Raw genomic sequence first — 49,433 nt, 5'->3', positions numbered from 1 at the left:
TGGCCGACCCGCACCGCCCGCATCAGCGGCTCTACCGCAGTGGTGATAGGGGCCGCTGGCACCCGTCGGGGAAGCTGGAGTTCCTCGGCCGCCGCGACACCCAGGTCAAGATCCGCGGCTTCAGGATCGAGATCGGCGAGATCGAGAACACCCTGCTGCGGGTACCCGGCGTCCGCGACGCGGCCGTCGTGGTCGCGGACTCCCCCGCCGGCAAGCAGCTCATCGCCTTCTACGCCGCCCCCCGCCCGCTGGAACCCTCCGCCCTGCACCAGCAGCTCGCCGCCTCCCTGCCCGCCTACATGGTGCCCTCCGCCTTCCACTGGCAGCAGGCCCTGCCGCTGACCTACAACAGCAAGATCGACAAGAAGAAGCTGACGGTGCTCGCCGCAGAACTCGCGACCACCGACGACACCCCCGCAGACGATGCGCCCGTCACCCCGGCCGAAAAGCGCCTGGCCGCCGCCTGGGCAACCGTCCTCGGCATCCCCGAGGACCGGATCGGACGCCGCGACCACTTCTTCGACCGCGGCGGCACGTCCCTGTCCGCGGTGAAACTCGCCGTCGCCCTGGACCGCCAGGTCTCCCTCAAGGACGTCACCCGCCACCCCCACCTCGCCGACCTCGCCGGCCTCCTCGACGGTAACGGCCCGGAGAGCCCCCACCAGGCAGCTTCGACCGGGCTGCTCCAGCCGCTGTCGGAGCCGGACGGCGAGCGGGCCGCTGCCCTGATCTGCTTCCCGTACGCCGGCGGCAACGCGGTGAACTTCCGGCCGATGGCCAGGGCGCTCGCGCCTGCCGGGCCCGCCGTGTACGCCGTCGAGCTGCCCGGTCACGACATGGCCGCCGGAGCCGCCGAGTGCGAGCCGTTCGCGCCGATGGCGCAGGTGGTCGAGCAGGTCGTCGCCGAGATCACGGGCCGTGGCCTGACCAGGGTCCTGCTGTGGGGCCACTCCTCGGGCACCGCGTTCGCCGTGGAGACGGCCAGGAGACTGCAGGAGCGCGGGGTGCACGTCCAGCGGGTGTTCCTCGGCGCGCAGCTGCTCGGTGACGCCACCGAACGGCGGGCCGCCATCACCGAGCTGACCGGACGGAGCGACGCCGAGATCGCGGCGGGGCTGAGCACGGACCGCGGCTACACCGAGCTCGGTGAGCTGGACGCGCGGCACGCCGAGCATGTCGGCGCCGCGTACCGGCACGACTGCGTGTCCGCACACCGCTATCTCGCCGACGCCCTGGACGATCCGCCGACGGTGAAACTGTCCGCGCCGGTCACCGTGGTCGTCGCCGCCGACGACCCGTACACGGCGGAGTTCCCACGCCGGCACCACGACTGGCAGCTGCTGGCCGACCACGTAGATCTGTACGAACTCCCCGACGGCGGCCACTACTTCTTGCGTACCCGTCCGAACGAGACAGCACAAGCCGTGCTGCGTACCGCCGAATTGCCGGCTTCCTCCTGAGCCGCGAACCGAAAGGAACAACGAGATGTCGTCCTCATCCCCGGCGTCACTGCTCGATGTGGACTCGCAACCAGGCAAACCCGCGATGCTGCGGGTCGAGGCCACCGGCGAGGCGACGAGCTGGGCGGCAGAGCAGCGGGACGCGCTGCGCGCCGTCGTCGCCGAGCACGGTTCGGTCCTGGTCCGCGGCCTCGGGCTGCGCGACGCGGCCGAGACCGGTGCCGTGTTTCAGCGGCTGGCCACCGGTCTGATGGCCGAGAAGGAGGCGTTCGCGCCCCGCGAGACCTACTCCGACGGGGTGTACTCCTCGTCGAAGTGGCCCCAGAACCAGCCGATGTGCATGCACCACGAGCTGAGCTACACGCTCGAGTTCCCCGGTCTGATGATGTTCGCCTGCCTCAGCGCGCCCACCGAGGGCGGGGCGACCGCGGTGGCCGATGCGCCGACCGTGCTGGAGGCGCTGCCGTCCGAGCTGGTCGAGCGGTTCGAGCGGGAGGGCTGGCTGCTCGCCCGCAGCTACAACGACGAGATCGGGGCGTCCTACGCCGAGGCTTTCGGCACCGAGGACCGTGGCGCCGTCGAGAACTACTGTCGCGCCAATGCCATCGAGTTCGAGTGGCAGCCCGACGGTGGACTGCGGACCCGCCAGCGCCGCAGCGCCGTGGTGCGGCACCCGGTCTCCGGGCGGCGCTGCTGGTTCAACCAGGTCGCGTTCCTCAACGAGTGGACGATGGCCCCCGAGGTCCGCGAGTACCTGGTGGACGTCTACGGCGCCGACGGGCTGCCGTTCAACACCCGCTTCGGCAACGGCGACCCGATCGGCGAGAACGTCGTACAGCTGCTCAACGAGGTCTACGACGCCCACACCGCACGCGAGCCGTGGCAGGCCGGCGACCTGATGCTGGTCGACAACGTGAGCACCGCGCACAGCAGGGAGCCCTACGAGGGACCGCGCGAGGTCCTCGTCGCGATGGCCGACGCGGTGCGCCTGGCCGACTGTTCGCCGACCGTCCAGGTGACTGTGGGGTGACCACCATGCGTTTCACGGCAATCGAGTCCGCAACAGAGTCCGCGTTGGAATCCGCACTGGAATCCGCGGCGCTGGAATCCACACTGGAGTCAGCAATGTCCGAACCGCTCACCGTGCCACCGTTCGCGGTGATCTCCGGTGCCCAGGTCCAGCAGGTGCTGCAAGGGCGCGAGAAACAGATCGTGGAACTGGTCGAGGCGACCTACCGGCTGCACGGCGCCGGTCGATCGGTCAACCCTCCGTCGTATTTCCTGCGCTTCCCCGACCGTGCGTCCTCCCGGATCATCGCGCTGCCAGCCTCGATCGGCGGGCAGGTGCGGGTGGACGGCCTCAAATGGATCTCCAGCTTCCCGCAGAACGTGGCGTCCGGAATCCCCAGGGCCTCGGCCGTGCTGATCCTCAACGACCACGACACCGGCTACCCGTTCGCCTGCCTGGAAAGCTCCATCATCAGCGCCACCAGGACGGCCGCTTCCGCGGCACTGGCGGCGGACTGGCTCAGCCGCAGCCGGCATCGCCCGACGCGCGTCGGATTCTTCGGGGCGGGTCTGATCGCCCGCTACATCCACACCTTCCTGGCGGGCACCGGCTGGTCGTTCGACGAGATCGGCGTCCACGACGTGTCCGCCGACAGCGCGGCCGGCTTCCGCTGCTATCTGGAGCAGTCGGGCACAGCCGGCCGGATCAGCGTGCACGACAGCGCCGAGGAGCTGATCCGCTTCAGCGACCTGGTCGTCTTCGCCACCGTCGCCGGGAAACCGCATGTCAGCGATCTGTCGTGGTTCGCGCACAATCCGCTGGTGCTGCACGTGTCGCTGCGCGACCTCGCGCCGGAGATCGTGCTCGCCTCGGCCAACATCGTCGACGACATCGACCACTGTCTGAAGGCCGACACCTCGCCCCACCTGGCCGAGCAGCTCACGGGAAACCGGAACTTCCTGCACGGCACGCTGGACGACGTGATCGCCGGGCGGGTGACACCTCCGGCGGACCGGCCACTGGTCTTCTCGCCCTTCGGCCTCGGAGTGCTCGACCTCGCGGTAGGCAAGTACGTCTACGACGAAGTTGCCCGGGCGGGAGAGTTGCACGTCATCGAGGACTTCTTCCACGAACTGCGCCGGTACGGATGAGCGGCCGCGAACACGGTCGGCCGAGCATTTCCGACCGACGGACAAGGAGGTTCACACAGGACTGATCCCAGGAGAGATCACCGGTCAAGTTGCCGCAGGTACGCGCGCACGAAACCGCGGCCACTGACGCAGGGCTCGCCGTCCGGCCCGGTTGGACCCGAGGTCCCGCGCGAAAGAGCGGGAAATCCGCCAACGACCAGATGGAGTTCCGAAAAGGCCCTGCAGCAGATGAGGAGGCCATCGTGCCAGTAATTTCCGTTCCCTACGCCTTCAATGAAGAGCAGCTCTACATCGACCTCCGGTCGATCTTCGGGCATTCGCTCTTCCTGAAGTGCGAGGGCTTCAACTTTGCCGGCTCGATCAAGCTGAAGGCCGCGATCGAGATGGTGGAGAGCGCCGAGCGGGACGGAGTCCTGACTCCGAACTCGATCCTGGTCGAGTCCTCGTCCGGAAACCTGGGCGTGGCGCTGAGCATGATCGCGGCGAGCAAGGGTTACCGGTTCCTGTGCGTGACGGACTCCCGCTGCAACCTGTCGACCAGGTTGATGATGGAGGCATTGGGCAGCCAGGTGCACGTCATAGCCGGGCACGCGGCCAACAGCAGTTTCCTCGGCGCACGACTCGACTACATCCGCGCGCTGTGCGCCTCCGACGACCGGTACGTGTGGCTCAGTCAGTACACCAATCCGGGCAACTGGAGGGCCCACTACCGCAAGACCGCGCCGGAGATAGCCCGCCAGTTCCCGGGTCTGGACGTGCTGTTCGTCGGGGCCGGCACCACCGGCACCCTGATGGGCTGCGCGCGGTTCTTCCGCGAGTGGCACCGGCCAGTGCGGATCATCGCCATTGACAGCGTCGGCTCGGTGAGCTTCGGCGGTGCGCCGGGCCGTCGCATGATTCCCGGCCTCGGCATGAGCATCCGTCCGCCGCTGCTCGACGAGTCCTACGTGGACGAGGTGATACGCGTCGAGGAGGCGGACACCATCCGTGCCTGCCACCGTCTGGCCAGACGCGGCTTCGTGTTCGGCGGATCCACCGGCACGGTGGTCAGCGGCGCGATGCGCTGGCTGGACCAGCACGACGAGCGTGAACCCACCGCGGTGGCCATCGCGCCGGACCTCGGCGAGCGCTACCTCGACACCATCTACCAGACCAACTGGCTGAAGGACCTCTACGGCGAGGACGTAATCGGCTCCGACGAGCTGACCGGTCCCCGGGGAACCTGACCCGCGCCACCGACTCGGCCGCCGGGACCGGCGGCCGAGTCGGTGGACGTTCAGGGCCCCGGCGATCACGGAGCGGGCTCGCACGTGACGTCGGTCGTGGCGCACACGTCAGGAGGTCGGTACGGCACACCCCGCTCGGACCCTGAGAGATGATCGGGTGATCAGGCGTTCGATCGGCGGGAGCAGGCATGGACGTGGCGAAGAGCAGGGGTCGGGTCCTGTATGTGACCGACCTGGCCTATCAGGCGCGCGGGCGGCGGTACTGCGACGAGGACATCCAGCTGGCCTCGCGGCTGCGCGAGCACGTCCCGCTCGCCCTGTGCCATCCACGGGACGCCGAGACGCTCATGGGCGCGTTCGACCTGGTCGTCGTCCGCAACAGCGGGCCCGTCATGCACTACCAGGACGCGTACGACGCGTTCCGGGAGCGGGCGCTCGCGGAGGGCGTGCGGGTCTACAACCCGCTGACCGGCAAGGGAGACATGGCCGGCAAGGGCTATCTGCCGGCCCTGTCCGCGGCCGGGTACCCGGTGATCCCGACCGTCGACCGGGAGGCGGATCGCGGACGGCTGCCGGACACCGACGAGTACGTCGTCAAGCCCGTGCTCGGGGCGGATTCGGAGGGACTCGTCTTCGTGAGCCGGGACGAGCTGGCCGGGGTGGAGTTCGGCGAGATCCTCGTACAGCCGCGGGTGCGGTTCCGCTACGAGGTGTCGTTCTACTTCATCGACCGCGCCTTCCAGTACGCGCTCCACGCGCCCCGGCCCGAGCGCCGCTGGGAGCTGGAGCGGTACGACGCGAGCGCGGCGGATCTGGACTTCGCGCGGGCCTTCGTCGAGTGGAACGGACTGGAGTACGGGATCCAGCGGGTGGATGCGTGCCGGGACGAGTACGGGCGGCTGCTGCTGGTCGAGCTGGAGGATCTGAATCCGTATCTGTCGCTGGATCTGGTCGACGCGGAGACCCGTGAAGGATTCGTGCAGACGTTCGTGAAGTCGGTGCGGTCAGCAATGGGCTGAGGTGATACCGGCCCACGTGGGCAGGGGTGTTGGGGATCATGAAAACCCTTGATCGGATCTCCTGATGTGTGCAAAGGTTCGAACGCGCCCGCATCGGAGAGCACGGTGACCAACACCGAAGGGACGTCGGGGTCTTCATGCGCAAGTCCTTACCTGTGGAGGACGGCACCACCGAGCCACAAGCTCGCCCTCCTCGCAGATTCGCGGGAATGGGGTCGTTCACCCTCATATGGAGCGGCCAGGTCGTATCCCTGGTCGGCAACTCCGTACTCCGCTTCACCTTCATCATCGAGGCCTGGTCCACGAACGAACGGGCGACGGCGGTCACCGTCCTCTCCCTGTGCGCGCTCCTGCCGCAGGTGCTCTTCAGTCCCTTCGCCGGGGCGATCATCGACCGCTGCAGCAGACGGGCCGCGCTCCAACTGGCCGATCTGAGCGGCCTCGCGGTCGTCGGTGCGCTGACCGCGCTGCACTTCCTCGACGGCCTGCGGACCTGGGAGATCTATCCGGCCGTCGCCCTCCTCGGGGTGTCCGCGGCCTTCCAGTTCCCCGCCATGGCCGCGGCTGTGCCCCAACTCGTCAGCAGGGACCAGCTGCAGCGCGCCAACGGCATGCTGGCCAGCGCCAAGAGCACCGCCGAGGTCGGCGGACCGGCGCTCGGCGGAGTGCTGGTCGCCTTCTCCGGGCTCGGCTTCATCCTCTGGGCCGACCTGCTGAGCTTCGCCTTCGCGCTGCTCGCCATCCGTCTGGTGCGGCTGAGCACGGAGCGGCCGGAGCCCGCGGCGCCGGGGAAGGCGAGGCCGAAACTGCGCCGCGAGGCCGTCGCCGGACTGCGCCATCTGTTCCGCTACCCGAGCCTGCGCGATCTGATCCTCAACTTCTGTGTCGTGAACCTCGTGATGGTGTTCGGCTTCGCCGCCGTCCAGCCGATGGTGCTGGCACGGACCGGCAACGACCCGGCCGCGCTGGCCGCCGTGAACACCGCCATCGGGATCGGCGGGGTCGCGGGCGGGTTGCTGATGGCGGCGTGGGGCGGGCCCAGGAACCGGGGCCGCGGAATGATGTTCGGGATCATCGGCATGTGCCTGTCGGCGCAGGTGGCGATGGCGGTGTCGGACACCGTGATCGGCTGGTGCGCGGCCATTCTCGTCGGGGCGCTGATCATGCCGCTGGTCAACGGCTCGATGCAGGCGATCGTGCAGACCAAGGTCGAGCAGGAGTGGCACGGGCGGGTCTTCGGCGCGGTGATGTTCCTGTCGCAGATCTCGGTGCCCGTGGCCACGGCGGTGTCCGGGCCGCTCGCCGACGCGGTCTTCGAACCGCAAGCGGCCGCCGGGACAGGGGTGTTCGCGGTGCTCGGGCCACTGGTGGGGGACGAACCGGGCAGCGGGATGGCCGGAATGCTGTTCCTGGCCGGTGTGTGCGGTATCGCGGTGGCGCTGTGGGGCCTGGCCCGGCGCACGATCCGGGACATCGACGTACTGCTCCCGGACCTGGATCCCAAGGCTCAGGACCCGGCGTCGGGGGACGCACGCTGAACAGCGAAGGTGTGGAGGTGGGGATGGAGCGCGTGCACGAGCTCTTCGAGGAGCAGGCGGCGCGGGGGCCGGAACGTACGGCTCTGGTTTTCGGTGAGGACAGGATCGGCTACGGCGAACTCGACGCGCGGGCCGGCCGGATGGCGGCACGGCTCGCCGGGCACGGAGTGGGCCGCGGGTCGCTGGTCGGCGTGCGGCTGGAGCGGGGCACCGAGATGGTCGTGGCGCTGCTCGGGGTGCTGAAGGCCGGGGCCGGGTACGTGATGCTCGACCCGGAGTTCCCGGAGGAGCGGCTGCGTGCCATGGCGGCGGACGCCGGGGTCGACGTGGTCGTGGGGCCGGACGGAATCTCCGGCGCGGGCGCCGGGACATCCGATGAAGGCACCGGGATCTCCGACGAGGGCGCCGGGGGCCGTGGTGGCGACGGAGGCGGCTGCGACGATGTCGCCTGCGTCATGTTCACCTCCGGGTCCACCGGGCGGCCCAAGGGCATCGTCGCCCCGCACCGGGCCGTCGCCGAAACCCTGACCGGCCAGGATTTCGCCGCCTTCGGGCCCGGCTCGGTCTGGCTGCAGTGCGCGCCGGTCTCCTGGGACGCCTTCGCGCTGGAGCTGTGGGGGCCGCTGCTGAACGGCGGTACGTGTGTGCTGCACCCGGGGCAGCGGCCCGACCCGGTCGTCATGGCCCGGCTCGTCGCCGAGCACGGCATCACCTCCCTGTATCTGTCCGGGAGCCTCTTCAATGTGATCGTCGACGAGTACCCGAAGGCGCTGGCCGGGGTGCGCGAGGTGATCGTCGGGGGCGAGGCGCTGTCGCCCGCGCATGTGGCCCGGGCGATGGACCTTTGGCCGGAGCTCCGGCTCAGCAACGGATACGGGCCCGTGGAAGGCATGGTCTTCCTCACCGTCCACCGGATCACCGCCGAGGACGCCCGGGCGGCGGCGGTGCCGATCGGGCGGCCGCTCGTGGGCAAACGGATCCACGTCCTCGACGAGCGGCTGCGGCCCGTGCCGGACGGGGTGACCGGCGAGCTGTACGCCGCCGGGGCCGGGCTGGCGCACGGGTACGCGGGGCGGCCCGGGCTGACGTGCGAGCGGTTCGTGGCCGATCCGTACGGTGCCGCGCCGGGCGGGCGGATGTACCGCACCGGGGATCTGGTGCGGCGCCGCGCCGACGGGGTGCTGGAGTTCGTGGGGCGGGCGGACGCACAGGTGAAGATCCGCGGCTTCCGGGTCGAGCCGGGCGAGGTCGAGGCGGTGCTGTCGCGCCATCCGGGCGTGGCACGGGTTGCTGTCGTCGCACGCGAGGACGGCGGCGAGAAGCGCCTGGTGGCGTACGCGGTGCCGCGCGGGGACGGGGCGCGGCCGGAAGCGGCCGACCTGCGGGAGCACGCGAAGGGCCTGCTGCCCGACTTCATGGTGCCGGGCGCCTTCGTACTGCTCGACGCGCTGCCGCTGCTGGCGAACGGCAAGCTGGACCGGCGGGCGCTGCCGGAGCCCGGGCCCGTGGTCGGTACGGCCGTGGACGGCGGGGCCGCGGTGGCGTCGAGCGAGACGGAGAAGGCCCTCTGCGGGCTGTTCTCCGAGGTGCTCGGGGTGCCGTCGGTCGGCCCCGACGACGACTTCTTCGCGCTGGGCGGGCACTCGCTGCTCGTGGCGCGGCTGCTGGGGCGGATCCGGACGGCGCTGGGCGCCGAGGTCGGCGTACGGACGCTGTTCGAGTCACCGACGCCCGGCCGGCTCGCACCGCACATCGAGGGCGCGGCGGTCGCGGCCGCTGCGGAACCGCTCGGCGGGAGCGCACCGGGCGGCACGGACGCGCCGTCCGTGTCGTACGCGCAGCGGCGGCTCTGGTTCATGGACCGGATCGACGCCGGGGTCGCGTACAACATGCCGATGCTGGTGCGGCTGCGCGGGACGGTCGACGCGGAGGCGCTGGGCACCGCGCTCCGCGAGGTCGTGGCGCGGCACGAGGCGCTGCGGACCGTGTTCGAGGAGGTGGACGGGGAGCCGGTGGCCCGCGTGCGGGACGCGGCGGAGCCGCTGCTGCGCCGGGTGACCGTGGACGCCGGCGAGCTGGAGGCACGCATCGCGCAGGCGGCGCGCCACCGGTTCGATCTGGCCTCCGAACTGCCGGTGCACGGTGTCCTGTTCGGCGTACGGGGACGCCCCGACGAGCATGCGCTGCTGCTGGTCATGCATCACATCGCGACGGACGGGTGGTCGCTGCCGCCGCTGTTCCGCGATCTGTCGCGGGCGTACGCGGGTGTGACGTCCGCCCCTCTCGCCGTGCGGTACGCGGACTTCGCCCGCCGTCAGCACGAGCGGCTGGCGGGGGGCCTCGCGGAGCGGCAACTCGCCTACTGGCGCGGTGTGCTGGCGCATGCCCCGGACGGGCCGCGGCTGCCCGCGCCCGATGCGGCGGCGGGCCACGCCCACGATCCCGGTCGCGGTCCCGATCACGCGGAGACGGTCGTACGGCGTCTCGACGCCGCCGGCCACGCCCGGCTGATCGAGCTGGGCCGCGAGCACGGGGCGACGCTGTTCATGGTGCTCCACGCGGCTCTTGCCGCCGTCCTCGCCCGGGCGGGCGCGGGCGAGGAGACGTCGGTGGCCGCGCCGGTCGCCGGGCGCGGCACGGACGGGACCGTCGACGACGTCGTCGGCTTCTTCGTCAACATGGTCGTCCTGCGGACGGACGCCTCGGGCGACCCGACGGTACGGGAACTGGTGCAGCGCGTGCGGGACGTGGACCTCGCGGCGTACGCCCACCAGGACGTGCCGTTCGAGCAGGTCGTGAACGACCTCAATCCAAGGCGCCGGCCGGGCCGGCATCCGTTCACGGACGTCGTCCTGGCCCTGCAGAACAACGCCCGCGCGGAGGTCACGCTGCCAGGTGCGGAGGCGCGGGTCGAGGTCGTCCGTACCGGCGCGGCCCGCTTCGACCTCCTGGTCGACGTGACCGACGACCACGGCCCGGGCGGCACGCCGGAGGGCATCGCCGTGACCCTGGAGTACCGGACGCGCGCGGTGGACACCCCGTTCACGCAGTGGCTCGCGGACGCGCTCGTCCAGACGCTGCGAGCGGCGGCGGACAACCCGGAGCTGCGGCTGTCCGAGCTCGGCCTCAGCGAGCCGCCACGGCGCGCAGCACCGTCGACGGCAGGGCCGGCCGTCGACGGCGACACGGCCCGGTCCGCCGCTCCCGGAACCGGCCGGTCCGGACCGGCGGAACCCGCCGAGTCCGCCGAGCGCGCTGAGCCCGCCGCGGGCATGCAGCAGCTCGTCGCAAGCGTCTGGGCCGATGTCCTCGGCGTGGAACGCATCGGCGGGCAGGACGACTTCTTCATGCTCGGCGGGAACTCGCTGCGCGCCGTGCGGGTCGCGTCGCGGCTCACGGAGCGCACGGGGCGGGGCGTGACGGTGGCGACGGTGTTCGGGGCGCCCACCGTGGCCGGGCTGGCGGCGGCGATCGAGCAGGCGCCCGTCGAGAGCACGGGGCCGATCATGCGCCGTCCCCGTATTCCGCGGGCGCGGGGAGAGGAGGCTCCGGCATGGAGCTGAGCGTGATGTTCTTCGGTGCTGACGGGACTGCTGACGCCGGTGGAGCCGGTGGACCGGGCGGGGCGGGCGGCGCCGGGGTCCGGCATGTGGAGAAGTACGAGGAGCTGCTGGAGATCGCCCGCGTCGCCGACCGGCTCGGGTTCCACGCGATCTGGACACCCGAGCGGCACTTCCAGCAGGTGGGCCAGATGTTCCCCAGTCCGCCCGTGCTCAGCGCGGCGCTCGCCGTCGCGACCGAGCGGATCGGGATACGGGCCGGGAGCGTCGTCCTGCCGCTGCACCACCCGCTGCGCGTGGTCGAGGACTGGGCGGTCGTCGACAATCTGTCGCACGGCCGCGTCGGGCTTTCCGTCGCCACCGGCTGGCACTCAGCGGACTTCGTCCTGGCCCCCGGCGCCTACGCCGACCGCCGTGAGCGGACCGTGCGCGACATTCCCCTGCTGCGCCGCCTCTGGGCGGGCGAGGCGGCCGAATTCCCCGACGGCACGGGCGAGTTGAGCGCGGTGCGCCCGCAGCCCCGGCCGGTGCAGGAGACCCTGCCGCTGTGGATGACAACGTCCGGCAACCCGGAGACGTGGGAGACCGCGGGCCGGCTGCGCACCGGCGTGCTCGGGGCGACCGTCGGACAGAGCAGGGACGAGCTCGCCGAGAAGATCCGCCGGTACCGGGACGCCTGCGCCGCCGCACCCGAGCAGAGCGGGACGGGACCACACGGACGGGTCACGCTCATGGCGCACACCTACGTCGGCGCCGACGACGAAGAGGTACGGCGGCTGGCCGCGGCGCCGCTGAAGGCGTACCTCACGTCGTATGTGCGCCAGACGACGGCCAACCGCACCGCCGACCGCCGCACCGCGGAACTCACCGAGGCACAGACCGGCATGCTCGCCGACTTCGCCTTCGAGCGCTATCTGACCTGGGGCAGCCTGCTGGGCTCGCCGGAGACCTGCCGCAAGATGCTCGCCGGTCTGCGGGAGCTGGGCTGCGACGAGGTCGCCTGCTTCGTCGACTTCGGCCTCGGCCGGGACGCCGTGCTCGCCGGGCTCCACCGGCTGGCCGCACTCCGAAAGGACTTCTGAGAGCTGATGACTACGGGGGAAGGGCGGCAGCCGTCGCCGGTCGAGCGGTTCAGCGCACTCAGCGGTGAGCAGCGGATACGGCTCATGCGCCGGCTCGTCGAGGCCGGGCGGGCAGGGTCCGTACCCGCCGTCGTACCGCCGCGCGACGGCGAGGGACCGGTGCGGCTGGGACCTGCGCAGGAGGATCTGTGGGTGTACGACTCACTGTATCCGGGCACTCCGGCGCTCAATCTCTGCTCGGCGTACCACTTCGACGGGCCGGTCGATCCGGCTCACCTGGAGGCCGCGCTCACGCTGCTCCAGGAGCAGCACGATGTGCTCAGGAGCCGGATCAGCGGTACGGCCGGGGATCTGAGCGTCGGCTTCCCGCCCGCGCCGCCGTTCGTGCTGGAGCGCTTCGAGCTCGCGGACCCGGCCGGGCTCGCGGAGGTCTTCGAGGAGTTCCGGCGCCGGCCGTTCGACCTGGCGCAGGACCGGCTGATCAGGGGCGGATTCGTCCGGGTCGGCGGCAACCGGTCCACGCTGATGCTGAGCCTGCACCACATCATCACCGACTGGTGGTCCTTCGACGTGCTCCAGGCGGAGTTCGCGGAGGCCTACCGGTCGGTGCGGGACGGCACCGCGCCGCGGCTCGCCAGGCCTCGTGTCCAGTACGCCGATTTCGCCTCCTGGCAGCACGAGCTGGAGGCGGCCGGCGTGTTCGAGGCGCGGCTCGGCTTCTGGCGCCGCCATCTGGCGGATCCCCCGGGACCGCTGGTGGTGCCGGGCGCGTCGGTGGGCGGTCGGCGGGAGGAGGGCGGTATCGCACAGATCCCCTTCCGGATCGACGCGGCGACCGCCGACGCCGTGCGGGCCCTCGCCCGTGAGCGCGGGGCGACCGTGTACGTGGTGCTGATGGCCGCGTTCGCGGTGCTCGCGCACCGGCTGACCGGTGCCGACGACCTCGTGCTGGGGACACCGACGGCGAACCGTGCCGCGAAGGGCCTCGACCGGGTCATCGGATACGTCATGAACGCCGTGCCCACGCGCTGGCGGATCGGGCCGGGCGACTCCTTCGCGGATGTGCTCGGCCGGTTCGGCGCGGTCTTCCCCGAGCTGATGGCGAACGCCGATGTGCCGGTCGGACGGATCGTGTCGGCGGTAGCACCCGAGCGCAGCAGCGGGCATTCTCCGCTGTTCCAGTGGGTGTTCATGTATCTGGCGCAGCAGCGGAGCGTGGAGAACCTGCGGAGCCTGCGGGAGTTCGCGGAGCCGGAGCGCATCCACACGGGCGGTGAGCACGACTTCGTGGGCATCGTCCGGGACAGCGACGACGGCATGACCGGAAGCTTCGAGGTACGGACCGACCGTTACGACCCGGAGGCCGTGCGGCACTGGGCGGACAGCTACGCCGTACTGCTGCGGCAGCTCATGGCGGCGCCGGACGCTCTGCTGCGGGGCCACGACCTGCTGCCGGAGAACGAACGGCTGCCCGTGGGCGCGGGAGGCTGTCCGTCGGCGGAGACACTGCCCGGGCTGGTCGCCCGGCAGGCGGCCCGGATTCCGGATGCCGTCGCGCTCGAAGGGCTCGGACTCAGCCTCACCTACGGCGCGTTGCACGACCGCGTCGAACGCCTCGCGGCCCGGCTGGCCAGGCACGGGGCCGGGCCGGAGCGCATCGTGGCGCTGGCCCTGGGGCGCAGCCCGGAGATGGTGGTGGCCGCGCTGGCCGTGCAGCGCGCGGGCGCCGTGTATCTGCCGGTCGACCCCGCCTACCCGGCCGACCATGTCCGCCGCACCCTCCAGGACGCGGCGCCGGCTCTGCTGGTCACCGGGACGGACGTGGAACTGCCGCCCGTCGGCGACATTCCGCGGCTGGTGCTGGACGCGCACGCGTACGGGGACGAGCCGCCGGCCGGGGCGCCTGGACCGGTCGAGCCGGCGCGCGCCGCGTACGTCATCCACACCTCCGGCTCCACCGGGCGCCCCAAGGGCGTCGTGGTCACCCACTCCGGCATCGCGGCGTTCGCCCACAGCCTGGTGGACCGTTTCGAGCTGGGCCGGGACGACCGGATCGTGCAGCTCGGCTCCCCCGCGTTCGACATCTCCGTGGCCGAGATGTGCCTCGCCTTCGGCTCGGGCGGCGCGCTGGTCGTACCGCCCGCGGGACCGCTCGCCGGGCAGGCTCTCGCGGATGTTCTCGACCGGGAGCGCATCACGTTCACGATGCTGACGCCGTCCGTGCTCGCGAGCGTCCCGCCGGGGGCGTACCCGGCGCTGCGCGGGGTGTGTGTCGGTGCGGAGTCCTGCCCGCCGGAGCTGGTCACGGTGTGGGCGGCACAGGGGCGGAGCTTCCACAACGCGTACGGCCCCACCGAGTCCACGGTGGCTGCCACGGCGAGCGGCCCGCTCGCCGCGGACGGTACGCAACCGGCCATCGGCACCCCGGTCAGCGGTACCCGTGCCTACGTCCTGGACGAGTGGCTGCGCCCCCTTCCGGTGGGCGTGCGCGGCGAGCTCTATCTGGCGGGTCTGGGCCTGGCACGCGGCTATCTGGGCCGTGCGGGCCTGACCGCGGAGCGTTTCGTGCCCGACCCGTTCGGACCGCCGGGCTCGCGGATGTACCGCACCGGGGATCTGGCCCGCCGTCGCCCCGACGGCGCGCTGGACTGTCTCGGCCGTGCCGACGAGCAGATCAAGCTCCACGGCTTCCGTATCGAACCCGCCGAGATCACCTCGGTCCTCACCGGGCATCCGGCCGTCTCGGCGGCGGTGACGGTGCTCCGCGAGGACGTGCCGGGGCGCAGGCGGCTCGTGGCGTACGTGGTGCCGGGCGGCGCGGAGCACGCCGGTCGTCCGGACGAGGACGCGCTGCTCGGGTACGTGGGACGGCGGCTGCCCGCGCACATGGTGCCGGCGGACGTCGTGGTGCTGGACGCACTGCCGGTCGGGGCGAACGGGAAGACCGACCGGGGCGCGCTCCCCGCCCCCAGCCGCGGCGGTGAGCCGCCGCAGCAGGCGCGATCGGGCCGTGAAGAGCTGATGTGCGGGCTGTTCCGGGACGTGCTCGGGGTCGAGGTCGGGGCCGGGGACGACTTCTTCCGGCTCGGCGGGGACAGCATCATGGCGATCCAGCTCGCGGGCCGGGCGCGGGACGCCGGTCTTGTGGTGGCGCCCCGGGATGTGTTCGAGGCGCGCACCCCGGCGAATCTGGCGGCCGCCGCGCGGGAGGCGGACGGACCGGGCGCCGAGGACAGCGGTACGGGTCCGTTCCCGCCGACGCCGGTCATGCGCTGGTGGCGGGAGCAGGGCGGTGAGCGCACGGCGTTCACGCAGTCGATGCTGTTCCCGGTGCCGGCCGGAACGGGCGCCGGGACCGTCGGCGACGCGGTGACGGCGCTCGTGGAGCGGCACGGGGCGCTGCGGATGCGGGTACGGGACGGCGAGGAGCCGGAGGTCGCGCCGCCGGGTGAGGCCGCGGCCGTGGAGGTCGAGCGGGTCGACGCGCGGGCGCTCACCGACGACGCGCTCCGCCCCGTCGCGCGCAGGACCGCCGAGGGCATCCGGATCGAGCCCGGGGCCGGGATGGTGCGGGCCGTCTGGTTCGACCGCGGCACCGAGCTGCCGGGACGGCTGCTGCTGACCGTCCACCATCTCGCCGTCGACGGGGTGTCGTGGCGGGTGCTCGGCCCCGAGCTGGCCCGGCTTCTCGAAGGGGCGCGGCCGGGCGGCCACGCTCCGGGGACCTCCTTCCGCCGCTGGGCCGCGCTGCTGGCCGACCGGGCCGCGGACGCCGGCCGCGCTTCGGCCGAACCCGCCTGGTGGGAGCGGACGTTGGGCGGCCCGGACGCCCGGCTCGCCGGTGGCCGGGGCGCGGGTTCCCCGCGTGCCACGGTGACCGTCGAGCTGCCCCCGGACCTCACGGAGGCGGTCGTCGTCGCCGTACCGGCCGCGTACCGCTGCCGGCCCGACGCCGTCCTGCTCGCCGGGCTGGTCCTGGCCGCCTCGCGGTGGCGCGACGGTGACGACGGCGCGGCGGGCGGACTTCTGGTCCAGCTGGAGGGGCACGGCCGGGAGACTCCGGCCGGGGCGGAGGACGTGGACGTGTCCCGGACGGTGGGCTGGTTCACGACCCAGTACCCGGTACGGCTCGACGGCGGCGGCGAACCGGCGGCGGTGCTCCGCGGGGTCGAGGAACGGCTGCGTGACGTGCCGGACGGGGGGCTCGGCTGGGGACTCCTGCGGTATCTCAACCCGGACACGGCTCCGCGGCTCGCCGCTCTGCCCGTGCCCGATGTGCGCTTCAACTACCTGGGGCGGCTGGCCGGGGCGGACGCGGCGGGCGGCGAGCTGTTCGGCGCGGCGGCGGAGGCGCTGCCGCTCGGCCACGCGCTGGAGATCGACGCGGTGGCCGAGGAGCACGGGGACGGGCTGCGGCTGACATCCGGCTGGTCGTACGCGGAGGAGGTCTTCGACGGGCAGGGGATACGGCGGTTCGCCGGGCTGTGGCGGGAGGCTCTGGAGGAGCTGGCCGCGCTCGCCGTTGAGTCCGACGGGGGTCCCGAGTCCGCCGGGTTCGACGGGTCCCCCGGGTTCCACGGGTCCCCCGGGGCCGCCGACGGATCCGGAACCGGCCGGACCGCGTCCGGTGCGCCCGGGTACAGCGTCTCGGACTTCCCCCTCGTCGAGCTGACCCAGGATCAGCTCCAGCTCCTGGAGGAGGGGCTGTGAGCGGGAAGATCGCCGACGTACTGCCGCTCGCCCCCGCGCAGGAGGGGCTGCTCTTCCATGCGCTGCGCGATACGGAGGGCCCGGACCCGTATCTGGTCCAGGCCCGGTTCCGCGCGGCACGCGCGATGACCGCGGACGCGGCGCGGGAGGGCGTGACGGCGCTGCTGGAGCGGCATCCGAATCTGCGCGCCTGCTTCCGGCACCGCCGGCTCGACCAGCCGGTGCAGGTGATTCCGGCGCGGGTGACGGTGCCCTGGTCGGAGGCGGACCTCACCGGTCTCCCCCCGGAGGAGGTCACGGCCGGGCTGCGGCGCCTGATGGACGAGGACCGCGCCGTCCGCTTCGATCCGGCCCGACCACCGCTCGTACGGTGCCTGTGGGTACGGCACGACGAGGGCGCCGAGCTGGTGCTGACCCTGCATCACATCCTGCTGGACGGCTGGTCGATGCCGGTGCTGGCACGGGATCTGGCGGCGCTGTGCTCGGGCGGGCGGCCCACCGCGCCGGCCGTCCCCTACCGGCGCTATCTGGAGTGGCTGCGGCGGCGAGAACCGGGTGCCGCGGAGGAGGCCTGGGCGGAGGCGCTCGCGGGCCTGGAGCGCCCTGCCCTGCTCGGCGCGGCGGCGAACGTCCACGCCCGGGAATTCGACGCCCGCGAGCACGGCGCCCACGAGCCCGGCACGCACGAACACGGCACGCACGAGCCCGACGCCCAGGAACGCGGCGCCCACGAGACCGACGTCCACGAACTCGACGTCCGGCTCACGGAAGAGCTCACCGCCGCGCTCGGCCGGGCCGCCGCCGACGCGGGCGTCACCCTCAACACCCTCACCCAGACCGCCTGGGCCCTCGTCCTGGCCCGGATGACCGGTTCGGACGATCTGGTCTTCGGCGCGGTCGTGTCGGGCCGCCCGCACGATCTGCCCGGTGTCGAGTCGATGGTCGGCCTCTTCATCAACACCCTTCCGGTACGGATACGGCTGCGCGCCGACGAACCGGTCGGCGCCCTGATGGCCCGGATCCAGGACGAGCAGCTGCGTCTCGTGTCCCACCACCATGTGCGGCTGGCGGAGATCCAGCGGCGGGCCGGAACGGGTGAACTCTTCGACACGGTCCTGGCCTTCGAGAACTTCCCGCGCGGCGACGCCGACCGGTCCGCCGGACAGGCTCTGAGGCTGACGGAGGTCCGCGACGCCACCCACTACCCGGTGACCGTCGCGGTCGCCGCGGGCGGCCCGCGCACCCTGCTGCGGCTGAGCTGCCGCGGCATCGACGCGCACCGGATCGCGGGGCGTCTCGTGTGCGCCCTGGAGGAGCTGACCGGGGATCCCCGCAGACCGGTCGGCCGCGTGGACGTCCTGCCGGAGCGGGAGCGCGCGGAACTGCTCGCCGCGTCCGCGGGCGCGACGGCGCCGTCGGCACCGTCGGCGCCGTCCGGGCCCGGCACCGTGACCGCGCGGTTCGCCGACCAGGTGGGCCGTGCCCCGGACGCGGTTGCGGTACGGGACCGTGGACGGGACCTCACCTACGCCCAACTGGACACCGCCGCACAGCAGCTGGCGGAACGGCTGACGGCGGCGGGAACCGGCGCCGAGGACGTCGTCGGGGTGCTGCTGCCCCGCTCGGCGGAGTTGATCGTCGCGCAGCTGGCCGTACTCAAGTCCGGGGCCTGCTATCTGCCGCTGGACCCCGCGCAGCCCGCGGACCGGACCGCGCGGCTGCTAGCCGCTTCCGGAGCACGGGCGGTCATCAGCGAGGACGGCGGCGTACGTGCGCTCGCGCCGGGCGGGAGCGGGGCGGCCGGACCGGAGACGGCGGCCGCCTCCCCGGACTCCGCCGCGTACACCATGTTCACCTCGGGCTCGACCGGGGAGCCCAAGGCCGTCGTCGTCCCGCACCGCGCGGTCGTCGCGCTCACGGAGGACACCCGGCTGCGCGGTGGGGCCCACCGACGTGTGCTCTTCCACAGCGCGCACACCTTCGACGCCGCCACGTACGAGGTGTGGGTGCCGCTGCTGAACGGCGGCACCGTCGTCGTCGCCCCGCCCGGACCCCTCGCTCCGAAGGCCCTCGGGCGGCTGCTGGCCGCCGAGGACGTCAGCGCGCTCTGGCTCACCGCCGAGCTGCTGCGTACGATCGCCGACCTGGCGCCCGGGGTGCTCGGCGGACTGCGCGAGGTGTGGGCAGGGGGCGATGTCGTGTCGCCCGAGGCGGTGCGGCGGGTCCGGGAGCACTGCCCCGGCACGCGCGTCGTCAACGGCTACGGCCCCACGGAGACCACCGTGTTCGCCACGGCCGGGACGGACGACGCCGTGGCGATCGGCCGTCCCCTGGACGGTACGCGGGCGTACGTCCTGGACGGCCTGCTGCGGCCCGTGCCCGATGGCACCGCCGGGGAGTTGCATCTCGCCGGGACCGGTCTGGCCCGCGGCTACCTGGGCCACCCGGCCGCCACCGCCTCGCGGTTCGTCGCCGACCCGTACGGCCCGCCCGGCTCCCGGATGTACCGCACCGGCGATCTGGTACGCCGTACCCCCGACGGCGTCCTCCACTTCCTCGGCCGCACCGACGACCAGGTGAAGGTGCGCGGGTTCCGGATCGAGCCGGCGGAGGTGGAGGCGGCACTGGAGACGTCCGCGGACGTCGCGCGCGCGGTGGTGACCGCCCGGCCGGGACCGGCCGGGGGCAAGGTCCTCGCGGCGCATGTCGTCCTCGCCGAGGGCGGCCGGCTCGACGCGGTACGCGCCGAGCTGGCGCGCAGACTCCCCGCCCATCTGGTGCCGTCCCTCTGGAGCGCCATCGACGCCGTCCCGCTCACTCCGCACGGCAAGACCGACCGCGCGGCCCTGCCGGATCCGGTGCCCGCCCCCGCGCCGTCACCGGCGCGGCCGCCCCGCACGGCGCGGGAGAAGGAGCTGTGCGCACTGTTCGCCGAGGTCCTGTTCGACGACGGCCGGGCCGCCGCGCCCGACACGGACTTCTTCGCCTCCGGCGGGCACTCCCTCCTCGCGCTCCGGCTGTGCGCCCGGATCGAGACGACGCTGGGCGTGTCCGTGCCGGTCGCCACGCTCTTCGCCGCTCCGACTCCGGCCGCGCTGGCGGCACGGCTCGCCGGGCCCGACGAGGCGACGGAACGGCCCGTCGGCGCGGGCGACACGGCCACCGTCCCTCGTGCCGTCCTCGACCCGCTGCTCACCCTGCGCCCCCCGCTCGGCACGGACGACAACCGGATGGGCGACGCCGCCACGCCCCCCGGCACAAGCGACGCCACACGCAACGCCACACGCACCGCCACGAGCGACGAGCGCATGAACGGCAGCACCCCCCTGTTCTGTCTGCCGCCCGGCTCGGGCATCGGATGGTCGTACGCCGCGCTGCTGCCCCATCTCCCGCCCGGCCGGCCGGTGTACGCCGTGCAGACGGCAGCGTTCCCGCAGGCCGACAGCATGGGAGCCATCGCCGAGGCCTGCCTGGAGCAGATCCGCAGCGTCCGCCCCCATGGCCCCTATCTGCTGATCGGCCGGTCGTTCGGGGGGCCGCTCGCCTACGAGGTCGCCGTGCGGCTGCGGCGGGACGGTGAGGAGATCGGGCTGCTCTGCGTCCTCGACGCGCTACCGCGCTACCCCGACTCTCCGTACACCCCGCCACCCGCCGCGAGCGACCGGGTCGAGCAGGAGGTGATGGAGATCCTGCTGCAGGGCCAGGCACCGGGCACGCCGGTCCCACCGGGCCGGCTCGACAGGGCCGAGGTGTTCGGGCTGGTGCGCGGCTCGGGCGGGGTCCTCGCGGAACTCGGCGACGACGACCTGGGCACGCTGGCCGACCGGTGCGCCGCGCACATCCGGCTGGCCCACCGGTGGGTGCCGTCGCCCGGCCTCGACCGGTACGACGGTGCCCTGACGCTGTTCTCGGCCACCGGGGACGCCGACGGCATCCCGACGGCCGAGAAGACGGCGGCCTGGCGCCGCTGCTCGGCGGGCGTCGACGTGCACGAACTCGCCTGTGCGCACAAGGACGTACTGACTGCCGGACCGGCGGCGCGGATAGCCGCGGTCCTCGAAACCGCACTACGGGGGAAATGAGCGCGCCATGGACATCGAGGAGTACGAGTTTCCCGTCTCCGCCGCACAGGGCCGGCTGCTGGTGCTGGACCAGCTGAACCCCGGCACCGCCCAGTACAACGTGCCCGCCGCCTTCGCCGTGCGCGGGCCCTTCGACGTGGCCGCGTTCCGCCGCGCGCTGGACGCGCTGGTCGCACGCCACGAGTCGCTGCGTACCGTCTTCAGGGCGGGGCCCGGCGGCGAACCGATGCAGATCGTCGCCGCCGAGGCGCGGGCCGAGCTGCGGGTGGAGCGGGACGTGGCGGCCGCGGAGGTGGCCGGGCTGATGCGGGCGGAGGCGGGGCGGCCGTTCGACACGGCCACCGGGCCGCTGCTGCGCGGCGCGGTGTACGCGGTGGCCGACGGCAGCCACCGGGTCCTGCTGGTCGCGCACCATCTGGTGTGCGACGGCTGGTCGCTCCAGATCATGCTGCGCGGGCTGTCTGCGGCGTACGAGGACGAGCTCAAGGGCCTGCCGCACTCCCCTGCCGAACTGCCGCTCCAGTACCCGGACTTCGCCGCCTGGCAGCGCGACCGGCTCGGGCGCGGGGAGTACGCGGCGGCCGTCGCGCACTGGGCCGACGAGCTGAGCGGCGCGCCCGAGACCATGGCGCTGCCGCTGGACCGGCCGCGTACGGCGGCTCCGTCGGCGGCGGGCTCCGCGGTGCGGTTCGTGCTCGACGCGGGCGTACGGGAGCGGATCGCGAAGGTGGCGGCGGAGCAGGGGGCGACGCCGTTCATGGTGCTGTTCGCCGCCTACGCCGCGTTTCTGGGACGGTTGTCGGGGCGTGAGGACCTGGTGATCGGGTTCCCGGTGTCCGGCCGGGACCGTGCGGAGCTCCAGGACATGGTCGGAATGCTGACCAACACCCTCGCGCTGCGTGTGGACCTGTCCGGGGACCCGGGGTTCGGCGAGCTGGTGGGGCGGCTGCGGGAGCGGCTGCTGGCGGGGCAGCCGTATCAGGACGCGCCGTTCGAGGCGGTCGTCGACGCGGTGGCGCCGGTGCGGGAGACGAGCCATGACCCGCTGGTGCAGGCGGTGTTCGCGTACGACGACGACACGGAGCCGGTGCTCGACCTGGCCGGTGCGGAGTCGGAGCGGATCGAGCTGGTGCTGGACACCGCGAAGTTCGATCTGCATCTGCATGTGGAGCGGTGGGGCGGCGAGCTGGTGGCCCAGCTGATCCACCGCAGCGAGCTGTTCGAGCCGTCGACGGTGCGGCGCTGGGTGCGGAACTTCCGGACGCTGCTCGACGGGCTGCTGGAGCGGCCGGGCGCGCCGCTGTCCACGGTGGACGCGGTCCCCGAGGACGAGCGCCGGTCCGTCCTGGCGGGCGCCGACCGCTCCGCCGAGGCCGCGCCCCCGGGGCCGCTCGTCCCGGACCTGGTGGCGGCGCGGGCCGCGGAACGCCCGGATGCGGTGGCCCTGGTGTGCGGGCCCGTCGTCCTCACGTACCGCGAACTGCTCGCCCGCGCCGACACACTCGCGGGCCGCCTCCGCGCCTCGGGCGCCCGCCCCGGCACCCGCGTCGGCCTGCTGCTCCCCCGCTCGGCGAACATGGCCCTGGCCGCACTCGCCGTCCTCCGCGCGGGCGCCGCCTATGTCCCGCTGGACCCCGGCCACCCCGAAGCCCGTCTCGCGGCCATGGCCCGCGACTCGGGCATGACGTTGCTCCTCGCGGACGCGGAGACGGAGGCGAAGGCGGCGGGCCTCGGCCCTCAGGTCCTGCGGATGCCGGACGGGACCGGACCGGACCCTGCGTCCGGCGGGCCGTCATGGCCCGCGCCCGCACCCGCGGATCTCGCCTACGTGCTGTTCACGTCCGGCTCCACCGGTGTCCCGAAGGGCGTCGCCGTGGAGCACCGTGCGCTGGCGAATCTGGCCGTGGCCGTGCGGGAGCGGTTCCCGGTCACGGGCGACGACCGGGTGCTGCAGTACGTGTCGTTCGGGTTCGACGTCGCCGTGTCCGATCTGTTCTTCGCCTGGGTCGCCGGCGCCGAGCTGCACATCGCGCAGGAGGACGAGCGGCTCGGCGACGCGCTCCATGCGCGGCTGCGGGACTCGCGGATCACCTACGTCTTCCTGCCGCCGTCCGCCGCGATGCTGCTGCCGTCGCCCCTGACCGGGCTGCCCCATCTGCACACGATCGCGGTCGGCGGCGAGGCGTGCCCGGCCGAGCTGGTCGCGCGGCTGAGCGCGCCCGGACGCAGGGTGCTGAACGCGTACGGGCCCAGCGAGGCCACCGTCTACTCGACGACCGCCGAACTGCGGCCCGGTGAGCCGGTGGTGATCGGGGATTCCGTGCCCGGCGACCGGACGTATGTGCTCGATGCGCGGCTGCGGCCGGTGCCTGCCGGCGTCGTCGGGGAGGTGTACGTCGCGGGCGCCTCGCTCGCGCGGGGCTACCTCGGGCGGCCCGGGCTGACGGCCGAGCGGTTCGTGGCCGATCCGTACGGGCCGCCGGGCTCGCGGATGTACCGCACAGGCGATCTGGGCCGGTTCGACTCGGACGGTGTGCTGCACTATCTCGGCCGCACCGACACCCAGGTGAAACTGCGTGGCTTCCGCGTCGAACTCGGCGAGATCGAGACGGCGCTGGCGGCGTGCCCCGGTGTGACGGTGGCCGCGGCCGCCGTCCGCGGGAGCGGCGGGGAGCAGCGGCTCGTGGCGTATGTCGTCGGGGCGGAGGACACGCCGGACGGCGCGCTGCGCGCCCGTCTCGCCGAGCGGCTGCCGGCGTACATGGTTCCGGAGGTCTTCGTCCGTCTGGCCGAGCTGCCGCTCAACCGCTCGGGGAAGATCGACCGGTCCCGGCTGCCCGAACCGCGCTCCGTACGCCCGGAGCTGGCCGAGTCGTACGCCCCGCCGCGCACCGCGGTGGAGGAGTTCGTGGCCGGGGTCTGGGCTTCGGTCCTCGGCGTCGACCGGGTCGGCGTCCACGACAACTTCTTCGAGCTGGGCGGCAATTCGGTACGGCTGCTCGCGGTGCTCGCGGCCCTGCGTGCGGGTCTTCCCGGCGCCGGAGCGGGCCGCTCCGCCGGGCCGGAGCCCTCCCCGGGAACGGACCTGTCCACCGGGCCCGGCCGACCGCCGGCAGTCGCCGCCGGACCCGGGCCGCGACCCGAGTCCCCCTCCGGTGCCGACCGGGGCCCGGACGCGGGCGCGAGACCGACCCCGGACCCGGAGACCATCCCACGCCCGGACACCGGCCCGGACGCAGGCGCGAGCCCGGACTCGGACACCGGCAGCGGGGCCACCTCCTCGATCGCTCTCGTCGATCTCTTCCGCCATCCCACCGTCTCCGCGCTCGCCGCCCGGCTCGAACGGGACGCGACACCCGGCACCGGCCCCGCGGGCCACGCGCAACGCGGCGCCGACCGACGCACACGACAGGCCGCGGCCGCCCAGCGGCTCCGATCCAGGAAAGGCACCACGCGATGACCGAAGTGACCGCAGGCGCGATAGCGATCACCGGAATGAGCGGCCGCTTCCCCGGCGCCCCCGACCTCCGCACGTACTGGCGGAATCTGCGGGACGGCGTCTGCTCCCTCACGGACTTCACCCCCGGCGAACTCGACGCGGCTGGTGTGGACCCGGACGAGGCGAGACTGCCCGGCTACGTGCCCTCCCAGGGCCATCTCGCGGACGCGGACCGCTTCGAGGCCGAGCTGTTCGGCTTCAACCGCACCGAGGCCGCCGCGCTCGACCCCCAGCACCGGCTGCTGCTGGAGACCGCGTGGGCCGCGCTGGAGGACGCGGGTCACGGACCGCGGGACGCGGCGCCGGTCCGTACCGGCGTGTACGTCGGCGGCAGCCCCACCGAGCACATGCTGGCCGCGCAGACCGACCGGGGGCTGGCCACGTCGATCGGCGCGATGCAGGTGCGGATCCTCACCGACCGCGAGTTCCTGGCGCCCTGGGTGTCGTACCGGCTCGGGCTCGACGGCCCCAGCATGACCGTCCAGACGGCCTGTTCGACCTCTCTCACGGCCGTGCATCTCGCCGCGCAGGCACTGCTGCTCGGGGAGTGCGACACGGCGCTCGCGGGCGGCGTCGCCGTCGGCTCCGTGCACAAGCACGGGTACGTCCACCAGGAGGGCGGGATCTTCTCGCCGGACGGCCGCTGCCGGCCCTTCGACGAGCGCGCGGCAGGGACCGTACCGGGCCACGGTGTCGGTGTGGTCGTGCTGCGCAGGCTGGAGGACGCGCTGGCGGACGGCGATCCGGTGCGCGCCGTGCTGCGCGGTACGGCGGTGACCAACGACGGGGCGGCGAAGGTCGGTTTCACGGCGCCCGGTGTGGACCAGCAGACCGCGGCGATCGCGGAGGCCTGGTCCGCGGCCGGGCTCGAACCGGCCCTGGCCCAGTATCTGGAGGCGCACGGCACGGGGACGCTGCTCGGCGACCGGATCGAGATCGCCGCGGCCTCGGCGGCGCTGGCCGGATCGGCGGGCTGCCGGATCGGCTCGGTGAAGTCGAACATCGGGCATCTGGACGCCGCGGCGGGGGTCGCCGCACTGATCAAGACCGTGCTGATGCTGGAGCACGCCACGCTCGCACCGACCGTGAACGTCACCCGCCCGCACCCCGATCTGCCGGCCTCGCCGTTCCGGCTGGTCGAGCGGGCGGAGAGCTGGCCACGGCCGGCGGGCGGTGGCCCGCGGCTGGCCGGGGTCAGCTCGGTGGGGATCGGCGGGACGAACGTGCACGTGGTGCTGGCGGAGGCACCGCGCCTGCCCGCCCTGCCGGAGCCGCCCGGCCACACGGTCGAGGTCCTGCCGCTCTCCGCCCGTACGGAGGACCAGCTCGCCGCGCTGGCAGGCGAACTGGCCCAGGCCTTGGCGGCACCGGGCGCGCCCGCCCTCGCCGACGCGGCCCACACCCTGCGCACCGGCCGCACCCCGCTCGCCGCCCGTGCGTATGTGACGGCGGCCGGTCTTCCCGAGGCGGTCGCCGAGCTGGAGCGGCTCGCCCGGGGCGCGGCACCGGTGGGCGCGCCGCACCCGCTCGGCGAGGCATGGCTGAAGGGCGAGGACGTCGACTGGCCGGAGCCGGACGCGGGCACCGGCGTGCGGAGGGTGAGCCTGCCTGCGTATCCGTTCGCCGGGGACAGCTTCGGCGCGCTGCGACTCGGCCCGGTTCCCGTGCCGGTCTCCGCTCCCGCGGCGCCCGGAGCGTCCGGTGTGGCTGACGCAACCGGCGTACCCGGCGTACCCGAGGCAGCCGCTCCCGCGGACGGCGGGCTGCGCGCGTCCGTCTCCGCGGTCCTGCGCGAGACCCTCGGGCTCGACGGCCGGCCCGGCGATCTCGACGCGACGTACTTCGCGGTGGGCGGCGACTCCCTCACGGCCGTGCATCTGGTCGGGCGGCTGGGTGACGAGTTCGGTCTGGACGTACCCATCGAACTGTTCCTGGAGCAGCTGACGCTCAGCGAGATGGTGGACCGGATCGTCGCGGACCGCGCCACGGCCGGGTCCGGTGACGAGGGCTCGCTCGAAGCGCTCCTGGACGAGTTCGAGGCGGAGGCGGGGGCATGACGTACGCGATCGAGGACGTCGACCTGCTCGATCCCCGCCTGCACGTCCGTCAGGACCTCGGCCCGCTCTGGCACGCGCTGCGCCGCACCGATCCGGTCCGCCGCCAGCGCGTCGACCCGGCTCTCGGCGCGGCCGTCGACGCGTTCTGGGTGGTCACCCGGCACACCGACGTGCAGCGCGCGCTGCGCGACACCCGCACGTTCAGCTCGCAGGGCGGCAACATGCTCGGCACGCTGCTGAAGGGGTACGACCACGGCGCGGGAAAGATGCTCGTGGTCACCGATCCACCGCGGCACGGTGCCCTGCGCCGCCTCCTGACCGGCGGCTTCGGCCCGCGCACCCTCGGCCCGGTCACCGAGTCGATCGCCGTCTCCACGCGTGAGCTGCTCGCGGAGCTGGTGGCGCGCGGCGAGGGCGACTTCGTCGCCGAGGTCGCCGCCCAGATCCCGCTCCGCGCGATCTGTGAGCTGCTGGGGGTGCCCGCGGCCGACCGGGCGCGGGTGCTGGAGCTGACGGGCGCGGCGATGCTCGGTGAGCACGGCGATGACGGTGGGGTCGCGGGCATCGAGGCGCGCATCGCGCAGAGCGAGATCATGCAGTACTACACACGGCTGGCTGCCGAGCGGCGGGAGGCGCCGGGCAGCGACATCATCAGCCTGCTGGTGAGCAGCGAGGTGGACGGGGAGCCGCTGTCCGAGGAGGAGGTCCTCTTCAACTGCTACAACCTCATCATCGGGGGCGACGAGACCGCTCGGCTCTCGATGGCGGGCGGGCTGCTGGCGCTGGCCTCGCACGGCGAGCAGTGGGAACGGCTGCGCGCCGACCCGGACCTCGTCACGACGGCCACGGAGGAGATCCTGCGCTGGACGACCCCGGTCGCCCACATCGGGCGCACGGCGACGGCCGACACCGAGCTGAGCGGGGTCCGGATCGCGGCGGGGGACGCGGTGACGCTGTGGTGCGCCTCGGCGAACTTCGACGAGGAGGCCTTCGACGACCCGTACGTCTTCGACCTCGCCCGCGACCCGAACCGGCACGTCACCTTCGGCCACGGCCCGCACTTCTGCCTGGGGGCGCAACTGGCCCGGGTGGAGATCCGGACGCTGCTCGGCGAACTACGGCGGCAGGTGGCCTCCTTCGCGGTGACGGGCCCGGTGACCTGGCTGGAGTCGAACTTCATCCGGGGGGTGGGGTCGCTTCCGGTGTCGTTCGCACCGGCGGGCTAGGGCTTTCTCTTCGATCAGGCCGGATCAGCAGGATCCGGCGGACAGGCCCTGACCCCGCGCCGCCTCACAGCGACGTCAGCCCGTGCCCCAGTCCCGGCTGGTCCGTCAGCTCCACATGGCCCGTGTCCGCCGCCGCGGCGAAGGCCTCCGGCGCGAGCGGCTCCTCCTCGACGAGAAGGGGGCCGACCAGGTCCGGCGGGACCGTCGCGTGCGGCAGCGCCGCGGAGAGGTGTGCGGCCGCCAGGGTGGCCACACCCAGCTCCGGCATCGTGCCGATCTTCACGGCGAGGCCCGCAGCCTCCGCGAGGGCCGCGATCTGGCGGGCCCGGTAGAGGCCGCCGACCTTGAGGATCTTGATGTTGAGCACGTCGGCGGCGCCCCGGCGGACGAGTTCCAGTGCGTCGTGGAGCGACTGGAGGGACTCGTCGGCCATGACCCGTACTCCGCCGTGGGCGCGCAGGGCGGCGAGCCCGGCCAGGTCCCAGCGGGGCAGGGGCTGTTCGACCAGGTCCAGTCCGGCGTCGGCGAGGCGGCCGACGGTATGGGCCGCGCTGCCGGGTTCGTAGCCCTCGTTCGCGTCCAGGGACAGCTCGACCCCGTCGGGGATCGACTTCCGTACGGCGGCGACGAGTTCGACGTCCCGCTCCGGGTCCTCGCCGCCCTTGAGCTTGATGTGGGGGAAGCCCAGCCCGGCGTACCGGGCGGCCTCCTCGGCCGTCTCGTCGAGGCTGCCGAGGCCGACGACCCAGGTGGTGGGGACCCGGCGGGTGACGGCGCCGCCGAGGAGGAGGTGCGCGGGCCAGCCGGCGGAGCGCCCGGCGAGGTCGTGGAGGGCGAGGTCGAGCGCGGCCTTGGCCAGGTGCTGGCCGCGGATGGCGGCGTCCATCGCGGTGTGCGCTCCGGCCAGGTCACGGGGATCGCGGCCGATGAGGGCGGGTGCGGCGTGCTCGGTGACGGCGGCCCGCAGACCGGCGAGGGTCTCGCCGGTGTACGCGGTCATCGGGGAGGCCTCGCCGAAGCCGCAGGCCCCGTCGGTGGTCCGTACCTCGACGAGCAGGGTGACGAGTTCGGGGCTGGTGCCGCTGCTGATCGCGAACGGGCGGCGGTAGGGGGCACGGACGACGCGGGTGTGGAACGAGGCGATCCTCAAGCCGGCTCAGCTCCTTCGAATACTTCTTGTTCGGGGGTCGGTTCACCTCGGGGGCGCTCTGGTCCCTGTCGACGGTGGATCGTGCTCGATCGCTCACGCGGCGGTAGCCGCACATCGATACGGCCCTCGCGGTTTCCGCCCACGCGGCGGTAGCCGCAACTCGATCGCAGCCTCCCTTTCGACAGCGACGCGCCCCTTCGGCTCACTCGTCTTGTTTCGGTCCGGACCGTAACTTCCCGTGCGGCGGCCGTCCGCAAACGAGCTACAGCCGGACCCGGTACACGATCGGGGGCCTGCCTGTCTGTCCCTCCTGGCGGCTTCCGGTCGGGACGGCCACGCCCGCCCGTTCCAGCCGCTTGAGTATGCGCCGGGCCGTGCGCTGCTGTACGGAGAGGTGCTCGGCGACGAGGTGGGCGGTGAGGCCCTCGCCCCGGTCCGCGGCGGCCAGTTCGCGCAGCCGGTCCAGGGTCTGGGGGTTGAGGCCGACACGGCGGGCGAGCAGCACCGCGCTCTCGGGCACGGCGGGCTGTGCCTCCAGGTCGCCGGTGCCGGGGTCGAGGACGATGTCGACGTCGTCGGCCATCGACACCACGGCCGCGGCGGCGCCGACCGACCGTGCCCGGTTCACGGCACGGCGGGCGAGCGCCTCCGCCTCGGCGGCGGTACGCCCGAGCCCGAAGCCGACGTGCGCGGTGCCGTGCCGGGCGGCGAGGGCGTCGAGGAACGGGATGCGGGTGAACTGCCCGGTCGCCTTCTCCAGCACGCCGCGGGTGGTGACGACCAGCCGCTGCCCGTCCGGGAGATCGGCGAGGCTGCCGCCGAGGATCCGTACGTCCTCCGCCAGCCGGTCGTCCGCACCCGGCAGGTCGACGATGCCGAGGGCGACCTGCGCGTCCCCGCTGTGCTGTCCTGCGGTGGCCAGGACGAGCGCCTGGAGGGTGGCGAGGATCGAGTGCCGGGACGGGGCGAGCCGCACCGCGTGGGTCTGGTGCTCCAGCACATGGAACGCCGAGCCGAGGCAGGTGATCGCGACTCTCGACTCCTTGGTGTCCCGCGCGTCGAGGTGGAAGTCGACCAGGTCCTGCGAGGTGAGCCCGGGCCGGTACGGCAGCACCCGCACGTGCTCGGTCGGCAGCTTCGCCTCGGTGAGCGTCTCCAGCACCTCGTCGCGGCGCAGGGTGTCGATGGAGACGCGGGACACGTCGTGACCGAGCCTGAGCAGTTCGACGAGGGCCCGCAGCAGTGTGGCGCCGCTGTACGGGACGTACATCGCGGGGCGGTCGAGGATGCCGTCCGCGGTGGCGAGCGTGTGCGGGACCACGCCGGTGAACAGCAGGGCGTCCGCCGAGGAACGGGCCGCGGCGACGACGTCCGCCGTCTCGTCCTCGTGGCGGTACGGAAGCGGCAGCAGCTGGGCCGCTCCCGCCTGGCCACCGGCCACGGCGACCACCTTGTGGACCAGGTCCTCGGGGCCTATCACGCCGACCGTGAGCGGCATGGCCCGGTCTCCGTTCTGCTGGGGGGTTGACGCACGATCAGCTGAGGTTGACGCCCGATTGACGGCCAGTGACGGGAGTTCTACTTTCGGCCCAGGCCATAATCGCGTGCTGCCGAGAGGATAATCCCCCGATGCCGCAACGGGAAATGCCACTGCCCACAGTTCTCGATCCGCGCGGCAGGACCTTCGGCGAGGAGGAACGCGCCGCTGTGCTGCGCGTCCTCGACTCGGCGGTCCTGTGCGGGGCGTTCGGCCGGGAGGCCCGGGCGCTGGAGGCGGAGATGGCCGCGCTGTACGGGCGCTCCGAGGCCGTCTCGTCGAGCTCCGGCACGGCCGCGGTCCATCTCGCGGTGGCCGCGGCCGGCGTCGGCCCCGGTGACGAGGTCATTACCACACCGATCTCGGACTTCGGCACCGTCGCGCCGGTCGTCGCACAGGGCGGACGGGTGGTGTTCGCGGACGTACGGGCCGAGGACGGGAATCTGGACCCGGACGCGGTGGAGGCGGCGATCACCCCGCGCACCAGGGCGGTGATCGCCGTCCATCTCTTCGGCGGGGCCGCGGACATCGCCCGGCTGCGGGACATCTGCGACCGGCACCGGCTGCTGCTGATCGAGGACTGCGCACAGGCGTGGCTGGGCGAGGACCCCACCGGGCGTCTGCTCGGCACCGTCGGCGACATCGCCTGCTTCAGTCTCCAGCAGTACAAGCACATCACGGCGGGCGACGGCGGGCTCAGCATCACCGACGACCCGGAACTGGCCCGCCGTATGAGGCTGTTCATGGACAAGGGCTGGGACCGCGCCGAAGGCCGCATCCACCGCACGATGGGCCTCAACTACCGGATGACGGAGCTCGTCGCGGCGGTCGCCCGCGTCCAGCTGACCCGGGTCGCCGAGGTCGTACGCGTACGACGCGAACGGGCCGATCGGCTCGCTGCGGCGATCGACGGACGGCTGTCCGGAGGGGCACGGATGCCGTCGCGGCAGGGCCGCGCCGGGCACGCCTGGTGGGTGGTGCCGCTCCTCGTCGACGACAACTCCCATTGGGCGAAGGGACTTCAGGCGGCGGGCGTCCCGGCTCTTCCCGGCTATCTGGAGCGGCCGCTGTACGCCAATCCGGCACTGTCCGGCTATCCGCCGGGCCTGTGTCCCCGTGCGGAGACACTGATCGACCGTACGCTGCTGGTGCTGCAGTGGAACGAGGCGTACACCGAAGGCGATGTGGACCGGATCGCCCGCGCGCTGGGCGAGGTGGGAGCACCATGAGCACCCTGACGGGCCCTGGGACAGACCCTGGGACAGGCCCTGGCACGACGGCTCGGCACGACTGGCTGCGCGCGTACGACTGGCTGACGCCGGCCCCGCAGGAGCACATCGGCTGGGACGTGGACGTGCTGTACGGGCCCTGGCCCCGGCACCACCGGGACACCGGGCTCGCCGAGGTCCGCGACCGGCTCGCCCGCTCCACCGTCGCCGGGGCGCTGGCGCTGTCCACCCGCGGTCCGCTGTTCGACGACGGCGCGGGCAACGAGGAGACGCTGCGCGATCTGGCGGACTGCCCGGAGCTGCTGCCGGTCGGCACGGTCGACGTCCGGGACGCGCTGACCGCCGAGGAACGACTGGACGAGCTGACGGCCGCCGGGGTGCGCTTCCTGCGGCTGTTCACGGTCGACCAGGCCACCGACCCGGGCTTCCCCGGCTACCGGCGCGTGGTGGATCTCGCCCTCGACCGGGGGATGGTGCTGCTCCACGACGGCGACCCGCGCCGCTACGGACCGCCACTCACGGGCCGCGGCGCCACGGTGATCTTCCTGGATCTGCACGCGTACCTGCTGGCGGACTTCCTGCTGCTGGCTCGCGAGGAGCCGGGGTTCAAGGTCACCACGCGGCTGCTGTCCGGGCCCGACTCCATCGAGCGGGTCGTGGACTCGGTGGGCGCCCGCCATCTCGTCTTCGGCTCCCGCACACCCTTCATGGACATCTCTCCCCTGACACTGCGGCTGCGGTACGCCGCCATCTCCGACGACGACCGCGCCGCCATCGCCACCACGAACGTCGAGGAGCTGCTCCCCTGATGCCGATCATCGATGTGCATGCCCATGTGGGTCGCTGGCAGTTCCACCTGACCTGCGGCGACGCGGACACCAATCTGCGGCAGATGGACCGCTACGGCATCGATCTGCAGCTGGTGTCCGCGTCGGAGGCGGTCGTGTACGACGCGGTCGCGGGCAACGCGGCACTGCTGAAGGAACTGGCCTCCCGGCCGCGGCTGTACGGCTACGCCGTGGTGAACCCGAACCGGATCGAGGAGAGCGCGGCGGACCTGCGGCGCTGCCTGGACTCCGGGCGGTTCGTCGGGGCGAAGATCCACACCCACTACCCGGGGCGGCTTCCCGGCTCCCGTGAGATGGCCGAGGCGTTCGACGTCGTCGCCGAGGCCGGCGTACCGCTGCTGCTGCACACCTGGGGTCGTGAAGTCACCCTGCTGCCGGACCTGCTGGCGGCCCGGCCGGGACTGCGCGTGATCATGGGCCACGCGGGCGGCGACGCCTGGCGCGAGGCGGCACACGCCGCGGCCGCCTGCGACGGCCTGTACCTGGAGCACTGCCGAACGGCGGCGGACGCGGGCCGGATCGCGTACGCACGCGAGGCCGGGGTGCCGGTGGAGCGGATGCTGTTCGGTACGGACGCGACGCTGATCGACCCGTGCTGGTCGCTGGGCGTGATCCGCGACGCCCGGTTCACGGACGACGAACTGGACCGGGTGCTGTGGCGGAACGCGGCGGAGCTGTTCGACCTGAAGGTCTGACGCCGGGGCGCCCGCCGCAGGCGCCCCGCCACCGGGCGCCGGGCTAGGACGTGTCCGGCTCCTTCGCCAGCCGTTCCAGACAGTCCACCACGGCCCGCCGCTCCGCCGACGGCAGCCGCGGCCCGTACGGATCGTGCCCCGCCTCCTCCGGAATCAGCCCCTCCCAGACCGCCGCCCACAGCATGCGCTGCACATAGCCCTCGATCGGCGCGAGGAACGTCGCCTCCGCGAAGGCGTCGAGACGGCCCGAGGCACGCACGAACCCACCGTGGTCACCCGCCCGCCACGCGTCGAGCACCGCAGTCGTCAGCGGCACCCGCGCCGCCGCGATACCGACGAGCGCCGAGTCCGCGCCCCACATCAGTGAGGGCCCGAACATCCGGTCCTCGCCGGTGATGACGAGCTTCCCGCCCGGCTGCGCCGCGCGGATCGCGTCCTGGCAGGCCATCGCCCGGTCGAGGGTGGCGAGTTTGATGCCGGCGGCGGATGGGAGTGCGAGCAGCCGGCTCACGAGTTCGGGCGGGTACGGGTAGCCACCCGCCTCACCGTGCAGGAAGAACCCGAGCACGGGCAGACCGCTGGCGGCGGCGACCTCCTCGTGCAGGGCCACCGCCGCGTCGCCGTCGCCGTCCAGCTGCGCCAGCGGATAGACCATGACGGCGTCGGCGCCGCCCTCGGCCGCCTGCACCGCCATCGCCACGGTGGCGTCCACCGCATCGCGGAGTCCCGCCGCGCGCACCGATCGTGGCACCCCCGCCCCTGCCACGACCGGCCCGTCGACCGCCGCGCGCCACACCTCCAGGACGCGCCGGCGGTCCGCCTCGGAGAGATACAGACCGCGCCCTGTGTGCGCCCATACGGCGACACCGCCGATGGGGCCCTCGGCGATGCGCTCCGCGTAACCGCGCAGCGCTTCGCGTTCCACTACTCCCTGCGCGTTCATGGGAGTTGCCACCGCGGGCAGTACGGTGCCGCGCAGCCGGCGCACCAGAAGGTCCGTCGCAGACATGGGCGTTCTCTCCCGTCTGTTGCGGTCGTGGCCGTTACGCTAGCCTTTACGGCCCGGACCGTAAAGGAAGGGCCTCGTCGCGATGGAACAGCGCCTCATGCGCCTCGGCCTGTACGTCAACCTCTACGCGGACGAGGCCGACCGGCCGCGGCTCGCCGACGCGGTGGAGCAGGTGCGGCTGGCGGAACAGGCCGGTTTCGCCTGGGTCGTTCTGGGCGAACGCCATCTGCACCGGCCCGGCTATCACGAGGCGCTCACCTCGCTCGCGTATCTCGCCGCGCACACGGACCGGATCGGGCTGGCGACGGCCGGGCTCATCGCGCCCGTCTATCAGCCGGTGTGGCTCGCGGAGACGCTGGCACACATCGATGTGCTGTCGGGCGGGCGGCTCACGGCCGGGTTCGTGCTGGGCTACCGGCCCGAGGAGTTCACGCTGTTCGGCACGGAGCCCAAGGAGCGGGTGCCGCGTTTCGAGGAGTGTCTGGAGCTGCTCACCCGGCTGTGGACCGAGGACGAGGTGACCTACAAGGGCCGCTGGAGCGAGGTGGAGGGCGCGTACCTCTCGCCGCGGCCCGTGCAGACCCCCCGGCCGCGGATCTGGAACGGCGGGCGGGTGCCGGCCGCGCTGGAGCGCACGGCCCGGATGTGCGACGGCTGGACCACGTCGTTCAACGAGACCGACGAGGAACTGCCGGAGAAGATCGGCGCGTACCGGTCGTATCCGCAGGGGCCTCGCTCGCTGGGCGCGGAGGTCATCGTCTGCCGCGAGGGATACGCCGCGGCGACGACGCAGCAGGCGCGGGCGGCCCTGGAGAGGCCGCTGCGGGGTCTGTACGACGCGTACGGCGACTGGAAGCGCACCTCGATGGACGCCGCGCGCTATGCGCAGCAGTGGGACGACATCGTGGCGCGGTCGGTGATCGGTTCGCCCGAGGAGTGCCGGGAACGGATCGGGCGGTACGCGGAGATGGGCGCGGACGGGCTGATCCTGCGGGTCCAGCCGCCGGGGATGCCGCAGGCGGACGCGCTGCGGGCGATCGAGGCGTTCGGGGACCTCAACAGGCCCTAAGGGCTGTCCCGCCCGGACTCGACGCCCGATCTCACCGCTCCAACTCACCGCTGGAACCCACTGTCCGATCTCAGCGCCGGAAGTCGCGCTGGACGGTGAGCGCGGTGCGGGCGATGGTCTCCAGCGCAGCGTCGTCCGCCATCAGCATGGGTTGCCGTACCCACACGACGGTGTCCTCCGCCGTCTCCGCGACGGGGCAGGGCGCGGCGCTCCGGATGTACGGCATACGGGTCAGCGAGCGGTACCCGGCGTCCAGCGGGACGCCTTCGGCCGCCATCGCCGTCAGGAACCGCGACTTGGGGTGCCCGCCGAACGCGCGGGGGTCGTAGCGCAGCATCGCCAGATGCCAGATGTGGCGGGTGGTGCCCGGCGGGGGCGGGATCAGGTCGAGGCCCGGGACCTCGTCGAGGGCCGCCGCCAGGGTGGCTGCGCCACGGGCCCGCCGGTCGTTCCAGCGGTCGAGCAGGTCCAGCTGAGGGTGCAGCAAGGCCGCCTGGAACTCCGTCATCCGCAGATTCCAGCCCAGCTCCGGATGCTCGTACCAGCCGCCCTCCAGGCTGCGGCCGACGTTGTGCAGGGCCCAGAGCCGCTCGTACGTGCCGCGGTCGTTCGTGACGACGATGCCGCCCTCCCCCGCGGTCATCGCCTTGCTCGACTGGAAACTGAAGCAGGCGGCGTCCCCGAGGGCGCCCGCCGGCCGCCCGTGCCGGGCCGCGCCGTGCGCCTGTGCGGCGTCCTCGACGACGGCGGGCCCGAGGCCGTGCAGGGCTTCGGTCTCGGCGGGCGCGCCTCCGAGATGCACGGGCATGACGGCCTTGGTGCGCGGCCCGATGAGCCCGCGTACGGCGCGGGGGTCGAGGTGCAGTGTCTCCTCCCGCACATCGGCGACAACCGGCACGGCCCCGGCCAGTACGACGGCGGTGGCGCTGGCCACGAACGTATAGGCGGGCACGACCACTTCGTCGCCGTGCCCGACCCCGAGGGCGCGCAGGGCCAGGAACAGGGCGACGGTCCCGTTGACCGTGCAGACCCCGTGGGCGGCGCCCACGCGCGCGGCGAAGGCTGCGGCGAAGTCCTCGGTCACGGTGCCGCCCGTGGCACCCCACCGGCCGCTGTCGAGGACCCGGAGCAGTGCCTGCCGCTGCTCGTCGGTGGCGGGTGGCGGCCAGGTGGGCCACTCCGGCCCGTTCACGGGCGCGTCCGTCCATGCGTCCGTCTCATGGGGGAATCCCGTTCAGCAGGGCATCCATCGTGCCGTGCAGGATCTGCTCCCGGTCCTTCTCGTCGAGGTCCGCGAGCAGCACCCGGCCCAGCCCGATGCGCAGGTCGAGGAAGACGGCGTCCGAGCCGAAGGCGATGCGGTCCGCGCCGACCTCGGCGACCAGGCGGGCGAGGTGACGGGCCGTCATCCGGGACCCGCAGGTCTCCAGGACCAGGCTGGGGCAGCGGGCGGCGGCTTCGGCGGCCGGGCCGTAGCCCTGCGGGAACAGTCCCGAGTGGCCCATGAGCAGTGGCACGTCCGGGTGGCGCGGCGCCACGGCCGTGAAGTGCCGGGCGTCGGCCCAGGGGCTGCCGTGCTGGCCGTGGGCCAGGACGATACGGCCGTGGGCGCCGGCCGCTTCGAAGGCGGGGGTGTAGCCGGGGTGGTCGAGGGCGACTTCGTGGACCTCGGGGTGGAGTTTGACGCCGATGACTCCGGGCACGTCGAGCAGTTCGCGCAGCCGTGGGGCGGCCTCCCGGTCGTGCGGGTTGTAGACGGCGTATCCGAGGAGCCGGCCGGGGTGGGCGGCGAGGGCCTCCAGCAGGAGGGCGTTCCCGGCTCGGGCGTCGGGACCCACGGCCAGCAGATGTGAGACGCAGGCGGTGCCGACGCCGCACCGGTCCATCATGGCGACCAGACCGTCGGCGGAGCCGTCGGGGATGGCGAAGGCGTGCCAGCGTCCGATGTGTCCGTGCGCATCGGTGATCACGGCTCCCCGCCGAGCAGCCGCAGGGCGTTGCCGCCGGCGACGAGGGCCGCGTCGTCGTCGGGCAGATCGAGCGTGTCGAGGAGATGACGGGGGCCGGCGTCGTCCGTGACGGGGGCGCCGGTGCCGAAGAGGACGCGGTGGGCGCCGTACCGCTGCGCGAACCACTCGACCTGGCGGTGTCCGGCGAGCGTGGAGGTGTCCACGTACAGCAGTTCGTGCATGTCGAGAAGTTCGGTGAGTTCGCGCAGGCTGCGGTAGCCCGTGCCGGTGAGGACGATCCGCAGCCGGGGCCGGGTGCCGGCCAGCAGATCCACGTCGGCCGCGGTGACGGCCTCCCAGCCGAGCAGCACCGTGACTCCCGCCCGTGACAACGCGGCGGTGAGGCCGAGGGCCTGCGGACCGGTGACGGACCAGCCGTGCCGGTCGGGGCAGAGCCGTACGAGCGTGGCCCTGCCGCCCGTCCAGTCGCCGGTGCCCAGCGGCCCGGGGACGAGCACGGGCACGGGCCGCAGCCGCTCGTCGGCGATGAGGTCCAGCGGTGCGTTGCCGTCGCGCGGGTCGCCGTACACGGCGTGGGAGTGCACGACGCAGGCCGCGTCGATCCTCAGCCGTTCCAGCTCCTTGACGAGGCCGCTCTCGTCGCGGCTGGGTACGTCGTCGTGGGGCAGCGGGCCGAGGACCCGGTTGATGTCGACGACGGTGGCCGTCGCGGCCGTCACGACTTGAGCCCCGAGGTCGCGATCGAGTCGGTCAGATACCTCTGGAGCAGCCCGAAGACGAGCAGGCAGGGGATGACGGTGATGGTCGCGCCCGCCATGATCTGGTTGATCGTCACGTTCTCGCCCTCCAGCGTGGCGAGTCCGACGGTGAGCGTGCGCATCTGCTCCGACTGGCCGATGACCAGCGGCCAGAGGAAGTCGTTCCAGTGCCAGAGGAAGACGAAGACGCCGAGCGTGGCGAGCACGGGCCGGATCAGCGGCACCACGATCGTGGTGTAGATGCGCCACTCCGAGGCCCCGTCGATCTTCGCGGCCTCGAACAGCTCGTCGGGCAGCTGCACGATGAACTGCCGCATCAGGAACACGGCCTGGGAGTTGGCGAGCGTCGGCACGATCAGTCCCCAGTACGTGTCCACGCCGCCCAGCTCCGAGACGAGGATGTAGTAGGGGATGAGGGTGGCCTGGAACGGCACCATGAGCGTCGCCAGGAACGACCAGAACAGCAGCTCGCGGCCGGGAAAGCGCTTCTTGGCGAAGGCGTATCCGGCCATGGAGGCGAAGAGCAGGATGAGCAGCACCGACACGAGCGAGTAGATCAGCGAGTTGACCGCCCAGCGCGTGATGTCGGCGTTCTCCAGGACGTCCGTGAAGTTGCTCAGCGTCGCCCGGGTGATGTCGAAGGCGCCCGGCAGGGTCCGCCCGCCGGACGGCGCGAACGCCACGAGCACCATGATCACGAAGGGCGTGACGGTCACGAACGCGACCAGGACCAGCAGGACGGGGAGCCTGAGCCGGGCCGCGGCCTGCTGCGCGGAGGGTGCCGCCATCAGTCCGTGTCCCTTCCGATGAGCCGCCGCTGGATGAGCGAGAAGACGAGGACGACGAGGAAGAGGACCAGGCCGACGGCGCTCGCGTAGCCGAAGTCGAAGAACTTGAAGCCGGAGTCGTAGAGGAAGTAGACGAGCGAGTAGCTGGCGCGCACGGGGCCGCCGGCGGTCATGACGTACATCGCGTCGAAGACCTGGAAGGCCTGGATCGCCTCGATGACGAGGACGAAGAAGAGGACGGGCCGCAGCAGCGGCAGGGTGACCCAGCGGAACCGCTGCCAGCCGCTCGCGCCGTCGATGGTCGCGGCTTCGGTGACTTCGCGGGGGATGGACTGCAGCCCGGCGAGGAGGATCAGCATGGAGTAGCCGAAGCCCTTCCACGCGGAGGCGGCGGCGATGGACGGAAGGACCAGGGACTCGCTGCCGAGGAAGTCGACGGGGCCGAGGTCCAGGATACCGAGGGTGGCGTTGAGCAGCCCGTCCTCGACCTCGTAGAGCCATTTCCAGATGACCGCGGCCAGCACGATGCTGGTGACGTACGGGAGGAAGAACAGCCCGCGGAAGAAGCCGCGCAGCCACAGGGTGCGGTGCAGCAGGACGGCGGTGCCGAGGGCGAGGGCGACGGTCATCGGGACGTACAGCGCGGTGTAGACGGCGGTGACGCCGAGACTCTCCCAGAACAGGTCGTCCTCAAGGAGGCGCGTGTAGTTCCCGGCACCGATGAACGTCCACTCGCCGCTGAGCCGGTAGTCGGTGAGCGACAGGAACGCGGCACCGAGCGTCGGCCCGAAGCGGAACACGACGAACAGCAGCAGCATCGGCGCGACGAACGCGAGGCCGGCGAGGGCCTCGCGCCGCCGTGAGATCCGGCTCCGGGTTGCGGCCGCACCGGGCGCGCCCCCGCGGGGCGTGCGGGACTTGCCCTTCCGCGGTGCGCCGCCCTCGCCGGGCAGGCCCTCGTCCGGTGCGACCTCGTCGGTGACGACCTTGCTCAACGCTGACGCGCCAGCAGGTCGTCGGCTTCCGCGGCGGCCGCGTCCAGCGCGGCCTTCGGGCTCTTCTTGCCGGTCAGCGCGGCCTGGATCTCCGGACTGATCAGCGCCATCAGCTGACGGGCCGCCGGGTTGGGCTCACCCGGATAGGTGTGGTTGAGCGCCTCCTGGTACTCCTTGGCGTAGGCGCTGTCGTTGGGGACCGTCACATCCGTACGCGGGGAGAAGAAGCCGCCTGCCTTGCCCATGGACTCGATCTGCGCGGGCCGGGTCATGTACGCGATGAACTTCTCTGCCCCTGCCACGTTCTTGGACCTGGCGTTGATGCCGAGTCCGCCCGGCATGCCGAAGCAGACCTGCTTCTTGGGTCCCGTGAGAGCGGGGCCGACGATCACGTTGCCCTTCCCCCAGGTCTTCTCGGCCAGGGCGGCATCGGCGGGCGTGTTGGTGTAGCCCATCGCGACCTGCTGTTTGCCGAGGGCCTGGTCGGTGAAGAGGTTGGCGTTGTTCATCGCGGACTTCGGTACGGCGCCGCCCTTGTAGAGGTCGACGAGGAAGCTGAGCGCCTCGACGCCTTCGGTGCTGTTGAACGCGGCCTTCCTGCCGCTGTCGTCGAAGACCTTGCCGCCCGCCTGCCACAGCAGCGGGTAGAAGCTCATGTTGAGCGAGGCCTCGTTGCTCGCGGAGTAGTCGAGCGTGGTCGCGCCGGCCTGCTTCAGCTTGGGGGCTGCGGCCCTGATGGCGTCCCAGGTGGCGGGCGGCTCGGTGATGCCCGCCTTCTCCAGCAGCTTCTTGTTGTACAGCGTGCTGGTGACGGTGTGGTAGATCGGCGCCGCGTAGATCTTTCCGTCCTGGGTCATGGCTTCCAGGGCGGCCGGACGGAAGGCGCTCTTCGCGTCCCCGATCGCCCGGTCGACGGGCTGGATCGCCCCGTTGGCCTGGTACTGGGGGATCTGGTCGGGGCCGAGCAGGACCACGTCGGGGCCCTTGCCGCTGCCGAAGGCGGTGGCGAGCTTCTGGTCCCTGTTCTCCCAGGGGAGCTGTTCGACGGTGAGATCGACGCCCTTCTCCGCCCCCTCGAAGCCTTTCTCGATGCCGTGCCAGTACGCGGTGTTGGCCTTCGGATCCATGATCACCGGGTACATCCAGACGGTGACCTTCTTCGATCCGGCGCCGCTGTCGCCGTCGCTGCAGCCCGCGGCGGTGAGCGTGGTGAGCGTGAGAAGTGCGAGAGGTACGGTGGCGCGCTTGAACCCTGTCTTCATGGGGGCCTCCGGAAGCCCTGGGGACCTGGGGAAACGAGCGAAGAGTCCGGCAGTTTCGGCCTGGGCCGAAAGTAGCCGGGCTGTTTTGGGCTGTCAATGCTCCCTCAACACCTGCTCCGCACGGGGGTGTTACGGCATCGCCCGAAAGGCGTAATGCCGCTCGGCGGCTGACGGAGCACCGAGGGCGAGCCTGCGGCGCGTACGGCGCAGCATCAGCCGCGCCGTGAAGGGGTGCACATGCTCGACGAAGCCATGACCGCCCTCGGCGCCGACGCCGAGCGGGCGGTCGAAGCGCATCGGGGGCCAGGCGGGGGTGGGGAAGAGCGGGTCGTCGTCGGCCGACAGCCGGTCGATCAGAGCGCCGACGACGTCGGCAGGGGCCTGGACGATCCGCTCGTGGACGTTCCGTACCGTGCGCATCACACACCTCCATACGGCAGCGTATGTTTCTCTTCCATACGGTACCGTACGGAACATGGCACGACTCACCGCACAGGACTGGGCCGACGCGGCACTGACGGCAATCGGCGAGCGCGGGCTCGCCGCGGTCGCGGTGGAACCGCTCGCGGTGCGACTGGGGACCACCAAGGGCAGCTTCTACTGGCACTTCCGCAACCGGGACGCACTCGTCGAGGCGGCGCTGGAGCGCTGGGAGGAGATCTGCACGGAGGAGATCATCACCCTGGTCGAGCGCGAGCCGGACCCGGAGAAACGGCTCCGCCTGCTCTTCGCCGAGGCGACGGCCGCCGCGGCGGACGACACCCTGGAGGTCTCCCTCCTGGCCACGGCCGACCACCCCCAGGTCGCGGCAGTGCTCCGCCGTGTGACGGACCGACGCGTCGGATACCTCACGGCGCTCTTCGAGGAGCTCGGCTTTCCGCCGGACGCGGCCGCCTTTCGCGGTCTCCTCGCGTACACGAGCTACCTCGGGCACACCCAGCTGACCCACGCGGTCCCCGAGGCGCTGCCCTCCGGGCCGGACAGGGCGGCGTATCTGGACGCGGTGCTGGACACCCTGCTGCGGCGCGACGAGGGAGTGTCCTCGAAGTAGCGTCGTCCGCCCGAAGGGCGGCCCGGCGGATCTTGCTGGGCCGGGGACCTGTTCGGCCGGGCAGGCTCCAGGGCCGCAGGGCTCCTGGACGCAGCGGGTGAAGCCGGCGTCGCTGGGGCGTCAGGCGGACGCGCGCCTGCGGGAGGTCGTCTTCTTGGCCGCCGCCTTCTTGGCGGTGGACTTGGCCGCCGTCGACTTGGCCGACTTGGCCGCGGCCGTCTTCTTCGCCGTCGAAGTCGACTTCTTCGCGCCCGTCTCCTTGGGGGCGGCCTTGGCGGCGGTCTTGGCCGGGGCCTTCTTGGCCGGCGACTTCTTGGCCGGCGCCTTCTTGCGGGTCTTCAGCTCCGTGACGGCCGCGACGTCCTCCGCCTCGTCTCCGCGTGCCTCCTTCGCCGCGCGGACGCTGCTCTCGAGCGCGGCCATGAGGTCGATGACCTTGCCGCCGCCCGCCGGAGCGGGCAGAGGTTCGAGTTCGATGCCTTCCGCCTTCGCGGCGATCATCTCCTCGACCGCCGCCCGGTAGTCGTCGTGCAGCGAGTCGAGGTCGACCTCACCGAGCGTGTTCATCAGGGCGTCCGCCAGGTCGAGTTCGGCGTCGCGGATCGTCACCTCGGTCTCCGGCGCGACCCCCTCCGGCCGGCGGATCTCGTCCGGCCAGAGCAGTCCGTGCATGGCGATCACATCGTCGACGACCCGCAGCATGCCGAGGCGCTCACGGCCGCGCAGCGCGAACTTGGCGACCGCGACCTTCTTGCTCCGCTTGAGCGCCTCACGCAGCAGCGTGTACGGCTTCGCCGCGGGCACCCCGTTCGCCGAGAGGTAGTACGCCGCGTCCATCTGGAGCGGATCGATCTCCGTGGCCGGCACGAAGGCGACGATGTCGATCGTCTTCGCCGTGGGCAGCGGCAGCGCGGCGAGATCCTCGTCCGTGATCGGGATCATCGTCCCGTCGGCGTCCTCGTACGCCTTGCCGATCTCCGCCGTCGCCACTTCCTCGTCGTCCAGCTCACAGACCTTGCGGTAACGGATCCGGCCGCCGTCCGCGGTGTGGATCTGCCGGAAGGAGACCGAGCGGCTCTCCGTGGCGTTGACGAGCTTGATCGGGATGCTGACCAGACCGAAGGAGATCGCGCCGTTCCAGATGGATCGCACGTTTCATCCCTTTCATCAGATTTAGAGATGATTCATGGGATTCTCATCGTATGACGCCCATCACAGAGGTGGAGGGGCGGCGCCTGTCCCTCAGCAATCTGGAGAAGGTCCTCTACCCCGCCACCGGGACCACGAAGGGCGAGGTCCTGCACTACTACGCCATCACCGCGGACGCCTTGCTCGCCCACCTCCGGGACCGCCCGCTGTCCTTCCTCCGCTACCCGGACGGTCCCGACGGCCAGCTGTTCTTCACCAAGAACCCGCCGCCCGGCACCCCCTCCTGGGTGACGGTCGCCAAGGTACCGCGCTCCTCGCGCGAGACCGGCGAGCAGGTGGTCGTCCAGGACCTGGCGTCCCTGATGTGGGCGGCGAACCTGGTGGTGGAGTTCCACACCCCGCAGTGGCAGGTGGCCCGGCCGGCCTGGGCGGACCGGATGGTGTTCGACCTCGACCCCGGGCCGCCCGCCACCGTCGTCGAGTGCTGCGAGGTGGCCCTGTGGCTGCGCGAACGGCTGGCCGCCGACGGCCTCGACGCGTACGCCAAGACCTCCGGCTCGAAGGGACTGCATCTGCTGGTGCCGCTGGAGCCGACCCCGTCGGAGGAGACGTCGGCGTACGCCAAGAGGCTGGCCGTCGAGGCCGAGGCCGGGCTCGGGGGGCTGGTGGTCCACCGGATGGCCCGCGCCCTGCGCCCCGGGAAGGTCTTCGTCGACCACAGCCAGAACGCCGCAGCCAAGACCACCGCCACGCCCTACACCCTGCGCGCCCGGCCCGAACCCACCGTGTCCGCGCCCGTGACCTGGGCCGAGGTCGAGGGCTGCGACTCCGCCGAGGCGCTGGTCTTCCGGCTCGGCGACATCGCGAAGCGGCTCGACCTGCACGGAGATCTCCTCGGGCCCCTGACGGACCCCGCCGCCGCTGGCACGCTGCCATGAGCACCCACGCCATGCGCACGCTGCGGCCCCCGATGAAGGTGGCGCTCGCCGAACCGGTGCCGGCTCTGCCGCGCGGGGAAGGACTGGCGTACGAACCGAAGTTCGACGGCCACCGGATGCTGATCTTCAAGCTGGAGGGAGCGGCCGTACTGCAGGCCCGCTCGGGGCGGATCGTCACCGGCGCCTTCCCCGATCTGGCGGAGGCCGCGCAACCGCTGGCCGACGGCACCGTGCTCGACGGCGAGGCGGTGATCTGGACCGGCGGCCGGATCGACTTCGCGGCCGTGCAGCGCCGCGCCGCGGCCACGGCGGCACGGGCCGGAATCCTCGCCCGCCGGCTGCCCGCCTCGTACGCCGCCTTCGACCTGCTCGCGGAGGGGGGCGAGGATCTGCGCGCCGCGCCGTACAGCGTGCGCAGGGAGCGGCTGGTCGGGCTGCTCGGCCCGCTGGGGCCGCCGCTCCAGCCGGTGCCGATGACGACGGACCCGGAAACCGCGGCCACCTGGTACGAGACGCTCACGGCGGCCGGGATCGAGGGGCTCGTGGTCAAGCACCTCCGGCAGCCCTACCGGGCCGGCTCCCGCGACTGGCGCAAGCTGCGGCACACGGACGTCCATGACGCCGCGGTGGTCGGCTTCACCGGCCCGGCGGACCGGCCCGCCGCCCTCGTCCTGGTCCTGGCGGACGACGACACGCCCGTCGTGTCGAGCCCGCTGCCGCCTCCCCTGCGGGCGCATGCGGGCGGTGTGCTGGCGGGCCGCGAGACGGGCACCCCTGCGGGGACGGCGATGGCGATCGGCGTGGGCAAGGTGCCCTACCGCGCGGTCGCGCCGGGGCTCCTGGCCGAGGTCGAGCGCGGGACGACGCGGCACACCGTGGTGACCGTGCTGAGACTCCGGGACGATTTGATTAATCAAGTTTGACTAGCTCGCGGCCGACGGGGTACATTCTTCCTCACTAGTCAAACTTGAAGAGGAGAGTGCGTGACCCAGCTGCCCGACACCGGTTACACCCCGACTGCCGATGAACTCGCCGATATCGAGGCGTGGTTCGCCGACTACGACGCGGCAAGTGCGCGCCGTGACATCGAGCGGATGGCCGATCTGGCGGTCTTCCCGCTCAATCTGGTCAGCGACGACTCCGCGGGCAACGGCGCGGCCGCGCAGTGGGACCGCAAGCAGTTCGTCGAGACCATGACCCATGTGATGGGAGACGGCTCCGCGGACATCGGCTTCGAGTCGGTGCGGACGCCCGTCTTCCTCAGCCCGGCCATGGCCGTCGTCTTCACCGACTCGACCATGACGATGGGCGACACCACGCAGCAACTGCGGTACGCCGACATCCTGATCAAGCGGGACGGAAGGTGGGCGTTCCAGACCATGCTGCAGGGCGGCTGGGGGGACAACCTCCGCTAGTGCCGCGGCCGGGCAAAGCTTGCCGGGAGGGGCACTAGGTCCGGCAGCCGTGCAGCCGCTCCTGGTCGTGGCGGCCGCTGTGCGCGCCGCCACCGCCGATGACGGTGTCATGCCCGCAGCCAGGTTCTGCGGTTGCGGGCATGCCCGTACAGCGACTCGACGTCCGCGGGCTTCAGTACGCCCCCGAGCCGGGCGAAGGAGGCCACCTCTCCCTCGGAGAGGATCCGGACGTCCGGCGGCGCGGGGACGGCGTCGAGCCGGGTCGCTCCGACGACGGCGAGCACCGGGCGTACCGCCGTGGCCAGCGCGAGCGAGGCCCGCTCGGCGCCGCGGCGGGCCCAGCGGAGCTCGGGCCGAGGTTCGTCGCGGGCCGCGGCGGCCAGCTCTCCCGAGATCCGTACGCGCCGTTTCCGGGCCGCGAACGTCCGTACCGCCAGCACCCCCGCCGGGCCGATGGCCAGATGGTCGATGCGTCCCGCGCGGCTCGCATCACCGGGCAGCGGCACCGAGTGGATCACCCGCCAGCCGGCGTCCTCCAGCCGGTCGAACTCCGCGCCCAGCAGCTCGTGCGCGGCCAGCTCGGCGCGCCTCGGGTCCCGGCGCCGCTGCCCGCCGCCGCCCGCCCGGGCGAGGGCGAGGTGCAGCGCCTCCCCCGGCCGGTTGGGCGCCAGATCGTCGTCGGGGTGGAGGGACAGCCGCGCGAGCTCGTCGGCGGTCGGCACCGGCGGCGGGCCGACGGTCACCTCGCCGGTGACATATGGGGCGAGCGCAGCGCGGACCTCGTCGCGGAACTCGCCGAGGACCAGGCTGACCCGGTGCGACTCCGGGTCGTACCAGGCCACGTTCCGCCCGCCGGGAAGGCTGACGTAGAGCCGCGAACGGCCGTACGCCGTTGCCGGTGTGACGCGCAGTCCGGTCATCCCCGTCATCACCCCCTCGACCATGGGAGCAGCCACCGCACGGCGGGGGCAAGAGGCCTGCCGAGGCGCGGCGGCGCTTCTTCGGCTCACACGCACAGCGTGGTTCTTGCAGTCGTGGTGCACACTCTCCCCAAGTACCTGGCTCGCGGGAGGGAAAAGCGTGTTCACGGGGATCGACGAGGTCGACTGGGCCTCGATGGTGCATGCGTACGGTCCGGCGGACGATGTCCCGGGACTGTTGCGGGGGCTTGCCTCGGCGGATCCGGCGGAGCGGGAGAGCGCGCTCGACGGGATGTACGCAGCGGTGCACCACCAGGGCGATGTCTACGACTCGACGCTGGCCTGCATCCCCTTCCTGCTGGAGCTCGTCGCCAGTCCCGAGGTCCAGGACCGGGGTGCCGTCGTGGAGTTGCTCACGAGCATCGGGGGCATCGATCTGGACGGCGACGACGAACTCGATCCGGAGGACGAGGAGTTCGAGGACGCCGCGAACTATGCGATGGCGGCGGCGGCGGTGGCGGCGGGCGCGGATGTGTTCCTCGGCCTGCTCAGCGACCCCGACCCCGGCGTGCGGCTGGCGGCGCCGTGCGCGCTGGCGATGCTGCACGGCGAGCCGGCACGGGTGCTCGCCCTGCTGCGGGACCGGCTGGACGCGGAGCCGGACACGGAGGTGCGGCTCGCGCTGGTCGAGGCGGTGGGCCGGATCGCCCTGCGCCACGAGTCGCTGCGCGCCGAGGCGGTCCGGTGGCTGACGACACTGCTGGCCCCGCACCACCCGCCGGGGCTGCGCCTGTCCGCGCTGGCGCAGCTGGCGCGGTGCGCCCCGGGGCGCCTCCCCGACGACATCGCCTCGACGGCGACGGCGCTGCTGCGGGCGGCGGACGGGGGCGGGGGTGTGGGCTCTTGTTCGGGCGGGGGTGCGGGCGCAGGCGCGGGTGCGGGCTCTTGTTCAGGCGGGGGTGCGGGCGCAGGCGCGGGTGCGGGCTCTTGTTCAGGCGGGGGTGCGGGCCCGAGCGGTGAGGAGGGCGGGCCGCAGGCGCCGTGGGCGGACGATCTGCTGCGGACCCTGCACTCGGCGCTCGGCGACCGCGTCGGGGACCGGATCGCCCTGCTCACAGGCCAGTTGACCAGCGCCGACCCGGTGCAGCGCACGGACGCCGTGTGGATGTGTCACAGCCTGATCCGGTCCTGGCGCGGTTCGTACGACGAGGTCGTACGGCTCGTCGGGGCGCAGCTCGGCGACCCCGACCCGCGGCTGCGGGCCGCCGCGGCGATCCTGCTGGAGAGTCTCTTCGGGCTGGCGCTGCCCGCGGCGGACGCGCTCGCGGACCGGGTCGCGCAGAGCGGGCTGCTCCGTGAGGGTGGCGAGAGCGGCGAGGGTGGCGAGAGCGGTCAGGGCGACCACCACGCCCTGGTCGCGCTGGCCAGACTCGGCGACCTGCGCGCCGTCCCGGCGCTCGCCGTAGCGCTGGAGCAACCGGACCTGCCACGTGACGTGGCGTTCGCGGTGTCCTATCTGGGCGCCGCGGCCGCGCCGCTCGCGCCGGTGCTGCGACGTCGGCTCGGCGAGGTCGCGCTGGACGAACAAATCTCGGACCGGGCGGCCCCGCTGCTGCACGGGCTGGCCGCGCTGCGGGCCGTCGAGGCGCTGCCCGAAGTGCTGCGGGTGTTGCGCGGCGCCCCGGTGCAGGGCGGCGAGTGGGCGGCCGAGGCGGCGCTGCGGGCGCTCACGGCGTTCGGCCGCGCGGCGCTTCCGGCCGCACCGGAGCTGCGCGAGCTGCTGCGCAGCCCGTACTCGTCGGTGGCGACGGCCGCGGCGCGGGCGCTGTGGGCGGTCGCGGGCGACGCGAGCGACGGGGGCGACGCGGGCGACACCGGTGCCGTCCTGCGGGTGCTGCGCGAGTTGCTGACGGCGGACGGCCCCGACGAGCGCCGGGCGGCCGCGGCGGCGCTGGGCTTCGTCGGCCCGCGGGCGGCGGACGCCGCGCCCGCGCTGCGCGAGCTGCTCAGCTCGCGGGAGCGCTGGCTGCGCATGGACGCGGCGGTGGCGCTGTGGCGGGTCACCGGGGATGCCGGGGAGGCACTCCCGGTGCTGCGCACGGCCTGGGAGGAGAACCGGTACGGGCGCGTCGAGGTGGCCGAGTGCCTGGCCGAGATGGGCCGCGCGGCGTCGGACGCGGCGCCGCTCCTTCGCGCCGAGCTCTCCCGTCCGCGCCGCCACAACGTTCTGGACGGCGGCTCCGGGAGCCACGACATCGAACAGGACGAGCGCTTGCTCGCGCTGTGCCGCGCGGCGCTGTCGGGGCGTGGCGGCCGGGCAGGGGCGGATCGGTAGGGCGGTACGGTGCGCCTCCGGCGGGGTGCGGTGCGCCTCCGGCGGGGTGCGGTGCGCCTCCGGCGGGGTGCGGATTGGGTGCGGATTGGGGTGCGGCGGTACCGGGGTTGCCGTGCGGCTGCGGTGCGCTTCCGGCGGGGGTGCGGTGACGGTGTGCCCGGTGCGGTCCGGGCGGCCTGTGCTGCCCGGTGCCGTGGCGGCGTCCGGTGTGTCCGTCCTCAATCTCCCCCTACGCCCTGCGGCGTGGGGGGGGGACCCCCAGACGGGCTCGGGGTGCGCGGGTGGGTGGTGGGGCGGGGCCCCTCCGGGCTGGACTCCTCGGGACCGGCGGGGCGCCCTGTACCGCGGGAGCGCCCGGTACTCCGCCGGTCCCTGCGGGGCCGACCCGGCACGGCCCCGCCCCGGGCCGTCCGCCGACTGCGGGCTGTGGGAGGTGGTCCGTTTGGCCCGGGTCCAGGCCGGTCGCCGGGTGCGGGCTGTGGGACGTGGGTCCGTTTGGCCCGGGTCCAGGCCGGTCGCCGGGTGCGGGCCGTGGGACGTGGGTCCGCTTGGCCCGGGTCCAGGCCGGTCGCCGGGTGCGGGCTGTGGGACGTGGGTCCGTTTGGCCCGGGTCCAGGCCGGTCGCCGGGTGCGGGCTGTGGGACGTGGGTCCGTTTGGCCCGGGTCCAGGCCGGTCGCCGGGTGCGGGCTGTGGGA

Annotated in this window: 33 protein-coding genes and 1 pseudogene; 22 read left to right on the top strand and 12 right to left on the bottom strand. The window is 72.9% G+C overall.

Annotated elements, in window-relative coordinates; genetic code table 11:
• The 13 genes from ACZ6ZQ_RS18695 to ACZ6ZQ_RS18635 all read left to right on the top strand — a co-directional run.
• Positions 1-1,460, top strand: a 1,460-nt coding sequence (locus tag ACZ6ZQ_RS18695) for a thioesterase II family protein (protein ID WP_469769589.1), incomplete at its 5' end; no start/stop codon positions are given.
• Positions 1,461-1,485: 25 nt separating this feature from the next.
• Positions 1,486-2,490 (top strand): TauD/TfdA family dioxygenase, encoded by a 1,005-nt coding sequence (locus ACZ6ZQ_RS18690; protein WP_469769588.1) that lies wholly within the window; start codon positions 1,486-1,488, stop codon positions 2,488-2,490.
• 95 nt (positions 2,491-2,585) lie between these two features.
• Positions 2,586-3,620 (top strand): 2,3-diaminopropionate biosynthesis protein SbnB, encoded by a 1,035-nt coding sequence (sbnB, locus tag ACZ6ZQ_RS18685; RefSeq protein WP_469769598.1) that lies wholly within the window; start codon positions 2,586-2,588, stop codon positions 3,618-3,620.
• A gap of 242 nt (positions 3,621-3,862) precedes the next feature.
• Positions 3,863-4,846 (top strand): 2,3-diaminopropionate biosynthesis protein SbnA, encoded by a 984-nt coding sequence (gene sbnA, locus ACZ6ZQ_RS18680; protein ID WP_469769587.1) that lies wholly within the window; start codon positions 3,863-3,865, stop codon positions 4,844-4,846.
• 188 nt (positions 4,847-5,034) lie between these two features.
• Positions 5,035-5,865 (top strand): ATP-grasp domain-containing protein, encoded by an 831-nt coding sequence (locus tag ACZ6ZQ_RS18675; protein ID WP_469769586.1) that lies wholly within the window; start codon positions 5,035-5,037, stop codon positions 5,863-5,865.
• 209 nt (positions 5,866-6,074) lie between these two features.
• Positions 6,075-7,403 (top strand): MFS transporter, encoded by a 1,329-nt coding sequence (locus tag ACZ6ZQ_RS18670; protein WP_469769585.1) that lies wholly within the window; start codon positions 6,075-6,077, stop codon positions 7,401-7,403.
• Between the two features lie 23 nt (positions 7,404-7,426).
• Positions 7,427-10,966 carry an amino acid adenylation domain-containing protein gene (locus ACZ6ZQ_RS18665; RefSeq protein WP_469769584.1) on the top strand — a complete coding sequence of 1,180 codons (3,540 nt, stop codon included), beginning with the start codon at positions 7,427-7,429 and terminating at the stop codon, positions 10,964-10,966.
• The gene (locus tag ACZ6ZQ_RS18660; RefSeq protein ID WP_469769583.1) at positions 10,957-12,045 is read left to right on the top strand and encodes a MupA/Atu3671 family FMN-dependent luciferase-like monooxygenase; all 1,089 of its coding nucleotides are present in this window, start codon (positions 10,957-10,959) and stop codon (positions 12,043-12,045) included. Before ACZ6ZQ_RS18665 ends, ACZ6ZQ_RS18660 begins: the two co-directional genes overlap by 10 nt.
• Before the next feature lie 6 nt (positions 12,046-12,051).
• A complete protein-coding gene (locus ACZ6ZQ_RS18655) occupies positions 12,052-16,755 on the top strand; it encodes an amino acid adenylation domain-containing protein (RefSeq protein ID WP_469769582.1) in 4,704 nt (1,567 codons plus the stop codon).
• Positions 16,752-20,837, top strand: coding sequence for a non-ribosomal peptide synthetase (locus ACZ6ZQ_RS18650; RefSeq protein ID WP_469769581.1), 4,086 nt, complete (start codon positions 16,752-16,754; stop codon positions 20,835-20,837). The genes ACZ6ZQ_RS18655 and ACZ6ZQ_RS18650 overlap by 4 nt, the downstream gene beginning before the upstream one ends.
• A 7-nt stretch (positions 20,838-20,844) precedes the next feature.
• Positions 20,845-24,297: a non-ribosomal peptide synthetase gene (locus ACZ6ZQ_RS18645; protein ID WP_469769580.1), complete on the top strand. Its 3,453-nt coding sequence runs from the start codon at positions 20,845-20,847 to the stop codon at positions 24,295-24,297.
• Complete coding sequence (locus tag ACZ6ZQ_RS18640; RefSeq protein WP_469769579.1) at positions 24,294-26,393, top strand: beta-ketoacyl synthase N-terminal-like domain-containing protein; 2,100 nt, start codon at positions 24,294-24,296, stop codon at positions 26,391-26,393. The genes ACZ6ZQ_RS18645 and ACZ6ZQ_RS18640 overlap by 4 nt, the downstream gene beginning before the upstream one ends.
• Positions 26,390-27,619: a cytochrome P450 gene (locus ACZ6ZQ_RS18635; protein WP_469769578.1), complete on the top strand. Its 1,230-nt coding sequence runs from the start codon at positions 26,390-26,392 to the stop codon at positions 27,617-27,619. The genes ACZ6ZQ_RS18640 and ACZ6ZQ_RS18635 overlap by 4 nt, the downstream gene beginning before the upstream one ends.
• A 64-nt stretch (positions 27,620-27,683) precedes the next feature.
• Here ACZ6ZQ_RS18635 and ACZ6ZQ_RS18630 read toward each other — a convergent pair whose 3' ends face one another.
• Positions 27,684-28,769: a mandelate racemase/muconate lactonizing enzyme family protein gene (locus ACZ6ZQ_RS18630; protein ID WP_469769577.1), complete on the bottom strand. Its 1,086-nt coding sequence runs from the start codon at positions 28,767-28,769 to the stop codon at positions 27,684-27,686.
• A gap of 262 nt (positions 28,770-29,031) precedes the next feature.
• Positions 29,032-30,267: a hypothetical protein gene (locus ACZ6ZQ_RS18625; RefSeq protein ID WP_469769576.1), complete on the bottom strand. Its 1,236-nt coding sequence runs from the start codon at positions 30,265-30,267 to the stop codon at positions 29,032-29,034.
• Between the two features lie 131 nt (positions 30,268-30,398).
• Here ACZ6ZQ_RS18625 and ACZ6ZQ_RS18620 point away from each other — a divergent pair, with 131 nt between their 5' ends.
• The 3 genes from ACZ6ZQ_RS18620 to ACZ6ZQ_RS18610 are packed head-to-tail and all read left to right on the top strand — an operon-like array spanning position 30,399 to position 33,078.
• Positions 30,399-31,535, top strand: a complete 1,137-nt coding sequence (locus ACZ6ZQ_RS18620; RefSeq protein WP_469769575.1) for a DegT/DnrJ/EryC1/StrS family aminotransferase — start codon at positions 30,399-30,401, stop codon at positions 31,533-31,535.
• On the top strand, positions 31,532-32,344 hold the full coding sequence (locus ACZ6ZQ_RS18615; protein ID WP_469769574.1) for a hypothetical protein: 813 nt from the start codon (positions 31,532-31,534) through the stop codon (positions 32,342-32,344). Before ACZ6ZQ_RS18620 ends, ACZ6ZQ_RS18615 begins: the two co-directional genes overlap by 4 nt.
• On the top strand, positions 32,344-33,078 hold the full coding sequence (locus ACZ6ZQ_RS18610) for an amidohydrolase family protein (RefSeq protein WP_469769573.1): 735 nt from the start codon (positions 32,344-32,346) through the stop codon (positions 33,076-33,078). Before ACZ6ZQ_RS18615 ends, ACZ6ZQ_RS18610 begins: the two co-directional genes overlap by 1 nt.
• A 43-nt stretch (positions 33,079-33,121) precedes the next feature.
• Here the strand turns inward: ACZ6ZQ_RS18610 and ACZ6ZQ_RS18605 are convergent, their stop codons facing one another.
• A complete protein-coding gene (locus ACZ6ZQ_RS18605; protein ID WP_469769572.1) occupies positions 33,122-34,087 on the bottom strand; it encodes a dihydrodipicolinate synthase family protein in 966 nt (321 codons plus the stop codon).
• 82 nt (positions 34,088-34,169) lie between these two features.
• Here ACZ6ZQ_RS18605 and ACZ6ZQ_RS18600 point away from each other — a divergent pair, with 82 nt between their 5' ends.
• Positions 34,170-35,156: an LLM class flavin-dependent oxidoreductase gene (locus ACZ6ZQ_RS18600; RefSeq protein ID WP_469769571.1), complete on the top strand. Its 987-nt coding sequence runs from the start codon at positions 34,170-34,172 to the stop codon at positions 35,154-35,156.
• 70 nt (positions 35,157-35,226) lie between these two features.
• On the opposite strand, the gene ACZ6ZQ_RS18595 is transcribed toward ACZ6ZQ_RS18600, so the two are convergent.
• The 7 genes and pseudogenes from ACZ6ZQ_RS18595 to ACZ6ZQ_RS18565 all read right to left on the bottom strand — a co-directional run.
• On the bottom strand, positions 35,227-36,348 hold the full coding sequence (locus ACZ6ZQ_RS18595) for a DegT/DnrJ/EryC1/StrS family aminotransferase (RefSeq protein ID WP_469769570.1): 1,122 nt from the start codon (positions 36,346-36,348) through the stop codon (positions 35,227-35,229).
• Between the two features lie 25 nt (positions 36,349-36,373).
• On the bottom strand, positions 36,374-37,126 hold the full coding sequence (locus tag ACZ6ZQ_RS18590) for an amidohydrolase family protein (protein ID WP_469769569.1): 753 nt from the start codon (positions 37,124-37,126) through the stop codon (positions 36,374-36,376).
• Positions 37,123-37,845, bottom strand: coding sequence for an amidohydrolase family protein (locus ACZ6ZQ_RS18585; protein ID WP_469769568.1), 723 nt, complete (start codon positions 37,843-37,845; stop codon positions 37,123-37,125). The genes ACZ6ZQ_RS18590 and ACZ6ZQ_RS18585 overlap by 4 nt, the downstream gene beginning before the upstream one ends.
• Positions 37,842-38,672 carry a carbohydrate ABC transporter permease gene (locus tag ACZ6ZQ_RS18580; protein WP_469769567.1) on the bottom strand — a complete coding sequence of 277 codons (831 nt, stop codon included), beginning with the start codon at positions 38,670-38,672 and terminating at the stop codon, positions 37,842-37,844. Before ACZ6ZQ_RS18580 ends, ACZ6ZQ_RS18585 begins: the two co-directional genes overlap by 4 nt.
• Complete coding sequence (locus ACZ6ZQ_RS18575) at positions 38,672-39,667, bottom strand: carbohydrate ABC transporter permease (RefSeq protein ID WP_469769566.1); 996 nt, start codon at positions 39,665-39,667, stop codon at positions 38,672-38,674. Before ACZ6ZQ_RS18575 ends, ACZ6ZQ_RS18580 begins: the two co-directional genes overlap by 1 nt.
• Positions 39,664-40,929 carry an ABC transporter substrate-binding protein gene (locus ACZ6ZQ_RS18570; protein WP_469769565.1) on the bottom strand — a complete coding sequence of 422 codons (1,266 nt, stop codon included), beginning with the start codon at positions 40,927-40,929 and terminating at the stop codon, positions 39,664-39,666. Before ACZ6ZQ_RS18570 ends, ACZ6ZQ_RS18575 begins: the two co-directional genes overlap by 4 nt.
• Positions 40,930-41,166: 237 nt before the next feature.
• Positions 41,167-41,349: pseudogene (locus tag ACZ6ZQ_RS18565) on the bottom strand (DUF2867 domain-containing protein); the annotation flags it as partial.
• A 55-nt stretch (positions 41,350-41,404) separates the two neighbouring features.
• Between ACZ6ZQ_RS18565 and ACZ6ZQ_RS18560 the strand changes: the two are divergent.
• Positions 41,405-41,980 (top strand): TetR/AcrR family transcriptional regulator, encoded by a 576-nt coding sequence (locus ACZ6ZQ_RS18560; protein ID WP_469769564.1) that lies wholly within the window; start codon positions 41,405-41,407, stop codon positions 41,978-41,980.
• A gap of 120 nt (positions 41,981-42,100) precedes the next feature.
• Here the strand turns inward: ACZ6ZQ_RS18560 and ku are convergent, their stop codons facing one another.
• Positions 42,101-43,132, bottom strand: coding sequence for a non-homologous end joining protein Ku (ku, locus tag ACZ6ZQ_RS18555; protein ID WP_469769563.1), 1,032 nt, complete (start codon positions 43,130-43,132; stop codon positions 42,101-42,103).
• Between the two features lie 50 nt (positions 43,133-43,182).
• Between ku and ligD the strand changes: the two genes are divergently transcribed.
• Genes ligD through ACZ6ZQ_RS18540 form a run of 3 tightly spaced genes read left to right on the top strand, consistent with a single transcriptional unit; the run spans position 43,183 to position 45,482 of the window.
• Complete coding sequence (gene ligD, locus ACZ6ZQ_RS18550; RefSeq protein ID WP_469769562.1) at positions 43,183-44,067, top strand: non-homologous end-joining DNA ligase; 885 nt, start codon at positions 43,183-43,185, stop codon at positions 44,065-44,067.
• Between the two features lie 32 nt (positions 44,068-44,099).
• A complete protein-coding gene (locus tag ACZ6ZQ_RS18545; protein WP_469769597.1) occupies positions 44,100-44,990 on the top strand; it encodes an ATP-dependent DNA ligase in 891 nt (296 codons plus the stop codon).
• Positions 44,991-45,050: 60 nt separating this feature from the next.
• On the top strand, positions 45,051-45,482 hold the full coding sequence (locus ACZ6ZQ_RS18540; RefSeq protein WP_469769561.1) for a nuclear transport factor 2 family protein: 432 nt from the start codon (positions 45,051-45,053) through the stop codon (positions 45,480-45,482).
• A gap of 107 nt (positions 45,483-45,589) precedes the next feature.
• On the opposite strand, the gene ACZ6ZQ_RS18535 is transcribed toward ACZ6ZQ_RS18540, so the two are convergent.
• Positions 45,590-46,402 carry a nuclease-related domain-containing protein gene (locus ACZ6ZQ_RS18535; RefSeq protein WP_469769560.1) on the bottom strand — a complete coding sequence of 271 codons (813 nt, stop codon included), beginning with the start codon at positions 46,400-46,402 and terminating at the stop codon, positions 45,590-45,592.
• 160 nt (positions 46,403-46,562) lie between these two features.
• Between ACZ6ZQ_RS18535 and ACZ6ZQ_RS18530 the strand changes: the two genes are divergently transcribed.
• Positions 46,563-48,737, top strand: coding sequence for a HEAT repeat domain-containing protein (locus ACZ6ZQ_RS18530; RefSeq protein ID WP_469769559.1), 2,175 nt, complete (start codon positions 46,563-46,565; stop codon positions 48,735-48,737).
• The last annotated feature ends 696 nt before the right edge of the window (positions 48,738-49,433 follow it).

The sequence above is a fragment of the Streptomyces sp. NPDC053673 genome (genome assembly GCF_055585225.1).
The sequence above is the reverse complement of the archived record's forward strand: the minus strand, read 5'-3'. Positions and strand labels throughout refer to the sequence as shown.

Bases quoted from the DNA above. Each gene is read 5' to 3' on its own strand.
- ACZ6ZQ_RS18690 (WP_469769588.1), top strand. From the start codon at position 1,486: ATGTCGTCCTCATCCCCGGCGTCACTGCTCGATGTGGACTCGCAACCA.
- sbnB (WP_469769598.1), top strand. From the start codon at position 2,586: ATGTCCGAACCGCTCACCGTGCCACCGTTCGCGGTGATCTCCGGTGCC.
- ACZ6ZQ_RS18675 (WP_469769586.1), top strand. From the start codon at position 5,035: ATGGACGTGGCGAAGAGCAGGGGTCGGGTCCTGTATGTGACCGACCTG.
- ACZ6ZQ_RS18670 (WP_469769585.1), top strand. From the start codon at position 6,075: ATGGGGTCGTTCACCCTCATATGGAGCGGCCAGGTCGTATCCCTGGTC.
- ACZ6ZQ_RS18665 (WP_469769584.1), top strand. From the start codon at position 7,427: ATGGAGCGCGTGCACGAGCTCTTCGAGGAGCAGGCGGCGCGGGGGCCG.
- ACZ6ZQ_RS18660 (WP_469769583.1), top strand. From the start codon at position 10,957: ATGGAGCTGAGCGTGATGTTCTTCGGTGCTGACGGGACTGCTGACGCC.
- ACZ6ZQ_RS18655 (WP_469769582.1), top strand. From the start codon at position 12,052: ATGACTACGGGGGAAGGGCGGCAGCCGTCGCCGGTCGAGCGGTTCAGC.
- ACZ6ZQ_RS18645 (WP_469769580.1), top strand. From the start codon at position 20,845: ATGGACATCGAGGAGTACGAGTTTCCCGTCTCCGCCGCACAGGGCCGG.
- ACZ6ZQ_RS18640 (WP_469769579.1), top strand. From the start codon at position 24,294: ATGACCGAAGTGACCGCAGGCGCGATAGCGATCACCGGAATGAGCGGC.
- ACZ6ZQ_RS18635 (WP_469769578.1), top strand. From the start codon at position 26,390: ATGACGTACGCGATCGAGGACGTCGACCTGCTCGATCCCCGCCTGCAC.
- ACZ6ZQ_RS18625 (WP_469769576.1), bottom strand. From the start codon at position 30,267: ATGCCGCTCACGGTCGGCGTGATAGGCCCCGAGGACCTGGTCCACAAG.
- ACZ6ZQ_RS18620 (WP_469769575.1), top strand. From the start codon at position 30,399: ATGCCGCAACGGGAAATGCCACTGCCCACAGTTCTCGATCCGCGCGGC.
- ACZ6ZQ_RS18615 (WP_469769574.1), top strand. From the start codon at position 31,532: ATGAGCACCCTGACGGGCCCTGGGACAGACCCTGGGACAGGCCCTGGC.
- ACZ6ZQ_RS18610 (WP_469769573.1), top strand. From the start codon at position 32,344: ATGCCGATCATCGATGTGCATGCCCATGTGGGTCGCTGGCAGTTCCAC.
- ACZ6ZQ_RS18605 (WP_469769572.1), bottom strand. From the start codon at position 34,087: ATGTCTGCGACGGACCTTCTGGTGCGCCGGCTGCGCGGCACCGTACTG.
- ACZ6ZQ_RS18600 (WP_469769571.1), top strand. From the start codon at position 34,170: ATGGAACAGCGCCTCATGCGCCTCGGCCTGTACGTCAACCTCTACGCG.
- ACZ6ZQ_RS18580 (WP_469769567.1), bottom strand. From the start codon at position 38,672: ATGGCGGCACCCTCCGCGCAGCAGGCCGCGGCCCGGCTCAGGCTCCCC.
- ACZ6ZQ_RS18570 (WP_469769565.1), bottom strand. From the start codon at position 40,929: ATGAAGACAGGGTTCAAGCGCGCCACCGTACCTCTCGCACTTCTCACG.
- ACZ6ZQ_RS18560 (WP_469769564.1), top strand. From the start codon at position 41,405: ATGGCACGACTCACCGCACAGGACTGGGCCGACGCGGCACTGACGGCA.
- ligD (WP_469769562.1), top strand. From the start codon at position 43,183: ATGACGCCCATCACAGAGGTGGAGGGGCGGCGCCTGTCCCTCAGCAAT.
- ACZ6ZQ_RS18545 (WP_469769597.1), top strand. From the start codon at position 44,100: ATGAAGGTGGCGCTCGCCGAACCGGTGCCGGCTCTGCCGCGCGGGGAA.
- ACZ6ZQ_RS18535 (WP_469769560.1), bottom strand. From the start codon at position 46,402: ATGACCGGACTGCGCGTCACACCGGCAACGGCGTACGGCCGTTCGCGG.